The sequence below is a fragment of the Cellulomonas sp. NPDC058312 genome, assembly GCF_042880135.1.
Lineage (GTDB): Bacteria > Actinomycetota > Actinomycetes > Actinomycetales > Cellulomonadaceae > Cellulomonas.
This window is the reverse complement of record NZ_JBHVZE010000004.1, coordinates 471551-527572: the sequence shown is the minus strand read 5'-3', so window position 1 is coordinate 527572 and position 56022 is coordinate 471551. Positions and strand designations below refer to the sequence as shown.

The 56022-nt window shown below is 76.2% G+C and carries 54 protein-coding genes and 1 riboswitch (2 of these 55 only partly in view); of the genes, 28 read left to right on the top strand and 26 right to left on the bottom strand.

Annotation, left to right across the window (positions count from 1 at the left end; translation table 11 throughout):
* From ACFVXN_RS14975 to ACFVXN_RS14965, 3 genes are all read left to right on the top strand, one after another.
* Positions 1 to 401: the 3' portion of a MarR family winged helix-turn-helix transcriptional regulator gene (locus tag ACFVXN_RS14975; RefSeq protein WP_389233990.1), read on the top strand. The gene continues 34 nt to the left of window position 1, outside the view; only the last 401 of its 435 coding nucleotides appear in the window; its start codon lies beyond the left edge, outside the window; the stop codon is at positions 399 to 401.
* Between the two features lie 31 nt (positions 402 to 432).
* Entirely contained in the window at positions 433 to 585 is a 153-nt protein-coding gene (locus tag ACFVXN_RS14970; protein ID WP_389233987.1) for a hypothetical protein, read from the top strand.
* Positions 586 to 818: 233 nt separating this feature from the next.
* Positions 819 to 3110: a hypothetical protein gene (locus ACFVXN_RS14965; RefSeq protein WP_389233984.1), complete on the top strand. Its 2292-nt coding sequence runs from the start codon at positions 819 to 821 to the stop codon at positions 3108 to 3110.
* 148 nt (positions 3111 to 3258) lie between these two features.
* Here the strand turns inward: ACFVXN_RS14965 and ACFVXN_RS14960 are convergent, their stop codons facing one another.
* Positions 3259 to 3480, bottom strand: coding sequence for a zinc-binding dehydrogenase (locus tag ACFVXN_RS14960; protein WP_389233981.1), 222 nt, complete (start codon positions 3478 to 3480; stop codon positions 3259 to 3261).
* Positions 3481 to 3490: 10 nt separating this feature from the next.
* On the opposite strand from ACFVXN_RS14960, the gene ACFVXN_RS14955 reads away from it, so the two are divergent.
* Positions 3491 to 3625, top strand: coding sequence for a hypothetical protein (locus tag ACFVXN_RS14955; protein WP_389233978.1), 135 nt, complete (start codon positions 3491 to 3493; stop codon positions 3623 to 3625).
* 89 nt (positions 3626 to 3714) lie between these two features.
* Entirely contained in the window at positions 3715 to 4497 is a 783-nt protein-coding gene (locus ACFVXN_RS14950) for a hypothetical protein (RefSeq protein ID WP_389233975.1), read from the top strand.
* A gap of 16 nt (positions 4498 to 4513) precedes the next feature.
* On the opposite strand, the gene ACFVXN_RS14945 is transcribed toward ACFVXN_RS14950, so the two are convergent.
* Positions 4514 to 5452: an NADP-dependent oxidoreductase gene (locus ACFVXN_RS14945; protein ID WP_389233972.1), complete on the bottom strand. Its 939-nt coding sequence runs from the start codon at positions 5450 to 5452 to the stop codon at positions 4514 to 4516.
* Positions 5453 to 5563: 111 nt separating this feature from the next.
* Here ACFVXN_RS14945 and ACFVXN_RS14940 point away from each other — a divergent pair, with 111 nt between their 5' ends.
* The 5 genes from ACFVXN_RS14940 (at position 5564) to ACFVXN_RS14920 (ending at position 10848) form a co-directional block, all read left to right on the top strand.
* Positions 5564 to 6091, top strand: a complete 528-nt coding sequence (locus ACFVXN_RS14940) for a MarR family winged helix-turn-helix transcriptional regulator (RefSeq protein ID WP_389233969.1) — start codon at positions 5564 to 5566, stop codon at positions 6089 to 6091.
* A 31-nt stretch (positions 6092 to 6122) separates the two neighbouring features.
* Entirely contained in the window at positions 6123 to 6350 is a 228-nt protein-coding gene (locus ACFVXN_RS14935; protein ID WP_389233966.1) for a ferrous iron transport protein A, read from the top strand.
* On the top strand, positions 6347 to 8293 hold the full coding sequence (gene feoB / locus ACFVXN_RS14930; RefSeq protein WP_389233963.1) for a ferrous iron transport protein B: 1947 nt from the start codon (positions 6347 to 6349) through the stop codon (positions 8291 to 8293). The genes ACFVXN_RS14935 and feoB overlap by 4 nt, the downstream gene beginning before the upstream one ends.
* Positions 8290 to 8574 carry a hypothetical protein gene (locus ACFVXN_RS14925; RefSeq protein WP_389233960.1) on the top strand — a complete coding sequence of 95 codons (285 nt, stop codon included), beginning with the start codon at positions 8290 to 8292 and terminating at the stop codon, positions 8572 to 8574. The genes feoB and ACFVXN_RS14925 overlap by 4 nt, the downstream gene beginning before the upstream one ends.
* 87 nt (positions 8575 to 8661) lie before the next feature.
* Positions 8662 to 10848, top strand: coding sequence for an MMPL family transporter (locus ACFVXN_RS14920; protein WP_389233958.1), 2187 nt, complete (start codon positions 8662 to 8664; stop codon positions 10846 to 10848).
* 19 nt (positions 10849 to 10867) lie between these two features.
* Here the strand turns inward: ACFVXN_RS14920 and ACFVXN_RS14915 are convergent, their stop codons facing one another.
* The 4 genes from ACFVXN_RS14915 to ACFVXN_RS14900 are packed head-to-tail and all read right to left on the bottom strand — an operon-like array spanning position 10868 to position 14955.
* The gene (locus ACFVXN_RS14915; protein ID WP_389233955.1) at positions 10868 to 11560 is read right to left on the bottom strand and encodes a glycosyltransferase; all 693 of its coding nucleotides are present in this window, start codon (positions 11558 to 11560) and stop codon (positions 10868 to 10870) included.
* Positions 11557 to 12915 (bottom strand): PIG-L family deacetylase, encoded by a 1359-nt coding sequence (locus ACFVXN_RS14910; RefSeq protein WP_389233952.1) that lies wholly within the window; start codon positions 12913 to 12915, stop codon positions 11557 to 11559. Before ACFVXN_RS14910 ends, ACFVXN_RS14915 begins: the two co-directional genes overlap by 4 nt.
* Positions 12909 to 13994: an acyl-CoA dehydrogenase gene (locus ACFVXN_RS14905; RefSeq protein ID WP_389233949.1), complete on the bottom strand. Its 1086-nt coding sequence runs from the start codon at positions 13992 to 13994 to the stop codon at positions 12909 to 12911. Before ACFVXN_RS14905 ends, ACFVXN_RS14910 begins: the two co-directional genes overlap by 7 nt.
* Positions 13995 to 14016: 22 nt before the next feature.
* Positions 14017 to 14955, bottom strand: coding sequence for a DMT family transporter (locus ACFVXN_RS14900; RefSeq protein WP_389233946.1), 939 nt, complete (start codon positions 14953 to 14955; stop codon positions 14017 to 14019).
* 39 nt (positions 14956 to 14994) lie between these two features.
* On the opposite strand from ACFVXN_RS14900, the gene ACFVXN_RS14895 reads away from it, so the two are divergent.
* Both ACFVXN_RS14895 and ACFVXN_RS14890 read left to right on the top strand, forming a co-directional pair.
* Positions 14995 to 15510: a MarR family winged helix-turn-helix transcriptional regulator gene (locus ACFVXN_RS14895; RefSeq protein ID WP_389233943.1), complete on the top strand. Its 516-nt coding sequence runs from the start codon at positions 14995 to 14997 to the stop codon at positions 15508 to 15510.
* Positions 15507 to 16988, top strand: a complete 1482-nt coding sequence (locus ACFVXN_RS14890) for an amidase (protein ID WP_389233940.1) — start codon at positions 15507 to 15509, stop codon at positions 16986 to 16988. The genes ACFVXN_RS14895 and ACFVXN_RS14890 overlap by 4 nt, the downstream gene beginning before the upstream one ends.
* 53 nt (positions 16989 to 17041) lie before the next feature.
* Here ACFVXN_RS14890 and ACFVXN_RS14885 read toward each other — a convergent pair whose 3' ends face one another.
* The 4 genes from ACFVXN_RS14885 to ACFVXN_RS14870 all read right to left on the bottom strand — a co-directional run bounded on the left by ACFVXN_RS14885 (position 17042) and on the right by ACFVXN_RS14870 (position 19489).
* Positions 17042 to 17254 (bottom strand): hypothetical protein, encoded by a 213-nt coding sequence (locus tag ACFVXN_RS14885; RefSeq protein WP_389233937.1) that lies wholly within the window; start codon positions 17252 to 17254, stop codon positions 17042 to 17044.
* Between the two features lie 49 nt (positions 17255 to 17303).
* Positions 17304 to 17828 (bottom strand): NUDIX domain-containing protein, encoded by a 525-nt coding sequence (locus ACFVXN_RS14880; RefSeq protein WP_389233935.1) that lies wholly within the window; start codon positions 17826 to 17828, stop codon positions 17304 to 17306.
* Positions 17801 to 18523, bottom strand: a complete 723-nt coding sequence (locus tag ACFVXN_RS14875) for a hypothetical protein (protein WP_389233932.1) — start codon at positions 18521 to 18523, stop codon at positions 17801 to 17803. The genes ACFVXN_RS14880 and ACFVXN_RS14875 overlap by 28 nt, the downstream gene beginning before the upstream one ends.
* Positions 18524 to 18667: 144 nt before the next feature.
* Positions 18668 to 19489, bottom strand: a complete 822-nt coding sequence (locus ACFVXN_RS14870; protein ID WP_389233930.1) for an alpha/beta fold hydrolase — start codon at positions 19487 to 19489, stop codon at positions 18668 to 18670.
* Between the two features lie 164 nt (positions 19490 to 19653).
* Here ACFVXN_RS14870 and ACFVXN_RS14865 point away from each other — a divergent pair, with 164 nt between their 5' ends.
* The 4 genes from ACFVXN_RS14865 to ACFVXN_RS14850 are packed head-to-tail and all read left to right on the top strand — an operon-like array spanning position 19654 to position 23684.
* On the top strand, positions 19654 to 21939 hold the full coding sequence (locus ACFVXN_RS14865) for an AAA family ATPase (RefSeq protein ID WP_389233927.1): 2286 nt from the start codon (positions 19654 to 19656) through the stop codon (positions 21937 to 21939).
* A gap of 10 nt (positions 21940 to 21949) precedes the next feature.
* Positions 21950 to 22942, top strand: coding sequence for a Gfo/Idh/MocA family protein (locus ACFVXN_RS14860; RefSeq protein ID WP_389233925.1), 993 nt, complete (start codon positions 21950 to 21952; stop codon positions 22940 to 22942).
* 53 nt (positions 22943 to 22995) lie between these two features.
* Positions 22996 to 23400 carry a VOC family protein gene (locus ACFVXN_RS14855; RefSeq protein ID WP_389233922.1) on the top strand — a complete coding sequence of 135 codons (405 nt, stop codon included), beginning with the start codon at positions 22996 to 22998 and terminating at the stop codon, positions 23398 to 23400.
* Positions 23397 to 23684, top strand: coding sequence for a winged helix-turn-helix transcriptional regulator (locus tag ACFVXN_RS14850; RefSeq protein WP_389233919.1), 288 nt, complete (start codon positions 23397 to 23399; stop codon positions 23682 to 23684). Before ACFVXN_RS14855 ends, ACFVXN_RS14850 begins: the two co-directional genes overlap by 4 nt.
* On the opposite strand, the gene ACFVXN_RS14845 is transcribed toward ACFVXN_RS14850, so the two are convergent.
* The gene (locus tag ACFVXN_RS14845) at positions 23681 to 24274 is read right to left on the bottom strand and encodes a DUF664 domain-containing protein (RefSeq protein ID WP_389233916.1); all 594 of its coding nucleotides are present in this window, start codon (positions 24272 to 24274) and stop codon (positions 23681 to 23683) included. The genes ACFVXN_RS14850 and ACFVXN_RS14845 overlap by 4 nt on opposite strands.
* 176 nt (positions 24275 to 24450) lie before the next feature.
* Between ACFVXN_RS14845 and ACFVXN_RS14840 the strand changes: the two genes are divergently transcribed.
* Positions 24451 to 25971: a family 43 glycosylhydrolase gene (locus tag ACFVXN_RS14840; RefSeq protein WP_389233913.1), complete on the top strand. Its 1521-nt coding sequence runs from the start codon at positions 24451 to 24453 to the stop codon at positions 25969 to 25971.
* A gap of 14 nt (positions 25972 to 25985) precedes the next feature.
* Here the strand turns inward: ACFVXN_RS14840 and ACFVXN_RS14835 are convergent, their stop codons facing one another.
* From ACFVXN_RS14835 to ACFVXN_RS14810, 6 genes are all read right to left on the bottom strand, one after another.
* On the bottom strand, positions 25986 to 26696 hold the full coding sequence (locus ACFVXN_RS14835; RefSeq protein ID WP_389233911.1) for a hypothetical protein: 711 nt from the start codon (positions 26694 to 26696) through the stop codon (positions 25986 to 25988).
* A 236-nt stretch (positions 26697 to 26932) separates the two neighbouring features.
* Positions 26933 to 28279 carry a glycoside hydrolase family 30 beta sandwich domain-containing protein gene (locus ACFVXN_RS14830; RefSeq protein ID WP_389233908.1) on the bottom strand — a complete coding sequence of 449 codons (1347 nt, stop codon included), beginning with the start codon at positions 28277 to 28279 and terminating at the stop codon, positions 26933 to 26935.
* Positions 28276 to 29574 carry an MFS transporter gene (locus tag ACFVXN_RS14825; protein ID WP_389233905.1) on the bottom strand — a complete coding sequence of 433 codons (1299 nt, stop codon included), beginning with the start codon at positions 29572 to 29574 and terminating at the stop codon, positions 28276 to 28278. Before ACFVXN_RS14825 ends, ACFVXN_RS14830 begins: the two co-directional genes overlap by 4 nt.
* Positions 29575 to 29743: 169 nt before the next feature.
* Complete coding sequence (locus ACFVXN_RS14820; RefSeq protein ID WP_389233902.1) at positions 29744 to 30772, bottom strand: phage tail protein; 1029 nt, start codon at positions 30770 to 30772, stop codon at positions 29744 to 29746.
* Positions 30773 to 30781: 9 nt separating this feature from the next.
* Complete coding sequence (locus tag ACFVXN_RS14815; protein WP_389233899.1) at positions 30782 to 31288, bottom strand: phage tail protein; 507 nt, start codon at positions 31286 to 31288, stop codon at positions 30782 to 30784.
* A gap of 19 nt (positions 31289 to 31307) precedes the next feature.
* Positions 31308 to 31676, bottom strand: a complete 369-nt coding sequence (locus ACFVXN_RS14810; RefSeq protein ID WP_389233896.1) for a DUF6916 family protein — start codon at positions 31674 to 31676, stop codon at positions 31308 to 31310.
* A gap of 103 nt (positions 31677 to 31779) precedes the next feature.
* Here ACFVXN_RS14810 and ACFVXN_RS14805 point away from each other — a divergent pair, with 103 nt between their 5' ends.
* Positions 31780 to 35448, top strand: a complete 3669-nt coding sequence (locus tag ACFVXN_RS14805; protein ID WP_389233893.1) for a hypothetical protein — start codon at positions 31780 to 31782, stop codon at positions 35446 to 35448.
* Positions 35449 to 35526: 78 nt separating this feature from the next.
* Here ACFVXN_RS14805 and ACFVXN_RS14800 read toward each other — a convergent pair whose 3' ends face one another.
* The 3 genes from ACFVXN_RS14800 to ACFVXN_RS14790 all read right to left on the bottom strand — a co-directional run bounded on the left by ACFVXN_RS14800 (position 35527) and on the right by ACFVXN_RS14790 (position 38433).
* Positions 35527 to 36909: a UTP--glucose-1-phosphate uridylyltransferase gene (locus tag ACFVXN_RS14800; RefSeq protein ID WP_389233890.1), complete on the bottom strand. Its 1383-nt coding sequence runs from the start codon at positions 36907 to 36909 to the stop codon at positions 35527 to 35529.
* Positions 36910 to 36983: 74 nt separating this feature from the next.
* Complete coding sequence (locus ACFVXN_RS14795) at positions 36984 to 37520, bottom strand: hypothetical protein (protein ID WP_389233887.1); 537 nt, start codon at positions 37518 to 37520, stop codon at positions 36984 to 36986.
* A gap of 310 nt (positions 37521 to 37830) precedes the next feature.
* Positions 37831 to 38433, bottom strand: a complete 603-nt coding sequence (locus ACFVXN_RS14790; protein WP_389233884.1) for a TetR family transcriptional regulator — start codon at positions 38431 to 38433, stop codon at positions 37831 to 37833.
* Positions 38434 to 38587: 154 nt separating this feature from the next.
* Here ACFVXN_RS14790 and ACFVXN_RS14785 point away from each other — a divergent pair, with 154 nt between their 5' ends.
* The 4 genes from ACFVXN_RS14785 to ACFVXN_RS14770 are packed head-to-tail and all read left to right on the top strand — an operon-like array spanning position 38588 to position 43792.
* Complete coding sequence (locus ACFVXN_RS14785; protein ID WP_389233881.1) at positions 38588 to 40240, top strand: ABC transporter substrate-binding protein; 1653 nt, start codon at positions 38588 to 38590, stop codon at positions 40238 to 40240.
* Between the two features lie 8 nt (positions 40241 to 40248).
* Positions 40249 to 41253: an ABC transporter permease gene (locus tag ACFVXN_RS14780; RefSeq protein WP_389233878.1), complete on the top strand. Its 1005-nt coding sequence runs from the start codon at positions 40249 to 40251 to the stop codon at positions 41251 to 41253.
* The gene (locus ACFVXN_RS14775; protein WP_389233875.1) at positions 41250 to 42119 is read left to right on the top strand and encodes an ABC transporter permease; all 870 of its coding nucleotides are present in this window, start codon (positions 41250 to 41252) and stop codon (positions 42117 to 42119) included. Before ACFVXN_RS14780 ends, ACFVXN_RS14775 begins: the two co-directional genes overlap by 4 nt.
* Positions 42116 to 43792 carry an ATP-binding cassette domain-containing protein gene (locus ACFVXN_RS14770; RefSeq protein ID WP_389233872.1) on the top strand — a complete coding sequence of 559 codons (1677 nt, stop codon included), beginning with the start codon at positions 42116 to 42118 and terminating at the stop codon, positions 43790 to 43792. The genes ACFVXN_RS14775 and ACFVXN_RS14770 overlap by 4 nt, the downstream gene beginning before the upstream one ends.
* A gap of 21 nt (positions 43793 to 43813) precedes the next feature.
* Here the strand turns inward: ACFVXN_RS14770 and ACFVXN_RS14765 are convergent, their stop codons facing one another.
* The 4 genes from ACFVXN_RS14765 to ACFVXN_RS14750 all read right to left on the bottom strand — a co-directional run bounded on the left by ACFVXN_RS14765 (position 43814) and on the right by ACFVXN_RS14750 (position 47211).
* Complete coding sequence (locus tag ACFVXN_RS14765; protein WP_389233869.1) at positions 43814 to 44737, bottom strand: NADP-dependent oxidoreductase; 924 nt, start codon at positions 44735 to 44737, stop codon at positions 43814 to 43816.
* A complete protein-coding gene (locus tag ACFVXN_RS14760; protein WP_389233866.1) occupies positions 44734 to 45279 on the bottom strand; it encodes a potassium channel family protein in 546 nt (181 codons plus the stop codon). Before ACFVXN_RS14760 ends, ACFVXN_RS14765 begins: the two co-directional genes overlap by 4 nt.
* Before the next feature lie 28 nt (positions 45280 to 45307).
* The gene (locus ACFVXN_RS14755) at positions 45308 to 45721 is read right to left on the bottom strand and encodes an ATP-binding protein (RefSeq protein ID WP_389233863.1); all 414 of its coding nucleotides are present in this window, start codon (positions 45719 to 45721) and stop codon (positions 45308 to 45310) included.
* A 176-nt stretch (positions 45722 to 45897) separates the two neighbouring features.
* Positions 45898 to 47211 (bottom strand): hemolysin family protein, encoded by a 1314-nt coding sequence (locus tag ACFVXN_RS14750; RefSeq protein ID WP_389233860.1) that lies wholly within the window; start codon positions 47209 to 47211, stop codon positions 45898 to 45900.
* A gap of 239 nt (positions 47212 to 47450) precedes the next feature.
* On the opposite strand from ACFVXN_RS14750, the gene ACFVXN_RS14745 reads away from it, so the two are divergent.
* Entirely contained in the window at positions 47451 to 49403 is a 1953-nt protein-coding gene (locus ACFVXN_RS14745; RefSeq protein WP_389233857.1) for a penicillin-binding transpeptidase domain-containing protein, read from the top strand.
* A 128-nt stretch (positions 49404 to 49531) separates the two neighbouring features.
* A riboswitch (cyclic di-GMP riboswitch) is annotated at positions 49532 to 49607 on the top strand.
* Positions 49608 to 49621: 14 nt separating this feature from the next.
* Positions 49622 to 49789: a hypothetical protein gene (locus tag ACFVXN_RS14740; RefSeq protein ID WP_389233854.1), complete on the top strand. Its 168-nt coding sequence runs from the start codon at positions 49622 to 49624 to the stop codon at positions 49787 to 49789.
* Positions 49790 to 49873: 84 nt separating this feature from the next.
* On the opposite strand, the gene ACFVXN_RS14735 is transcribed toward ACFVXN_RS14740, so the two are convergent.
* Positions 49874 to 52429: a flippase-like domain-containing protein gene (locus ACFVXN_RS14735; protein WP_389233851.1), complete on the bottom strand. Its 2556-nt coding sequence runs from the start codon at positions 52427 to 52429 to the stop codon at positions 49874 to 49876.
* Positions 52430 to 52603: 174 nt separating this feature from the next.
* Between ACFVXN_RS14735 and ACFVXN_RS14730 the strand changes: the two genes are divergently transcribed.
* The gene (locus ACFVXN_RS14730; protein ID WP_389233848.1) at positions 52604 to 53242 is read left to right on the top strand and encodes a DUF308 domain-containing protein; all 639 of its coding nucleotides are present in this window, start codon (positions 52604 to 52606) and stop codon (positions 53240 to 53242) included.
* Here the strand turns inward: ACFVXN_RS14730 and ACFVXN_RS14725 are convergent.
* A complete protein-coding gene (locus tag ACFVXN_RS14725) occupies positions 53235 to 54002 on the bottom strand; it encodes a CPBP family intramembrane glutamic endopeptidase (protein WP_389234073.1) in 768 nt (255 codons plus the stop codon). The two genes, ACFVXN_RS14730 and ACFVXN_RS14725, sit on opposite strands and share 8 nt — an antisense overlap.
* Before the next feature lie 298 nt (positions 54003 to 54300).
* Here ACFVXN_RS14725 and ACFVXN_RS14720 point away from each other — a divergent pair, with 298 nt between their 5' ends.
* The 3 genes in view from ACFVXN_RS14720 to ACFVXN_RS14710 are tightly spaced (each overlapping or abutting the next) and all read left to right on the top strand, a layout consistent with a single transcriptional unit that may run on beyond the window.
* Positions 54301 to 54990 (top strand): hypothetical protein, encoded by a 690-nt coding sequence (locus ACFVXN_RS14720; RefSeq protein ID WP_389233845.1) that lies wholly within the window; start codon positions 54301 to 54303, stop codon positions 54988 to 54990.
* Complete coding sequence (locus tag ACFVXN_RS14715; protein ID WP_389233842.1) at positions 54987 to 55289, top strand: transcriptional regulator; 303 nt, start codon at positions 54987 to 54989, stop codon at positions 55287 to 55289. The genes ACFVXN_RS14720 and ACFVXN_RS14715 overlap by 4 nt, the downstream gene beginning before the upstream one ends.
* Positions 55286 to 56022 carry the 5' portion of an ABC transporter ATP-binding protein gene (locus ACFVXN_RS14710; RefSeq protein ID WP_389233839.1) on the top strand. 187 nt of this gene lie beyond the right edge of the window, so the window shows 737 of its 924 coding nt (coding positions 1-737); the start codon lies at positions 55286 to 55288; its stop codon lies off the right edge, out of view. Before ACFVXN_RS14715 ends, ACFVXN_RS14710 begins: the two co-directional genes overlap by 4 nt.

Sequence of the window (56022 nt, the reverse complement as noted above, 5' to 3'; positions counted from 1 at the left end):
GCCTGCTGATCGAAGGGTTCGAGGCGCTGGTCCAGGAGGTCGTCGCAGAGCTTGACCGCCGCGGCCATCCCGGGGTCAGCGCGCACCTCGAGTTCGCGCTCTCTGCGATCACCGAGGGCGCGGACAACGCCTCCGACCTCGGGCGGGCGCTCGGGGTCAGCCGGCAGGCCGCGGCGAAGTCGGTGGCGACGCTGGAGCAGCTGGGCTACGTCGACCGCGTCGCCGACCCCGCCGACGCCCGGCTGAAGCGGCTGCGGGTGACGCCGCGCGGTGTCGAGATGATGGCGATCGGCGCGGCCACGTTTGACGAGCTGCGGACCCGGTGGGTGCGGTCCCTCGAGCCGGGGCGCGCGGAGCTGGTCGAGGACGCGCTCGCGCGGCTGACTCCCCGGGCGGGCTGATACCGCGCCCGCGCCGCGACGGGTCGTCGCGGTGGCGACGGGGGACGACGACGACCGCGTGCTCGTCGCGCGGTACGCCGACGGGGTGGTGGAGGACGTGTACGTCCTGTCGGTGTGCCTGCTGCCGGGCGAGCTCGGCTGCCGGGCGAGCACGGCGTTCGCGGACCTGCGCCCGCCGCACTGAGGCGCCCGCGGCGGCCGCCCTGACACGCGACCTCGGACGTGGGTAACGGGGGAAAACACCGCATATCGGGCGTCCCGGAAGGTGAACGCCGGGGTGAACCCCGCCCGCCAGACCCCGCAGCGGGACCTTCGTCCACCAGGCTCCCGCAGGAGTCGGTCGCGTCCGCGTGCCGACCGCAGGTGACGACCGCGGCGCACAGGCGCGAGCCGGTCGGGTCGGCATGGAGGAGACACGTGCAGCACAGGTCCACGTCCGCAGACCGTCCAACCGGAGCGCGCCGCGTCGCCCTCGCCGGCCTGACGTCGGTGGCGGTCCTCGCCGCGGGCGTGGTCCCGGTGGCCCTCGCGCCCGCGGCGCTCGCCGACCCCGCGGTGTCGGCGCCCACCGCCGTCTTCGGCGTCGGTGCCATCTCGGGGGTCGTCCCGGACGGCGTCTGCGCGGTCGAGGTCGTCGTGGTGGGCGGCGCCGGTGGCCGGGCCGCGGCCGGAGCCAACGGCACGGGGTCCAACGGCGGTGCCGCGCGCGTGACCGCGACGTTCGACGTCGTGCCGGGGACGGCCTTCGGCGGGTCCGTCGGCGGCGGTGGCCGGGAGAACAGCGGCAACCAGGGCGGTGCCGGCGGGGCGAACGGCGGCGGTGCCGGCGGTGCGGTCTCCGGCCAGCACGGCGGCGCGGGCGGCGGCGGCGCCTCGGAGCTCACGCTCGGGGGCGACCTGGCGGTGCTCGCGGGCGGCGGCGGCGGGTCCGGCGGCGGCCACTCGGTCTCGGTCGATGGCTTCGGTGGCGACGCCGGTCTGCCCGTCGCGGCCGGCGTGGTCGCACCCGGCTCCGCGGGGACCGACGGCTACGAGGGCGTCACCGCCGGGGGCGACCGCATCGTCGTCGGTGGCGGCGCCGGCGGGGCCGCGACCCCGGGTGCGGGTGGCGTGCACAGCGTGGACGCCACGCTGAACGGCCTCCCCGGCGCCGGTCGCACCGGCGGTGCCGGGGCGTACGACCCGAACTACGACGCGGGCGGCGGCGGTGGCGGCGGCTACCAGGGCGGCGGTGGCGGTGCGTCGACGCTGATCCAGAACACCGACCCCGACGGCTCGGGCACCGTGATCTCGACCGTCGCGGGCGGTGGCGGTGGCGGCGGCTCGAGCCTGGTGGCGGCCGGCGCGACCGGTGTCGGCGCGACCGCGGTCGGCCGTCAGACGGGCACCGGCGCCGGCGCGCCCGGCTCGATCACGCTCGACTGGGTGGAGTGCGGCTACGACCTCGCGGTGACCAAGACGGTCTCGGTCGACGGCGGTCCGCAGCTCGGCTCCGCGACGGCAGTCACCGGGGACGTGCTGACCTGGACGGTCACCGTCACCAACCGCGGCCCGGCCGCGATGACCCGCGGCGACGTCGTGACCCTGCGCGACAGCGTGCCGGGCACCGGGCCGGCGGTGCTCACCTCCGTCACGACCACCGGCGGTACCGACGGCCCGCTGGAGCGCGGCCCCGTCACCTGCGACGCCGTCGCGGGCGACCCCCTCCCCGCTGAGCTGACCTGCTCGCGTCCGTTCGCCCCGCTGGGCGGCAGCGCCTCGGACGACCGGGGCCTCGACGTCGGGGAGACCGTGACGGTCGTCGCCACGCAGACGGTCACCGACCCGGCCGGGACCACCCTGACCAACGTCGCTGCCGTCGAGGACCGTGGCGACCCCGCAGACAACGCGGCGACCGCCGTCGTCACCGTCGTCGCCCCGCCCGCTGCGTCGGACGACTCCGACACCCGTAACGCCATCGGCAGCACGGTCGTCGTGGACGTGCTCGGCAACGACTCCGGCACCAGTGCGCCCCTGGACCCCGCGAGCGTGGTGCTCCGCGACCCCGCCGGCGGCTGGGTCACGTCGCTGACGGTCCCCGGCGAGGGCACCTGGACGGTCGACGCCGCGACGGGCTCGGTGACGTTCGCCCCGACGACGACGTTCCGGGGCGACCCGACGCCGGTCGGCTACCGGGTGGCCGACGCGAACGGGCTGACGGCGACGGCCGAGGTCGTGGTGACCTACCTGCCGCAGGCGACCGACGACGTCGCCCGGGACAACGCGCCGGGCACGGCGGTGACGGTGGACGTAGTCGGCAACGACGCGGGCCGGCTCGACCCGAGGAGTGTGCGCCTCGTCGACCCGGCGGACGGCAGCGTCGTCACCCGGCTCGTCGTGACGGGCGAGGGCACCTGGACGGTCGACCCCGGTACCGGTGCGATCACGTTCACCCCGCAGGACGGGTTCCGGGGCGACCCCACGCCCGTGGGCTACCGGGTGAGCGACCTCGAGGGCGACGTCACGTCCGCCCAGGTGGTCGTGACCTACCTGCCGGCCGCGACGCCTCCGGCCGCAGCGCCTCCGGCCGCGACGACTCCGGCCGCAGCGCCGGGTGCGCCGCTGGCGGCGACCGGTGCGGAGGCGGGAGCCGCGGCCGGAGCTGCGGTGCTGCTGCTCCTGGTGGGCACGGCTCTGGTCGCCTGGCGGCGCAGGGCGGGCCGGGCCTGAGCCCGGACCCCGACGCGGGGAGCCGCGACCCCGGTGCACCGTGCGACGGTGCGCCGGGGTCGCTGTCGCGTCGGCCCGACCTCGACCTCGGCCGTCCGCGGGTCCGCCCCGATCACCTGCGACCGCACGGCCGGCGGCGGCACCGGCCTCACCGCGCCGACTGGACCACCACGACCTTGCCGTGCACCCGCCCGGCCTCGGCCTCCGCGTGGATCGCCGGCAGCTCGCCCAGCGGCGCCCGGCGGGCGATCTCGACGTGGAGGTCGCCGGCGTCGACGAGGGCCACGAGCTGCGCGAGCACGTCGGCGTCCGGGTGGACGAAGACGGTGGCGGCGCGCACGCCGCGGGACGGGTCGTCGGGCGTCGTCACCATCGGCGTCGTGGAGACGACGATGATGGCGATCGGCGCGGCCGCGTTCGACGAGCTGCGGACCCGGTGGGTGCGGTCCCTCGAGCCGGGACGCGCGGAGCTGGTCGAGGACGCGCTCGCGCGGCTGACCCCCCGGGCGGGCTGACTCCGCGCCCGCGCCGCGACGCCGCGCCCGCGCCGAGGTCGGGCGCGGAACCGCCCCCGCGCCGGCCGCGCCCCGGCTAGCGTGCCGCTATGTCCCCCCGCACCCGGCTCGCGGTCGCGGCCGCCCTCGCCACCGCGGTCGTCCTCACCGGCTGCGCGAGCCCGAGCGACCTGGGCGAGGAGGTCGCGAGCGACGCGGTGCAGGGGTTGCTGGCCCCGGCGGTGTTCCACTCGTACGCGCCGGACGTCGTGGAGTTCGCCGAGCACGTCCAGGGAGCGACGCAGGACACCGGGATCGTCATGTTCGCCGTCGAGGAGGGCGACGCGGCCGCACGGGACGACGGCGAGGCGATCGGCTGGATCAGCCTCGGCCTGACCGTCTCCGACACCCGGGCGCCGACCGGCTACTGGGAGTCCGAGCGCGAGCAGGACCCCGGTCCGTACTGCTACCGGGTGGCGTTCGACCACTGGGGCGTCGAGGACATCCGGGGGACCGACTGCCCGGAGCGGCTGGTGGCGGTGCCGGCGCCGCCGTCGGAGCGCCCGGAGGTCGCGACGAACGCCGAGGACGCCGTCTGGTCCGTCCTCTCGGCGCTGCCCGCGGACCTGCCGTCCGGGTCGACGATCGCCCAGCGGGTCACCGCGGCGCTGGAGCCGCACGCGAACGGCGTCACGCCGCTGGCGGAGGTCACGGTGGAGGTGCAGGACGGGGTGGTCGCGGTGGCGACCGGGGACGACGACGACTGCGTGCTCGTCGCGCGGTACGCCGACGGGGTGGTGGAGGACGTCTACGTCCCGTCGGTGTACCTGATGCCCGGGGAGCTCGGGTGCCGGGCGTCCACGGCGTTCGCGGACCTGCGCCCGCCGCACTGACCGCCCGGCACCGGCCTCACCGCGCCGACGGGACCACCACGATCTTGCCGTGCACCCGCCCGGCCTCGGCCTCCGCGTGGATCGCGGGCAGCTCGCTCAGCGGCACGCGCCGGGCGATGTCGACGTGGAGGTCGCCGCTGTCGACGAGGGCGACGAGCCGCGCGAGCACGTCCGTGTCCGGGTGGACGTAGATCGTCGCACCGCGCACGCCGCGGGCGGGGTCGTCGGGCGTCGCGACCATCGGCGTGGTGGAGACGACCACGCCGCCGTCGCGGACGCGTGTGGCCAGCGCCGCGAAGCCCTCGGGGGTGATCGGCGCCAGGTTGAGCAGCACGTCGACCGGCTCGGTCACGGCGTCCAGCACCGAGGTGCTGGTGTGGTCGACGACCTCGTGCGCGCCCGCGGCCCGGACGGAATCGGCGCTGCGCGGGCTGACCGTGGCGACGACGTGCGCGCCGGCCCGGGCGGCGAGCTGGACCGCGTAGCCGCCGACGGGGCCGCCCGCGCCGTTGACCAGCACGCGCTGGCCTGCGGTGAGCCCGCCGGCCTCGAACACCGCCTGCCAGGCGGTGAGGCCCACGGACGGCAGGCCCGCGGCGTCGGCGAGCGGGATCCGGGTGGGTGCCGCGACGAGCGCGTCGGCCGGGGCGATCACGTACTCGGCTGCCGCGCCGTCGTCGGTCATGGGGAGGAACCCGACGACGTCCTGGCCGACGCTCAGGCCCGTGACGTCGGCGCCGAGGGCGTCGACCGTGCCGGAGACGTCGTACCCCGGCGTGTGGGGCAGCGTGATCGGGATCGGGAGGAACCCGCCGCGCATGCCGCCGTCCGCCGGGTTGAACGCGGAACCCGCGACGCGGAGGCGCACCTGGCCGGGGCCGGGCTCGGGGGTCGGGACGTCCTCCAGGCGCAGGACCTCGGGGCCGCCGGTCTGGTGGAAGCGCACTGCCTGCATGGTGGTCTCCTTCGTCATGTGCTCCGGATTCGAAGCAACTGCGGAGGACGCTAGCAGTGCTCCGAAGTCGAAGCAAGTGTTACGGATTCGGAGCACCGGTAGGATCGGTCCATGCCCTCCGCGCCCCGCACCCTCGACCCCACCGAGCTGGGCGCGTACCTCGCCCTCATCGAGACGACGAGCCTGCTCCGGCACGCCGTCGACCAGCAGCTCCAGGAGACCGGCGGCCTCAGCTACGTCCAGTTCCAGCTGCTCGCGACCCTCGGGGACGCGCCCGGGGGGAGCCTGCGGATGACCGACCTCGCGGACGGCGTCGTCTACAGCCGCAGCGGCCTGACGTACCAGGCGCAGACGCTGGAGAAGCAGGGGCTGGTGACCCGCGCGCCGTCGGTCGACGACGAGCGCAGCACCACGGTCACGCTCACCGACGCGGGCCGCGACCGGCTCGCGCAGGTCTTCCCCGGGCACGTCCAGGTCATCGACGACCTGCTGCTCGCGCCGCTGTCGCGCGCGGACGTCGAGGCGCTCGCGGACGTCCTCACCCGGACGCGCGACCACATGCGGCAGGCACCGCCCCGGTCGGCGGCGCCCCGACGCCGGAAGACCGCCGCCCCGAGGTCGGGACCTCCGGCCCAGTAGGGAAGGCTCACCTCAGTCCTACTGTCGCGGCATGGACCTCGGTGAGCTGCCGCCGCACACCCCCGGACGCGTCCGGGCGGTCGGTCTGGAACCCGCGCACCGGCTGCGCCTCGCCGAGCTCGGGATCCGCCCGGGCGCACGGCTGCGGGTGACCCACCGGGCCGCGTTCGGCGGCCGGGTGCTGGCCGTCGGGGCGGACCGGTTCGCGCTGGACGCCACCACCTGCGCGCGCATCCAGGTGGACGCGGAGCCGGCATGAGCTGCCACGAGCCGGCCGCCGGCCCCGCAGCGGGATCGGCCGCGACCACCGCCGCCCGGTCGACCGTCGTGCTGGTCGGGAACCCGAACGTCGGCAAGTCGACCCTGTTCAACGTCCTGACCGGTGCGCGGCAGCGGGTGGTGAACGCCCCCGGCACGACCGTGCAGCTGCAGCAGGGGACGTGGCGACGGCTCACCGGCGTGACGGTCGTGGACCTGCCGGGCACGGACAGCCTGCTCGCGCGGTCGCCGGACGAGCGGGTCACCGCCGAGGCGGTCGCGGGCACGGGCAGCACGGGGGAGCCGGACCTCGTGGTGGCGCTCGTCGGGGCCGCGTCGCTGGCGCGGTCGCTGTACCTGCTCGCGCAGACCGCCGGCGCGGGACGACCCGTCGTGGTCGCGCTGACGATGACGGACGTCGCCGCCGACCGGGGGATCCACGTCGACGCCGCGGCGCTCGAGGCCGCGGTCGGCGTCCCCGTCGTGGCGGTCGACGCCCGGACCGCGCGCGGGGTCGACGCGCTGCGGACGGCGGTCGAGCGCGCGCTGGTGGAGCGGCCGCTGCTGCGGATCGACCTCGCTCCGGCGGGCGCCGGCGACCCGGGCGGTGCCGACCCGGGCGGTGCCGACCCGCTCCGCGACGCCGAGGCCGTGTTCGCGTGGGTCGACGCGGTCGTGCGGCGCCTGACCCCGACACCCGCGGTGCGGACCCTGTCGGACCGGGTGGACGCGGTGCTGCTGCACCCGGTGCTGGGCGTGCCGGTGTTCCTGGCCGTGATGTGGGCGCTGTTCCAGCTCGCGACGACGGTCGCCGGACCGCTGATCGACGGCGTCGACCACCTGGTCAACGGGGTCGTCGCGGGCTGGGCGCGGGGCGTGCTCCCCGGGCCGGCGTGGGTCCCGGGCCTGCTCGTCGACGGGGTGCTCGCCGGCGTGGGCACGGTGCTGTCGTTCGTGCCGTTGATGGCGCTGGTGTTCGTGGCCATCGCCCTGCTGGAGGACTCCGGCTACCTGGCGCGCGCCGCGTTCGTCGCCGACCGGGCGATGCGGGCGCTCGGCCTCGACGGCCGGGCGATGCTGCCGCTGGTCATCGGGTTCGGCTGCAACCTGCCCGCGCTGTCGGCGACCCGGACGCTGCCCGACGCCCGGACCCGTCTGATGACGGGTCTGCTGATCCCGCTGACGTCGTGCCCCGCCCGGCTGACCGTCTACATCCTGCTCGCCGGGGTGTTCTTCCCCGACGACGCCGGCACCGCGATCTTCGCGATGTACGTCGCGAGCATCGTGCTGGTCGTCCTCGGCGGGCTGGTGCTGCGGCGGACGCTGTTCCGGGACGTGGTCCGGCAGCCGTTCGTGCTGACCCTGCCGCCGTACCAGCGGCCGCGGGTGCGGGCGCTGCTGCTGTCCGCGTGGAGCCGGTGCCTGGCGTTCGTGACCAAGGCGGGGACCATCATCGTCACCACCCTGGTGGTCGTCTGGGTGCTGATGGCGGTCCCGGTCTCCGGGCAGCACGCCCTCGCGGACGTGCCCGTCGAGGACAGCCTGTACGGGCGGGCCGCGGCGGCGGTGGCGCCGGTGTTCGCCCCCGCCGGGTTCGACGACTGGCACATGTCGGCGGCGCTCGCGACGGGGTTCGTCGCGAAGGAGGTCGTCGTCGGGGCGTTCGCGCAGTCGTACGCCGTCACCGAGCCGGACGACCCGGCGGACGCGGGCGACCTCGGGGCGCGGATCGAGCGGACCTTCGACCGGTCGTCCGGCGGGCACGGGTCCGCCGCCGCGCTGGCGTTCATGGTGTTCGTCCTCGCGTACACCCCGTGCCTGGCGACCGTCGGCGAGCAGCGTCGGCTCTACGGCGCCCGCTGGACGCTGGGGGCCGTCGGGGTCCAGCTCGCCGTCGCCTGGCTGCTCGCGGTCGCGGTGTTCCAGGTCGGACGCCTGCTGTGAGCGTGCTCGCGGACGTCCTCGAGCAAGCCCGCCGGGGGCGCAGCGCGACCGCCATCGCGGCCGGGCTCGGCCTCGACGTGGGCGTCGTCGACGCGGCGCTCGACCACGCCGAGCGGCTGGGGCTGGTCGTCCCGGCGGCCTCGATCATCGGGTGCGGCGGCTGCGCGGCACCGGAACCGGCCGCGGCCGCCACGCGCGCGCCCGCCCCGGCGTCGTGCCGGGGCTGCCCGCTGGTCGGCACGCGGCAGGCGACCGGCACCGGGGTACCGCAGACGCGGTAGGACGGATCGTCGCGGTGGACGATTCGCCGCGCGGCGCGCTCGGGAAGCCTGGAGGACGTCCCCAGCCGTCCTGCCCCAGGAGTCCTCATGTCCACGTTCCTCTCACGCGTCGGGCGCTTCAGCGCCCGCCACCGGCTGGTGGTGGTCGTCGCCTGGCTGGCGGTCTTCGCGGCGCTCGCCGGGATCCTCGCCGTCAACGGCTCGGGCGAGAGCGCCCAGGAGACCATCCCGGGCTCCCGCGCCACCCAGGCGCTCGACCGGATGGACGACGCGTTCCCCGCCGCCGAGCAGACCGGCGACACCCTGCAGCTGGTGGTCGCCCCCACCGACGCGCCCGTCACCGACCCGGCCGTGGTCGCCCAGGTCGAGGCCCTGCTCGCGCAGGCCGCGCAGCTGCCCGGCGTCGAGTCGGTCAGCGACCCGTACGACACGGCCCAGCCGTTCGTGTCGCCCGACCAGGAGGTCGCGGTCGCGACGCTCACCTACGGCGCCCTGTCCGAGACCGGCCAGGAGGACGCGTACGCGGCGGCGCTCGCGTTCCAGCAGGACGCGCCCGCGGACCTCGGTGTCGAGCTCGGCGGGAACCTCGTCCCGCTCGGCGCCCCCGACCCGGGGATCGGCGAGGGCGTGGGCGTGCTGGTCGCGTTCCTGGTCCTGATGCTGACGTTCGGCTCGCTGCTCGCGGCCGGGGCGAACCTGGTGATCGCGGTGTTCGGCGTCGGCGTGGGCGTCGTGGGGGTGCTCGCGTACGGGTCGCTGACCCCGATCGGCGAGAACTCCATCATCCTGGCGTCGATGCTCGGCCTCGCGGTGGGCATCGACTACAGCCTGTTCATCCTGTCCCGGTTCCGCACCGAGCTGCGCGGCGGCAGGTCCGTCGAGGACGCGATCGCGCGCGCCGCCGGGACCGCTGGGACGGCCGTGGTGTTCGCGGGCCTGACGGTGATCGTCGCGCTCGTCGCCCTGCTCGTGGCGGGCATCGGGTTCGTCACCGAGATGGGTGTCGCCGGGGCGTTCGGGGTGCTGGTCGCCGTCGCGCTCTCGCTCACGCTGCTGCCGGTGCTGATGCGCTCCCTCGGGCACCGGGCCCTGTCGAGGCGGCACCGCCGCGACCTCGCCGAGGGGCGCACCTGGCACGAGGGCGACCACGCACGCCGCGGGTTCCTCGCGGCCTGGGGCTCCGCGGTGGTGCGCCGTCCGGTGCTCGCGGTGCTCGCGGCGGTGGGTGTCCTGCTCGTCGTCGCGTCGCCGATGCTCAGCATGAAGACGGCGTTCAGCATCCCCGGCGGCACCGACCCGCAGTCGACCGAGCGCGCGGCGTATGACCGGGTCGTCGACGAGTTCGGCGGGATCCAGAGCCCGCTGATCGTGCTCGCGGAGGGCGACGACGTGGCCGACGCGACCGCCACCGTCGAGGCGCGGCTCGCGGACCTGCCCGGGGTCGCCCGGGTGCTGCCGGCCGAGGTCGCCGCGAGCGGGGACCTCGCCCGCGTCACGGTGATCCCCACCGGTGGACCGATCGACGACTCGACCACCGAGCTCGTGCACCTGCTCCGTGCGGACGCCGACGCGGTCGCCGGCGTGCACCTCGAGGTCACGGGTGAGACGGCCGTCGGCGTCGACCAGACCGCCGCGCTGAACACCGCCCTGGTGAAGTACCTGGTCGTGATCGTGCTGATCTCGCTGGCGCTGCTGGTGCTGCTGTTCCGGTCGCTGCTGATCCCGGTGGTCGCGACGCTCGGCTACCTGCTGTCGGTGGGCGCCTCGTTCGGGGCGAGCACGGCGGTGTTCCAGTGGGGCTGGCTGCCGCAGCTCATCAACGCCCCGCAGGGCGACCCGATGATGAGCCTGCTGCCGATCCTGCTGGTCGGGGTGCTGTTCGGGCTCGCGATGGACTACCAGGTGTTCCTGGTGTCGCGGATCCAGGAGATGCACCACCGGGGTCTGGCGCCGAAGCAGGCGGTGCTCGAGGGGTTCTCCCGGTCGGCGCCGGTGCTGGTGGCCGCGGCCACGATCATGACGGTGGTGTTCGCCGGGTTCGCGACCAGCACGTTCTCGGTCGCCGCGTCGATCGCGTTCGGCCTGATGGTCGGCGTGCTGGCCGACGCGTTCGTGGTCCGGATGGTGCTGATGCCCGCGCTGCTGTCGCTGCTGGGCCGGTCGGCCTGGTGGATCCCCGCGTGGCTGGACAAGGCCCTCCCGCACGTCGACACCGAGGGCCACGCGCTCGAGGCGACGGACGCCACCCCCGCCCGCGAGTCCGTCCCCGCCTGACCGGCGGCGGCGCGCGGGGTCACGGCGGGAAGGACGCCCGCAGGTACCCCGCGTAGCCGCCGGGGGTGCGGCCCGTCGTGCGGCCGGAGGTCAGGACGTCCGCGGCGTCGGACGGCCGCACGTCCACCCGCGGGTCCGCGCGCAGCCGCGCGACCAGGTCGACGTCCTCGTGCTCGGGCAGGGTCGCGAACCCGCCCGCGCGCAGGTACGCGTCGGCGCGCACGCCGAGGTTCGCGCCGTGCACGTGGCCGTTCGGCCGGCCGGGCACGCGGGTGGACCGCCACGCCGCCACCTGGCGCCCGGTCAGGTCCCGGGGGTCCGGGGTGACGGTCCCGACGACCACGTCGGCGCCGTCGTCCGCGAGAGCGCGCTGCACCGCGAGCCAGTGGGCGGGGACCACCGAGTCGGCGTCCGTGCACGCCACCCAGACCGCGGCCGGGTCGTCGGTGCCGAGCGCGAGGGCGTGCCGGACGCCGGCCGCGCGGGCGGCGCCGACCGCCCGGTGCCGCACCTCGAGCACGGTGCACCCGGTCGCGCGGGCGATCCGCGCGGACCCGTCCCGGCAGTCGTCGAGCACGACCACGACGTCGACCGGTAGGTCCACCGCGCCGCGCGCCGCGGCGACCGACGCGAGGCACGCCGGCAGCAGGGCCTCCTCGTCGTGCACCGGCACGACGACCACCAGCCGGGCCAGCGGCGGCCGGGTCGTCACGGCGCCAGCCCCTCGCGCTGCGCGACCGACCTCGGGTCGGCGGACCAGACATCGAGCGCGACGTCGAGGTCCCGGTAGGTGGACAGCCGGGTCAGGCCGAGCGCGCGGTCGAGGGTGCGGTGCACGTCGTCGCCCGGCTGGGTGTAGTCCGCGACCGGGTGGCGCCAGTGGCACGCGAGCACGGTGCCGCCCGGCGTCAGCGCGGCCCGGACCCGGCCGGCCAGGGCGGTCAGCTCCGGGCGGGTGAGGTAGTACCCGACCTCGGACAGGACGACCAGGTCGTACGGGCCGCCGGGCACGCCGGTGCGGACGTCGTGCTGCTCGACCGTGACGTGCGGGGCGTCCGCGAGCCGCGCACGGGCCGACGCGACGGCGGGCTCGACGAGGTCGGTCGCGAGCACCCGGTCCGCGCGACCTGCCAGGTCGGCGGTCAGCACCCCGACGGAGCAGCCGACCTCGAGCACCGCGGCGTACCGGGGGTCCGGCAGCGCAGCGAGGGTCAGGGCCCGCTTGCGCTCCTCGTACCAGCGGGTCGCGAGCCGCCACGGGTCGGCGCGGCGGGCGTAGACGGCCTCGAAGTGCTCGGCGCCGACCCCGGCCGGCGGGGGCGCGGACGCCACGTACGCCTCGACGTCCCGGTCGGCGCGCCGCAGCTGCTCCGGGTGCAGCGGGGCGGCGTCCTCGGGGGCGGACGACCACGGCTGGGTCTGGGTGACGTGCCGGGCCAGGGCGCGCCGCTTCGCGGTCACGTCCGCGTCGTCGAGCGGCAGCACCCGCAGGTCGTCCCAGGGCACGTCCGGGTGGTCGGGCGTCGCCCAGTGCCACAGCCACACCGGGTACTCCAGCAGCCGCGCGCCGAGCTCGGTCGCGAGCGCCGCACCGATCTCCCCGGCGACCCGGTGGTCGCGGTGCCCGTCGCCGCGCCACGGCACGACCAGGGTGTCGACGGGGTCGGTGCCGATCGCCGTGCGCAGCGCCGCGGTCAGGGCGTCGCGGTCCTCGCGCACCGAGCCGTCGCGGAAGCCGAGCAGCCGGACCGGCGACGCGGGGGACAGCGACGCCACCGCGTCCGTGACCTCGGCGGCGCGCAGCCGGGTCAGCTCCGTCGGCGGCAGGGTGCGGGACCCGGGGTGCGACCCGGAGCCGTCGGTCAGCACCACCACCTCGGCCGGGCGGCCCGTGAGCGCGAGCCGCCGCAGCAGGCCGCCCGCGCCGATCGTCTCGTCGTCGGGGTGCGCGGCCACGACCACCGTGCGGCCGGCGGGCAGCGCGAGGCCCGGGAGGTCCGCGAACCGCTCGCTCGCCTCCCACACCGCCGCGGGTGTCCCGGCCGCCCGGCCGTCGAACGTCACCACGGCGCGGGCCCCGCGGCGAGGGCGGCGCCGAGCGACGCGTCGTCGCGCTCGGCGTGCTGCTGGCGCACGTACACCTCCAGGTCGGCGACCCGCTTGGCGTGCTCCGGCTCCTGGGTCAGCGGTCCGGGGCCGAGCGCGTGCGCGGCGATCCGGAGCACGTCCTCGCAGGTCCGGGCGACGGTGGCGCGGACCCGCTTCGCCAGCAGCCGGCCCTCGGCGCGCGCGGCGTCGTCCTCGGGGTCGCGCCCCAGCCGGGTCGCGGCCCCCGACGCGTCGACCCGCAGCGCCGCCGCGGCCAGCGTGGTGCGGGCGGCGGTGAGCCGCTCGTCCAGGGCGCCCAGGTGCATCGCCAGCAGCCGGTCGTCCGGCCGGGTCGCCACGTGCGCGTGCACCCGACGCGCGAGGCCGACCGCACCGCCGTACCAGCACGCGGCGACGCCGATCCCGCCCCACCAGAACCCCGGCCGGGTCAGGTACCACCCGGCGTCCGCGACGAGCGTGGCCCGCGCCCGGTCGAACCGGACCGGGGTGCTCGGGATCTCCACCAGGCCGCGGGCGGACCACGGCTGGTCGACGGGCACCACGCCGGGTCCGCGCAGGTCGACGGCCAGCAGCACGCGGCCGCCGTCCCCGGCCGGGCCGGTGACGGGGGCGGTGACCGGGGCGGTGACGAGCGCGGCGTCGAGGTCGGCGGCCAGCGAGCACCACGGCTTCACGCCGTCGAGCAGCCAGCCGTCGCCGTCCGGCGTCGCGACCAGCGTCGCGCCCGGTCCCTCGGCGGCGTACACGCCCCAGGTCGCTGCCACGCCCACGGTCGACGGCAGCGCCGGGGCGCCCGCCTGGTCGAGGACCGCGCGCGCGTCCAGGTGCGGCTCGACGGCCCGGGCGACGGCGAGGTCGTGCGCCGCGAGCGTCGCGAGGTGCTCCCACAGCGCGGTCGTGGCGCCACCGCCGGGTCGCAGGTCGTCGGACCAGCCGGGCACCGCGCGCAGCGCGTCGGGCACGTCCGCCGGGACCGGCGGCGCCGGGGCGGCGGGTGCCGTCGTGCCGATGCGGACGGGGCGGGTGCCCTCGGACATGCGTCTCCTCGCCGGAGGTCGGTCAGGGCCGTGGGCTGGACCCGGGGCGCCGATCATCGCCCGGCGGAGCGGCGGCTGCCAGCGGGACGACGGCCGGCGGGCGCCGGGTGCTCGCCGTCGCGCCGAGCACCATCGCCCCGAGCACCACGGCCACGCCCACGACCTGCCGGCCGGACAGCGTCTCGGCGGCGAGGACCGTGCCCAGCAGCACGCCGGTGACCGGGTTGAGCAGGCCCACGAGCCCGACGGTCGCCGGCCCGAGCCGGCGCAGGGACGCGAACCACGCGACGTTCGCCAGGGCCGTCGCCACCAGGGACACGTACGCGAACCCGAGCAGGGCGGTGCCGTCGAGCGCGGGCGGTGCGCCCTCGACCACCACCGCCGCCGGGAGCAGCACCAGCGCGCCGGCCACCAGCTGCCACGCGGTCAGGGGCAGGACGTCGACCTCCCCGCGCCAGCGGGTGGCCAGCACGTAGCCGACCGAGGACAGCAGCATCGCGGCGACGGACGCGAGCACCCCGCCCGCGTCGAGGCCCCTGCCGCCCCCGCCGCCCCCGCCGAGCATGACCGCGACGCCGGCGACGCCCAGCACGCCGCCGACCACCGCGCGGAGCCGGGGGCGCTGGCCGAGCAGCACCCACGCGGCGAGCATCATGGCGACGGGTCCGACGGCCATCACCGTCGAGGCGATGCTGGTGGGCAGGGTCTGCGCGGCGACGTAGACCAGGGCGAAGAACGCGCCGGTGGTCAGCGTCCCGAGCACGGCCGAGCGCCACCACCAGGCCCCGTGCGGCAGCCGCCGACCGAGCGCGAGGAGCAGCAGCCCGGCCGGGAGCGCGCGGATGACGGCTCCCCAGAGCGGGCTGTCGGCGGGCAGCGCGTGCCGGGTGACGTAGTAGGTGGTGCCCCACAGGACGGGGGCGAGCGCGGCGACGGGGATCCAGCGGCGGGTGTCTTCCACGGAAGCGATACTACCTTCCCTGGAAGGTAGTATCGCCGCATGAGCCCGACGCCCGACCACGTGGACCGCATCCAGCAGGAGTGGGCCCGTGAGCGACCCGACGTCGACGTCCGCCCCCAGGGCGTCATCGGCCGCCTGCACCGGCTCGCCCTCGCGCTGACCGACGAGATCACGGTCGTCTACCGGGAGCACGGGCTGGGCGAGGGGGAGTTCGACGTCCTCGCCGCCCTGCGCCGGGCCGGTGCGCCCTACGAGCGGGCCCCCGGGGAGCTCGCCGCCCACACGATGGTCACCACCGGCGCGATGACCAAGCGGGTCGACCGGCTCGAGCGCGCCGGGCTCGTCACCCGCCGGCCCAGCGCCACCGACGGCCGCGGCAGGGTCGTCGCGCTCACCGACGACGGGCTCGCCCTCATCGACCGGGCGTTCACCGCGCACATGGCGAACGAGCGGCGGCTGCTCGACCTGGTCGGCGAGCAGGACGCCGCGACGCTGGAGCGGGTGCTGCGCCGCTGGCTCGCCGCGCTGGAGGACGTGCCTACGCTGACCCGGTGACCGCACCGCACGACCGCACCGCCGTCGACCTGCGCGACCGGCTCCGCGCCGGCGAGACCGGGCCCGAGGAGCTCACCGCGCACTACCTCGACCGGATCGCCGCCGGGAACGAGGCCCTCGGCGCGTTCGTCACCGTCACGCCCGACCTCGCCCGGGCCCGGGCGGCGGCGCTCGCGGCCACCGGACCCGACGACACCGCCGTGCTCTGGGGGCTGCCCACCGGGGACAAGGACCTCACCGACCGCGCCGGCGTGCCCACCGGGTTCGGGTCCCGGGCGTTCGCCGGCGCCCACCGGTACGTCCCCGAGGTCAGCAGCGACGTCACCCAGGTGCTCGACGCCGCGGGCGTCGTGTCGCTCGGCAAGACCGCCGCCCCCGAGCTCGGCTTCCCGTCCTACACCGAGAGCCTCGCCGGTCCGCCCGCCCGCAACCCCTGGGACCGGACGCGCGGCACCGGCGGGTCCAGCGGCGGCGCCGCGGCGGCGGTCGCGGCGGGCCTGCTTCCCGTCGCGCCCGGGTCCGACGGCGGCGGGTCGATCCGCATCCCCGCCGCCGCCTGCGGTCTGGTCGGTCTCAAGCCGTCCCGCGGGCTGCTGCCCGCCGGCGGGGGGACCGACTCCCTCGGCGGTCTGGTGGTGCACGGGCCGCTCGCCCGGACCACCGCCGACGCCGCCCTGCTCCTGGAGGGCCTGCTGCCCCGCGCCGCGGACGGCACGGTCGACCACCCGCGGACGCTGCGCACCGCCGCCGGGCCGCGCGGGTCCTACCTCGACGCCGCGCAGCGCGGGCAGACCCCCGACGGCCGCCGCGCGCTGCACGTCGGGGTCAGCACGTTCAGCGCGTGGGAGGGCGCGTACGACATCGTGCTCGGGCCCGAGGCGCGCACCGCGCTCGACGTCGCCGCCGACACCCTCGCCGAGCTCGGGCACGCCGTCGACGACGCCGGCCCCTGGGACCCCGACCCCGGGTACGCGCCCGCGTTCCGGACCCTGTGGATGGCCGGCGCCGCGGCGGTGCCGTTCGACGACCCGGAGCGGCTCGGCCTGCTCGAGCCGCTGACCCGCTGGCTCGTGGAGCGCGGTCGCGCCGTGCCCGCCCGCGCGCTCGTCGAGGCGGTCGGGGCGCTCGCGGCGTTCGAGCGCACGATGGTCGCGCGCGTCTCCCGCTACGACGCGGTGCTGCTCCCGGGCATGGCGATGACGCCGCGCCCCCTCGGCTGGTACGACGCCGCCGACCCCGAGCGGAACTTCGCGCAGCAGTGCGAGTACACGCCGTACACGTCGATGATCAACGTCTGCGGGCTGCCCGCGATCGCGGTGCCGGTGCACTGGACCGACCCCGACGACGCTGCGCCCGCGGGGCTGCCGATGGGCGTGCAGCTGGTCGGCCGGCCGGGCGGCGAGCACACGCTGCTCGCGCTCGCCGCGCAGCTCGAGGACCGGCTCCGATGGGCCGACCGCCGTCCGCCCGTCTGGTAGCCGGCCGCGCGTCTGGTCGCCGACGCGGGCCCGGTGGTGCGAGCGCCGCGTGCTCAGGCCGCGCGACCGCGACCGGCACCCCGCCGCGCCGCGTACGCCGCGGCCATCCGGTCGAACTCCTCCCGCGTGAGACCCATCGCCTCGATGAGCTCGCCCCGGAGCCGGTCGTACGCGATCAGCTCGGCCGGCGTCCGGGGCGGCGGGGTCGCACGGAAGCGATCGCTGACCTCGGTCAGCCGGGCGTGATCGATCGGCCGGGTGCTCATGGGACGCACCGTACGGGCGGGGTCTGACACGGACCTGTGCCCAGTCGCCTCACCCCGCCAGGTGCGCCACCAGCCGGTCCAGCAGCTCGACCTGCGCGGTCACCAGCAGCGGCCGCGCCTCGTCGACGGTGAGCCACCGCAGCTCGCCGAGCTCGGGGAACGTCACCGTCCGGCCGCTGCGCGGCGGCCAGGTGATCGTCGCCTCGCTGACCGGGCCGCGGGTCGCGGGCAGCGCGTCGAGGTCGAGGTCCGCCTCCCGCGCCCAGGCGCGCACGACCTTGCCCGCGCGCTGCCGGACCTCGCCGAGGTCGACGTCGGGCCGCACCCCGACCGGGGCCGGGACGCCCACCTCCTCGGCGAACTCCCGCAGCGCGGTGGCGTGCGGGTCCTCGCCGGGCTCCGGCTCACCCTTCGGCACGGTCCACGCGTGGTCGCGGCGCGCCCAGAACGGCCCGCCCATCCGCCCGAGCAGCACCTCGGTCCCGCCCGTCCCCGGGCGGTGCAGCAGCAGCCCCGCGCTGGTGGCGGTGGCTCGGCCGGGGACCGTCAGCAGCCCGCCTCGTCGTAGCGGCACAGCAGCTCCCACGCCGTCTGCGCCTGGGTGGTGGCGTCGGTGCGGGCCGTGCCCACCAGGCTCTCGCCGCCCTCCGACCCGACCAGGGTGATCGCGGTGCCGCGGCGCGTGACCGCGAGGTAGCTGCCGATGGCCTCGTCGAGGGGCGCGGAGGCGGACGACCCGTAGTAGTCGGTCGCGAGCCCGGCACCCTGCGCGCCGACGTCGAGCGGCTCGACAACGTACGTCGTGCTGGTGTCGGAGGCGTACGTGGTGCACGCCGTCAGCGCCGCGGTGATCCGGTCGGCCTCCGCGACGGCCGCGTCGGCGTCTGCGAACACCGCGACCTGCTGCACGCCGATGGCGGCCTCGGCCTCGCCGTCGCCCTGGGACACGGACCGCATCGCGGTCGCGGACTCCGGGGCGCCGGTGTCGCACGCCTGGGGGAACCGCCAGGCCACGACGCCCGCCGACTCCTGCCGCTGCGCGGGGTCGGCGTCCCACGCGGACTCGGGCAGCAGCACCTCGGTCGGCAGGTCGGCGGCGACGTCGCCCGTCCCGGTGGCCGGGGCGGACGGCTCCGCCGGGGTGGTCGGGTCGGCGGTCGGGGCCGCCGACGTCGCGGCAGGGTCGGCGTCGGCGCTCGCGCAGCCGCCGAGGGCGAGCGCGCCCACGGCCAGCAACGTCGTCGTCCGGGTCCGTGTCCAGGTCAGCATGGATCCACCCTGCCGAGGATCCCGCGGCGCCGCATCCCGTCCCGTCCCGCGCCGCGCCGCCGCGGCCCCGCGAGAGGTCACGACACGCCGGCCCGGTCCCCCGCGGGCCAGCGTGTCGTGACCGCTCGACGCGCGAGGGCCGGGTCAGTCGGCGATGAACGCCAGGACGTCCTGGATCAGCGTGCGCTGGTACTCGCCCGAGATGCCGTGCGGCGCCCCCGGGTAGACCTTCAGCGTGCCGAGCTTCACCAGGTCGATGGACTTGTACGCGGCCGCCGCGATCGGGACGATCTGGTCGTCGTCGCCGTGCGCGATGAGGATCGGCACGTCCAGGGCCCGGAGGTCCTCGGTGAAGTCCGTCTCCGAGAACACCGCGACGCAGTCGTACGCGGCCTGCAGCTCGGCGAGCATGCTCTGCCGCCAGAAGTCGTCCCGCAGGCCCTGGCTGATCGACGAGCCGGCGCGGTTGGCGCCGAAGAACGACTCCGACAGGTCCTGGTAGAACTGCGACCGGTCCGTCAGGACGCCCTCGCGGATCCCGTCGAACACCTCGATCGGCGTGCCTTCGGGGTTGGTCGCGGACTGGACCATGACCGGCGGGACGGCGCCGACGGTGACGACCTTCGCCACACGCCCCTTGCCGTGCTGCGCGGCGTAGCGGACGACCTCGCCGCCGCCGGTGGAGTGGCCGATCACCGTGAGGTCCGTGAGGTCCAGCTGCTCGACGAGCGACGCGAGGTCGCGGGCGTAGGTGTCCATGTCGTTGCCGCCGGTGGTGCGGGACGACCGGCCGTGCCCGCGGCGGTCGTGCGCGATGGCGCGGTAGCCGGCGTCGGCGAGGACCTTGAGCTCGTAGGCCCAGGCCTCGGAGCTCAGCGGCCAGCCGTGGCTGAGCAGGACGGGGCGGCCCTGGCCGTAGTCCTGGTAGAAGATCTCGGCGCCGTCGGGCGTGCTGACGTAGGGCATGGTTCCTCCTCGCGTGCGGGGTCCGGACCGACCTGCCGCAGGCGCTTGCCCCCGGCGTCCGTCCCCACCACGATGAGACCGCGCAGCGCCGCGCGGGCACCAGGAAGAAGACCGGCAGAACTCGCACCCCGCGGGTGCGGCCGACGGGGGAGACGGGCGGTCACGTGGGCGAGACGGACCTCGGGGCGCTGCTGCGACGGCACCGCCAGGGCGCGGACCTGACCATCGAGGAGCTGTCCGCGGCGTCCGGGGTGAGCGACCGGGGCATCGGGGACATCGAGCGCGGGGTGAGCCGCGGCCCCCAGCGCCGGACCGTCGAGGCGCTCGCGGACGCGCTGCACCTGGCCGCCGACGACCGCGCGCTGCTGCTGCGGGTGGCGCGCACCGGGCGCCGACGCCCCGGGACCGGCACCCCGCACGCGCTGCCGCTGCCGCGACGGGTGCCGGACTTCGTCGGCCGCGCGGCCGAGCGTGCCGCCCTCGCCGCCGCGCTCGGCGGCGCCCGGCCGGGGGAGGCGGCGCCGGTGGCCGTCGTCACCGGGCCGCCCGGGTTCGGCAAGTCGACGCTCGCGGCGCAGGTGGCCCGCGACCTGCGGGACCGGTTCGGCGAGCAGCTGTTCCTCGACCTGCGGGGCGTCGACCACGAGCCCGTCGCCCCCGACACCGCCGTGCGCCGGGTCGCCGAGGCGCTCGCGGCCGGGACGGTGCCGCCCGACCCCGCGGCCGCCGTCGAGCACGTGCGGTCGCTGCTGGCCGGGCGGGCGGTGCTGCTCGTGCTGGACAACGCCGCGTCCGAGGAGCAGGTCCGCCCGCTCGTCCCCGCGGAGGGCCCGGCCGCGGTGCTCGTGACCAGCCGCCGGGCGCTGGCCGGGCTGGACGGGGTGCACCGGTCCGCGCTGGGCCGGCTCGCGCCGGAGGACTCCGTCGCGCTGCTCGGCGAGATCCTGCCGGGGCGGGGCGACGACGCCGACCTCGCCCGGCTCGCCGCGCTGTGCGACGACGTGCCGCTCGCGCTGCGGATCGCGGGGAACCGGCTCGCAGCCCGTGCCGGCTGGTCGATCGGCGGGCTGGTGCGGCGGATGGCCGTCGACGAGCGTCGGCTGGACTCCCTCACGGCGGGCGACCAGCAGGTCCGCGCGGCGTTCACGTCCTCCTACGAGCAGCTCGGGCCGGGCGCCCAGCGGCTGTTCCGCCGGCTCGGGCTGGTGGACGCCCCGACGATCGGCGCCGGGCTCGCGGCCGCCCTGCTCGGGGAGACGCTGTGGCGCACCGAGGACCTGCTCGACGAGCTGGTCGACCTCAGCCTCGTGCAGCACCTGCCCGGCGACCGCTACCAGCTGCACGACCTGCTGCGCCTCTACGCGCGCTCGGAGCTGGACCTCCAGGAGGACGCCGCGGCGCGCGCGCAGGCCCGGGACCGCGCCGACGACTGGCTGCTGACGACGACCGTCCGCGCCGGCCGGCGGTTCGAGCCCGAGCACGCGGCCGACCCGGACCACGGACGCGTCGACGCACCGGGCGGGGACGTCGACCTGGGGGACCCGGACGCCGCCCAGCGCTGGCTGCGCGCCGAGTCCGCGAGCTGGCTCGAGGCGCTGCGCCGGGCGTCCGCCGCGGGCGCGCACGCCCGGGTCGCGGAGGTCGCGGACGCCCTGCACTGGTTCTCCGACCTGTGGGCGACGTGGGACCGGTGGGCCGAGGTCTACGACCGGTCCGCGGACGCCGCGACGGCCCTCGGCGAGGACCACCTGATCGCCGTGCACGAGGGCTACCGGGCGTGGGCGCAGGCCGTGTGCCGCGGTGACCTGCCCCGCGCCCGGGTGGCCGCGGACCGCGCCCTCGCCGCGGCGCGCCGGTGCGGCGACACGGCCCAGGAGGGCTGGGCGCTGAGCTACCGGTCGTGGATCTGCTCGCAGCTCGGTGACCTCGGCCCGGCCGAGGCGGACGCCCGGGCGGCCGTCGCGTGCATGCGGGCCGCCGGTGACCGGGAGGGCACCCCGCAGGCGATGCTGTCGCTGTCCAAGGCGCAGGCCCGGCTCGGCCGGCACGACGAGGCCGTCCGGACGATCCGCGCGACCATCGCCCGCGTCACCGACCCCGCCACCCGACCGCGCGCGCAGGTGGCGGCGTTCACCGAGGCGAACGCCTACACCCACCTCGCGAGCACGCTCGCGCAGGTCGGGCGGTGGCCGGAGGTGGTCGAGGCGGCCGAGCAGGCGCTCCGCCTGGCCGCCCCGCTCGGGGTGCCGCGGATCGTCTCGGCCGCGCACCTGGCGCGCGGGCGGGCGCGGGTCGCGCTCGGGGACCCCGGCGCCGCGGTGGGCGACCTGGAGATCGCGGTCGCGCTGCGCAGCGAGCTCGGCGACGGCGCCCTGCTGGCCGCGGCGGCGGCCGACCTCGACCGGGCGCGGGCGTCGCTGGCCGGCGCCGGGACCGTCGCCGCGGGCTAGGGTCGACGGCATGTCGACCGTTCGCCTCGGAGTCCTCGGTGCCGCCCGGATCCTGCACGACGCGGTGGCGGTCCCCGCCGCGTCCGTCCCGGAGGTCGAGGTGACGGCGATCGCCGCCCGCGACCGGTCGCGGGCGCAGGCCACCGCCGACGCGGAGGGCATCCCGCGGGTGCTCGACGACTACGACGCCCTGCTCGCCGACCCCGACGTCGACGCGGTCTACGTCCCGACCCCCGCGGCGCTGCACGGACCGTGGATGCGCCGTGCGATCGCCGCCGGCAAGCACGTGCTGTGCGAGAAGCCGTTCACCGCCAACGCGGCGGAGGCCGAGGAGATCGCGGCGCTCGCGGCGGGCTCGGGCCTGGTCGTGATGGAGGCGTTCCACTCCCAGCACCACCCGTCGTGGGCCCGGCTGCGTGCGCTGCTCGCGGACGGTGCGGTCGGGGACGTCGTGTCCGCCGAGGCGGACTTCTGCGTGGAGATCGCCGACCGGTCGGACATCCGCTGGCAGGAGTCGATGGCCGGCGGCGCGCTGATGGACCTCGGCGTGTACCCGCTGCGCCTGCTCACCCACCTGTTCGGCACGCCGACCGTGCGCGCGGCCGAGGCCGTGGACGTCGACGGCGTGGACGCCGAGATCGTCGTGCACCTCGACCTGCCGGGCGGTGTCCCGGGCACCGTCCGCGCGTCGATGGTCGCGACCGGGCAGGACCAGAGCGTGGTCGCTCGGATCACCGGCACCGCCGGGACGATCACCGTGCACGCGCCGTACGCCCCGCAGAACGGCGGCCGGATCGTGGTCGAGCGCGACGGGGTCGAGGTCGAGGAGCCGGTCGACCCCGAGGGCTCGTACGTGTGGATGCTGCGCTCGTTCGCCGGGGCGGTGCTGCGCGGGGAGGACCCGGTGTCGGGGACCGCGCAGGCGGTCGAGGCGATGCGCGTCGTGGACGCGGCCTACCTGGCCGCGGGGATGCGGGTGCGGGAGCCCGCGCCGCTCGGCTGAACCCGGTCGACGGGGGTCTTGACGCCGCACTTGCTTTTTGCAAGTGTCTACGCATGAGCCTCTTCATCACCTGCCCGGTCGAGGACGTCGAGCGCTCGACCACCTTCTACGCCGCCCTGGGCTGGACGCTCGACCCGGCCATGTCGGACCACCAGGTCTCCTGCTTCGCGATCGCCCCCGGCCAGTACGTCATGCTCGGCAGCCGCGAGATGTACGCGAGCGTCGGCGGCTCGGAGGACCTCGTCGGCGGCCCCGGCACCCCCTCGAAGGTCACCGTCTCGTTCGACCTCGACAGCCGCGAGGCCGTGGACACGCTGGTCGAGCGCGCCGCCGCCGCCGGTGGGCGCGTCGGCGACACCGACGACTACCCGTTCATGTACCAGCGCCAGTTCGACGACCCGGACGGCTACCACTACTCGCCGTTCTGGATGAAGCCGGACGCCGCCCCGACCGCGTGAGCGACCTCGCCGCCGCCCTCGACGTCGTCGGGGCGCGCTGGGCGCTGCTCGTCGTGGAGCGCCTGCTCGACGGCCCGCAGCGCTACGGCGACCTCCAGCGCGACCTCGGCGTGCCGACCAACGTCCTCGCCACCCGCCTGCGCGAGCTCGAGGCCGCTGGCGTGCTGACCCGCCTGCCGCTGCGGAGCAAGACCCGGGCGTACGCGCTGACCGACCGCGGGCGCGCGCTGCAGGAGTCCGTCGACGCGCTGGCACGCTGGGGGGCCGAGGGGTCCGGGCCCTAGTCCTCCTCGCCCGGCACCGGGTACAGGTCCGGCGGCCCCGGCGGGTCCTCGCCCACGACGCCGTCGACGACCTCCCGGTACAGGTCCGCGTGGCCGGTGTGCCGCGCGTACTCCTCGATGAGGTCCACCAGGACCCGGCGCAGGCTCGGGCGCGGGGCGTCGTCGTCCTCCGACCAGACGTTGCGGTGGTCGAGGCCGCCGGCGGCGAGCGCCTCCGCGACGCCGGCGCGCGCCCGGACCACCGCGGTGCGCCAGAGCGCGTAGAGCTCCTCGGGCGTGTCGTCCTCCGCGGACGTCCACGGCCAGTCGGGCTCGTCGTCCCAGTCGACGTCCTCCCACGGGGCGCCGGGGCGGTGGCCGAGCAGCCGGGTCTGGAACGTCAGGGTCTCGGTCCACGCGAGGTGCTTGACCAGCCCGCCGAGCGTCATCGTCGACGCACCGACCCACGTGGACAGCGCCGGACGGTCGAGGCCGCCGACCTTCCACGCGAACGTCGCGCGCTGCCGCTCGAGCGAGCCGAGCAGCGTGCTCACCTCGTCCCCGGCGAGCGGCGGTCCGGACACGCGCAGGGGGTCGGTCTCGTCCGGCACGGCAGCCTCCCAGGGTCGGGCCCGATGCGCCGACGGTACGCCGGGGCGCGTCCCGCCGACAGAGGTCGCGTCATACCTACCGTTTGGTAGGTTTGGGTTTGTCGACGGGGACCGGCCCCCAGCGCTGGCGGCCCGCGGCGACGCGTCCCGCCCGTGACGACCCCCGGAGGCACCCCGTGCGCAACCCCCTGATCCCCGGCTTCCACCCCGACCCCAGCGTCTGCCGGGTCGACGGCACGTACTACCTGGTCACCTCGACGTTCGAGTACCTGCCGGGCATCCCCGTGTTCCGCTCCGACGACCTCGAGCACGTGGAGCTGATCGGGCACGTCGCCGTCCGCGACGGCCAGCTCGGGACCACGGGCGTCCCGACCGGCGGCGGCACCTGGGCGCCGACCATCCGGCACCACGACGGCCGGTTCTGGCTCGTCGTGCCCGACATGATGGGCACCGGCCGCGGCAACGTGCTGTTCACCGCCGACGACCCTGCCGGGCCCTGGTCCGACGGCGTCGTCATGGACGTGTTCGGCATCGACCCCGACATCGCGTGGGACGCCGACGGCACCTGCTACGTGACGATGTCCGGGCTCGGCATCGAGGACGACGGCTCCATGAAGCACCTCGGCATCACGCAGGTCCGCCTCGACCCGGAGACCGGCGCCGCGCTGAGCGAGCCGATCCCGCTGTGGTCCGGCACCGGCGGCATGTTCCCCGAGGCCCCGCACCTGTACGAGGTCGACGGCACCTGGTTCCTGATGATCGCCGAGGGCGGCACCGAGCGCGGCCACAGCGTGACGATCGCGCGCGGCCCCTCGCCCGAAGGCCCGTTCGAGGGCGCCCCGCACAACCCGCTCGTCACCGCGCGCGGCAGCGACCGGGCCGTGCAGAACACCGGCCACGGCGACCTCGTGCAGCGCGCGGACGGCACCTGGGCGATGGTGCTGCTCGGCACCCGACCCCGGTCGATGACCCGCGCGTTCGCGCCGATGGGCCGGGAGACGTTCGTCGTCCCTGTGACCTGGGACGACGCCGGGTGGCCGCACGCCGAGCCCGTGCTCCTCGACGACCGGCACGCACCCGTCGAGCGGACGATCACGTTCCCCACCGAGGCGCCGGCCGCGCTGGACGGCTTCGACGGCGAGGTCGTCGCCGTGCGTGCGTTCCCCCGGGACGTCGCCGACCTGACCGCCCGCCCCGGGTGGGCGCGCCTCACCGGCCGCGGTGTCGGGATGGCGGACGAGCACCCCGTGTTCCTGGGGATCCGGCAGTGCACCGAGGCGGCGGTCGTCACCGTGACGCTCGACGTCTCCGCCGGCGTCGGCGGCCTCACCATGCGGTACGACGAGCACACGCACCTCGACGTCGAGGCCACCGCCGACCTCGTGACCATGACGATGACCGCCCGCGGGCTCCAGCAGTCCTGGGCGCGCCCGCGCACCGGGGGCGGCGAGGTCCGGCTGCGGGTCGTCGCCGACCCGCCGCCCGTCGGCCGGTCCGTGCTCGGTTCCTCGTGCGACCGGCTCACCGGGCTCGTCGAGGACGGCGGCGCCTGGGTCGAGCTCGGCGGGGTCGACGGGGCGTTCCTGTCCTCGGACTTCACCGAGTCGTTCACGGGTCGCGTCGTCGGGCCGTACGCCCGCGAGGGCGTGGTGGACGTGCGGGCGATCGAGTACACCGGGCAGGACGTCCAGCGCTGAGGAGGGCGGCCCGGTCAGCGTCGCGCGTTCGGACGTTCGGCGAGCAGAGTCGGGACGCACGACGCCCGGGCGATCCACTCCCGCAGGTCGGGGTCCACGAAGCCGGCGACCGCCAGGAGGTCGTCGTGGCGGGTGGCGCAGGGCAGTCCCCACACCCGGTGGTGGTGGCCGATGCGGTTCCGCAGCTCGCGCAACCCCGAGACGCGGCGTGCGACGGTCTCCCTCCGGCGGTCGGGAGCGTGGGGAAAGAAGTCCGCGAGGTCCGGCCAGAGGTTGGTCCACCGCTTCGACACGAGCTGGTGCCAGAGGCCGAACGAGGTCTCCGAGCGCACCTGACCGTGGCTGAGCGGCTTCCGGTTCTGCCGGACCCGCCGGCGGGCCGCCTCGATGTCCGCGAACGGCTGGCGGTGCCGACCGTCCCGTGGGTCCCGACCGAGCTCCTGCTCGGGATCGTCGAGCCAGGAGCCGGGCAGGCGTCGTGCCGCGTGCCTCGCCCGCATCCGTGCGTCCAGGGCGTTGCGCACGGCGACCTCGAGGTGCCCGAGGTCGACGAGCAGTGCACCCGCGATCCGGCTGTTCCACTCGTACGACCGGAGCGCGAGGTCGCGGTCGCCGCCCGCAACCTGCAGGTAGACGTGCATCCTGTCCGCGCCGAACCGGTGCTCCAGGAGGTCGAACGCGTGGCGCTTGCCGACGGTCGGTGCGTCGGATAGCGTGCTCGACAACACCCCGGAACCGTCCCTGTAACTCGCTCGCGAGTCGATCACACGGCCGGGGTTTCGTCGTGTCCCCGGTGTCGCCTCGCTGACCATCGTCGCCTTCCGGGTCGGGCCTCCAGATCCGGCGACCGTATCCCCCCGTGCTCTGACCCGCGCAAGCCCCATCTCGCGGGCCCCTCGGGACGACGAGGCCCCGCACCCGACGAGCGGGTGCGAGGCCTCGTGCGGCCGCTGCGCGGCGGTCAGGCCGGGAGCGTGAAGGTGTTCAGGCTCCGGGCCGCGAGGGTCGCGGTGAACGCGCGGGTGGCGTCGGTCGGGTCCTCGAACGAGAACTCCTCGGCGCGGTCGAGCGCGTTCTGCACGACGACGACGACCGAGCCGTCCGGGTTGGCGTACGCGGAGCCCTGGGCGCTGAACCGCCCGGTGACGCCGAGCGGGACGGCGCCGGGGCGGACTGCGGACGAGTAGTGCTTGAGCACGTAGTACTCGGGGTTGCGCGTGAACGTGCCCGCGGCGGTGTCGACGGTGAGCAGGGAGTTCTGCGGCCAGCCCCAGGTGCTCAGCCCGCCGGGCTCGAGCGCCGTGTTCCAGTACGTGTACCCGGTCGCGCCGTGCTGCAGGTAGTGCCGGACCAGGTGGAAGACGTACTCCGCCTCCTCCCAGCTGTTGTCGCCGAACCCGCACTCCGACTCGGTCTGCATGATCTCGAGCTCGGGCCAGGCCTCGTGGGTGCGGGCGACCGCGTGCTGGCCGGCCCACTGGTAGCCGACGCCGGAGATGTACCGGCGGGCGTCGTCGTCGAACAGGATGTTGTCGACGAACCGCGCGTAGTTGGTCAGCGCCTGCCCGGTCGCGGTGAAGGTCATGTCCTCCGGGCCGTTCAGGGTGCCCAGGAAGATCGCCGTCGTCAGGCCCGCGTCCTCGAACGCGGGGCCGAGGTGGTCGCGGATGAACACCCGCAGCTGCTCGGACGTCCACACGCAGGACGGGAACTTCTGGTCCGCGAACACCTCGTTCTGCACGTGGATCTGGCTGACCGTGATGCCGCGCTCGGCGTACGCCTGGACGAACCGCACGAAGTACCGCGCGTAGGCGTCGAGGTTCTCGGGGGTCATGACCAGGGTGCCGGAGCTGTAGACCGGCGGGTTCTTCATCCAGGTCGGCGGGCTCCACGGGGAGCAGTGCAGGACCATCTCGTCCTGGTACCGCTGCGCCTGCCGGATGAACGGGATGACCCGCTCCTCGTCCCGCTCGACGGAGAAGTGCTCGAGCGCGTAGTCGCCCGGCGTCTCGTCGTAGGAGTACCAGGAGGTCGCGAAGTCGTTCGCGCCGACGGCGGAGCGGTTGACCCGGAGGTTCAGCTCGTCGGGGCTGAACAGCTCGCGGTAGATCGTCTCCTGGTCGTCCTCGGGCAGGGCGCTGATCGCGCGGTGGCCGAGCTCGTTGAACGTGCCGCCGAACCCACGCAGGGTCTGGCCGCGCGTGCCGGTCAGGGTCAGCCCGCGGGCGGACGTGGCCCCGGCGGCGGGGGTGCCGCCGTCGGCCCACAGCGCGTCGGCGGTGGACACGGTCCAGGTGGGCGCGCTCACCGGACGCCCTTGATCCGCGTGATGAAGAACGCGCCGAGCAGGGCCGCGGCGATCGACACCGGGAACACGAACCCGTACCCGCCGGTCGCGACGACGATCGCGGAGGTGAGGAGCGGGCCGACGGTCTGGCCGGCCGTGGTCGACAGGTTGAGGATGCCGAGGTCCTTGCCGGCCTCTTCCTCGTTCGGGAGGACGTCGACGTTGAGCGCCTGGTCCACGGAGGTGTAGACGCCGTAGCCGAAGCCCGCGATGCCGGCGAACAGGAACATGCCGGCGGGGGTCGGGTAGATCCACGGCATCGCGATGCCGACGGCGAACAGGACGCTGGACACGACGACCGGGAGCTTGCGGCGCCCGATCAGGTCGGACACGGGACCGGAGACCACCGACCCGACGAGCGACACGACCAGGGTGATGACGGCCATCGTCGCGATCGTCCTCGCGGACTCCGCGGTCGTCTGCCCGACGTGGTCCTGGACGATGTACAGCTGGTAGGCCATGACCATCTGGTACGAGACCAGCATGAACAGGCGGCCGGCGAACGCGAGGTAGAAGTCGGGGGCCTTGCGGGGCGGGCGGAACGACTTGAGCAGCTCGCCGAACCCGGCGGCGGCGGGCGGCAGGTCCGCGGCGGATGTCTCGCGCGGCCACACGATCAGCGCGATGACCGCCGATCCGGCCATCAGGGCGCCGCCGAGCACGAAGCCGGGCAGCGCGTGGGTGAGGAACGCGGCGCCGACCAGCGAGCCGACGGGGGCGCCGCCGGCGAGGCCGCCGCCGTAGAACGCGGACATGGTGCCGCGCATCCGCCCGGGCACCCGGTCGGCGAGGACCGCCACGGCCGGGGCGAGCATCATGTTGAGGCCGACCATGCAGACGCAGTAGACGAGCGTGATGAGCGCGGGGCTGGTCAGGACCCCGATCGCGAACAGGGAGACGCCGCCGATGAGGCCGCCCGCGAGGATCCACGGCGCGCGGCGCCCGAACCGGCTGCGGGTGCGGTCGGACAGGTTGCCGAACACGAGGTTCGAGACCAGCGAGACGACCGCGGTGATCGCGCTGATCGAGCCGAGCAGCGTCTCGGGCGAGTCCACGCCGATGTCCCGCAGGCGCTGCGGCAGGAGCACGGCCGCCACGATCTGCAGGCCGACGATCCACAGCAGCCCGTACACGAAGAACCCGGCACCGAACCTGAGCGTGCGGGCCCGGGTGAACGGCGTGCCGGTGTCGGGGGCGATGTCGTCCCGCGCCGAGGAGGGGGACTCCTCGGGGGCGACCGCTGCCTGCGCTTCCATCTGAACCTTCTTCGGTCCTGGGAGTCGGACGGCTCCACGTCGAGACGTCGTGGTGCCGGCATCGCGTCCTCGTCGGCGCCACCACTACCTACCGTTTGGAAGGTAGTGGAGAAATTACGACCGGGCGGTCGGGATGTCAACACGCCTGGTCGTCGGGGGTGAGTGGCGCCTAGGGGCGAGGCGGGTACACGCCGGTCAAGGCGATGAGCGCGCGGATCCGCAGGTACGGGGGCAGGTTGTTGTGCGGCAGGCCGGAGCCCGTGACCGCGGTCGCGTCCGGCATCAGGACGTCCGCGGGGCCGGTGCCGTACAGCGCGCGGCGGGTCCGGCCCTGCTGCGCGACCGCCCACGACGCGCCCGACGGGTTGCCGGTGGTGCCGCGGGTGCCCGCGGCCGCGGTCGCGACGGCGTGCCCGTGCGCCGGGAGCTGCTGCTCGGTGAGCGTCACGGCCGCCTGCCCGCCGACCTCGCCCGGGGACCTGAACCGGTCGGGGCTGTTCCGCCGGGTGTGCACGGGCGTGCGGTCCCGCAGGTCCGGGAGCCGGAACTCGTTCGTGCCGTTGCCGCCGAACTGCACGCCCAGCACGGAGTACAGGGCCACGTTCTGGGTGATCGGCACCGACTGGCCGTTGCACTCGGCCCAGCCGCCCGGCGTCCGCAGCCCGGCGTACAGCCGGATCTCGCCGACGAACGCCTCGAACGTCGCGTCGGTGTCCTCGTTCGGGTACACCCCGGCGACCGCGATCGCGTACGTCATCGCCAGGTACGGCGGCATGTTGTCGTGCGCCTCGTTCGCCCCGGCGATCGCCGCCGTGCCGGCCATCGCCACCTGGGCGGACGGCCCGTAGTGGGGCTCCTCGGTCGCGGCCCAGCGCGCGCCCGCCGGGTCGGCCGTGGTCGCCGGGGCCGCCGTCGCCCGAGCGGCGTGCCGGTGCGGCGGGAGCTCCGCCGTGGTCAGCCGGTGGGTGCGCTCGCCGCCGACCTCGCCCGCGGTCCCCGAGCCGGTGTGCACCACGACCCGGCCCCGCAGGTCCGGGAGCCGGAAGGTGGTCTGACCGTCGCCCCCGTAGACCGTGCCGATCAGGCTGAACAGCGCCTGGTTCTGGTTGATCGCGAGGATCTGGCCCTCGCACGGCACCCACCCCTTCGGCACGGAGCGCGTCGGGAACAGCCGGATCTCGGCGAGGTACGGGTCCATGACGTCCTGTCAGCTCGGGGAGGGGTAGACGCCCACGACCGCGATGATGAAGTGCACGGCGAGGTACGGCGGGAGGTTGTCGTGGGCCGCCGACCCGCCGGTCGTCGCGAGCGCGTCCGGTGCCATCGCGAGCGGCGTGCCCGTGACCGCACCGGGGGCGTAGCCGGGCTCGGTGGTCGCCGCCCACACGCCGCGGTCCGGCGAGGTGGCCGTCGCGGCGGCGGCGGACCCCAGCACCCCGTGGGTGTGCGCGGGGAGCTGCGCGGCGGTGAGCGTCACCGTCTCGGAGCCGCCCCGGGCGCCGAGCGGCAGGTCCGGCGCGGTGTGCACGGGCCACCGGCCCTGCAGGTCGGGCAGCGCGAAGGTCTCGACCCCGTCCCCGCCGTACGTCGTGCCGATCACGGCGTACAGCACGTCGTTGTCCGCGATGCGGAGCAGCGAGCCGTCGCAGAACAGCCAGCCCGCCGGCGCGAACGTGCCGCCGAACATGCGGATCTCGCCCAGGTAGGGGTCCACGGGTGCTCCTCTCCCGCCCTCAGGCGGACCGGACGACGACGGCTTCGAGCACCGTGCCCGCGCCGCCGACCGGCTCGGTGTGCAGGAGGAGGTCGCCGGTGGCGTGCGCGAACGTCCGGGTGGCTCCGGGGAGGTCGACGGGCCGGTCCGCGGTGAGCTCCAGCCGGAACGCGTCCTCGCGCGCCGCCGTGCCCCGCAGGCCGGTGACCGCGCTGAGCGTCAGGTCGGTGCCCTCGGTCGCGAACCGCGTGCCGACCAGGGGCAGCAGCGCGGCGAGCGTCAGGTCCAGCGCGGGCCGGCGGGTCGCCAGCGCCACGCCCCCGGTGCCGGCGGCCGCCAGCGCAGCGGCGGCGGCGCCGGCCTTTAGCACGGTGCGACGGGTCGGCACGGGACTCCTGGACCTTGCGGGGACGACGGGACGGGCGTGAGCCTATGAGGATTCACCCGGATGACGGGTCTGCCAGACGGGTGAAACGCCTAGTCTTCGTCGCGTGCACCCCCTCGGACCCGCGCTGCGGCGCGCCTGCGCGACCCTCGCGCTCGTCGCCGTCACCGCCGCCACCGGCCTCGCCGCGACCCCCGCGGTGCTGCCGCGCGCGCTCGCCGCGGAGCCAGTGCCGATCGCCGTGGACGTCCCCACCGACGCGCCGCTGACCGCCGGGTGCTCCGACGGCGCGGCCGGGACGACGCTGCGCGAGGCGCTGTGCCAGGCCGCGGCGGTCCCCGACGCGGTCGTCACCGTCCCGGCGGGCACCCGGACGACGCTCGTCGCCGGGCCGCTCACCTACGCGCCGGGCGCACCGGCCACGCTGCTGGTGACCTCCCCGGGGACGTTCACCGTCGACGGCGACGGCCGCCGGGTCCTCGACCTCGACCCCGGCCTGGTCGGCGGGGTGGACGTCACGCTCGAGGGCGTGACCCTGACCGGCGGCGTGCCCGACGCCACCGACTCCGCAACCGCACCGGGTGGCGGCGCCGTGCTCGCGGGCACGGGCGACCCCGGGTCGCCCGACGCGCTGACGCTGCGGCGCTGCACCGTCACGGGGAACGCCAACGGCCCCGGCGGCGCGTGGGCCCCCGGCGGCGCCGTCCAGATGAACGGCGGCGACCTCACCGTCGAGGACTGCACGTTCAGCCAGAACTCCGCCACGGGCGCGCCCGGCGGCGCGGTCGCGGTGGTCGGCGGGTCGGCCGCCGACCGGGTCCGGGTCGTCCGGAGCACGTTCGACCAGAACGTCGTGACCGGCGACGCCGGCTCCGGGATCCTCACCGGCGGCGCGCTGCACGTCGTCGGCGCGACCCTCACCGTCGAGGACTCCGTGCTCACCGGCAACCGGGTCACCACCGTCGCCCCGTCGACCGCCCGCGGCGCCGCGGTGCACGCGACCGGGACGACCACCGTCGTCGGGACGCGCGTCGAGGCCAACGTCGCCACCGGCGCCGGTGCGCCGACGGACGGCGGCGCGCTCTGGCTGACCGCCGGGTCGGTCACGGACTCCGTGCTGGTGGGCAACACCGACACGCTCACCGGGGGTGCGCGGCCGGCCGCCGTCGTCGGACCCGTGTCGGCCACCCGGAGCTGGTGGGGCGCCGCGGCGACGGCCCCCGCCGCGCAGATCGGCGCGATCGGGACGACGGCGGTGGACCCCCGCGCGGTCCCGCAGGTCGCGGCGGAGCCCCAGCAGCCCCGGACGGGCGGCGCCGTGACCGCCACGGCCGGCGTCGTGCTCAGCGACGGCGGAGCCGCGGCCGCGCGGCTGCTCGCCCGCCTGAGCGGCACGGCCGTGGTCTGGGACCTCGGCGGCGGCGTCGCCGACGGAGCACCGACCACGGACACCACGCTCCGGGCCGACGGGACCGCCACCGCGCGGTTCGTGCGGTCGGCGACCGCCACCGGCTCCGTGCAGGCGACGGTCGGCGGGGTCGCGACGAACCGCGTCGACCTCGCCCAGCCGGTCCCGCCGACCGTCGGCCGACCCGCGGACGTGGACGTCGCCGAGGGCGGCGCCGCGACGTTCACCGCGACCGCGTCCGGCGTGCCCGCCCCGACCCTGCAGTGGCAGCGCGCCGCGCCGGGGACGTCGGTCTGGGCCGACGTGCCGGGCGCGACCTCCGGCAGCCTCACGCTGACCGCGGCCCGGGCCGACGACGGCGCCCGTTACCGCCTGGTCGCGACGAACACCGAGGGCGTCACCCTCGGCGCGGCCGCGTCCCTGCTCGTGCGGTGGGGTCCCGAGATCACCGCCGGGCCGCAGGACGTCGCGCTGCCCGCCGGCGCCACGGCACGGTTCACGGTCGCCGTGGCCGGGACGCCCGCGCCGACCGTGCAGTGGCAGCAGCTCACCGGGCCCGGCACCTGGACGGACCTGCCCGGGGCCGTCGGCGCGACCTACGACCGGGTCCTGACCCCGCAGGACGACGGCGTGCAGCTCCGCGCGCGGGCGACCGGCGCCACGGGGACCGTCGACAGCGCCGCCGCGACCGTGACGATCCGCACCCTGCCGGTGATCACGACCGACCCCGTCGACGCCCGCGCGCTCGAGGGTGCCGCGGTCGGCTTCGACGCCGTCGCGAGCGGCGTGCCGACCCCCACGATCCGCTGGCAGCAGGCCGCCGCCGGCACCGACGCGTGGACCGACCTGCCCGGTGAGGTGGCCCCGCGGCTGACCGTCACCGCGGACCGGGCGCTCACCGGCACCCGCTACCGCGCGGTCGCCGAGAACGCCCTCGGGTCGGCGACCAGCGCCCCCGCGACGCTCGTCGTGGACTGGGCCCCGCAGATCACCCGCGATCCCGCCGCGACGACCGTGCTCGACGGTGCCACCGCCCGGTTCGAGGCCGCGGCCGACGGCTCGGCGCCCCTGGCGTGGCAGTGGGAGGTCCGCACCCGCGGGGGCGCCTGGACCCCGGTGCCCGGCGCCGTCGGCCCGGTCTACGAGCGGACCGTGACGCTCGCGGACGACGACGCCGAGGTCCGGGTGACCGTGACGAACCCCGTCGGCAGCCGGACCAGCGCCACCGCGGTGCTCACCGTGCACCGGGCGCCCGCGTTCACCACCGACCCGGCCGACACCGTCGCCGACGCCGGGACCGACGCCGTCCTCACCGCGATCGCGGACGGGAACCCCGCCCCGACCCTGCGCTGGCAGAGCCGCGTGCCCGACGGCTCCTGGACCGACCTGGCCGGCGCGACGACGGGGACGCTCACCGTCGCGGCGACGGCCGTGCTCGACGGCACGCAGTACCGCGCCCTCGCGTCGAACGCGGCGGCCGCTGACGTGCCGAGCGCCGTCGCGACGCTGCGCGTGCTCACCGCGCCCACGGTCACCGACCCCGCCGACGTCACCGCGGCGGCCGGGACCGACGCCCGGTTCGTCGTCCGGACCACGGGCCGGCCGGCGCCGGTCGTCACCTGGCAGACCTCACCCGACGGGCTCGCCTGGACGGCCGTCCCCGGCGTCACCGGGCCGGAGCTGCTGCTGCCCGCCACCGCCGCGACGGACGGCGTGCGGGTGCGGGCCGTCGCCACGTCGACGCTCGTCGGCGGTCCGGCCTCGGCGACCAGCGCCGCGGCCGTCCTGACGGTGCTGCCACTGCCCGAGGTCGTCCGGGTCCCGGACGGGGCCACCCCCGACGGGGTGCTCACGACCCGGGTCGGCGACCCGCTGCGGCTGTCCTGGGTCGTCGACGGCGAGCTCGCCACCGCCACCGGTCAGGCGTCCCGCGACGGCGGCCGCACCTGGGGTGCGCTCCCCGACGGTGCCCGGGTCGCCCAGGAGCCCGCGACCCCGGGGACGTTCCGGGTCGCGGCGCTGCTCGCGGCGACCCCCGCGTCCGGTCCGACCCGGTACACGCTGACCTACACGCCCACGGCGGCGGACGACGGGCTGCAGCTGCGGCTCAGCATCACCAACCCCGCGGGGACGACGACCACCGACCCCGTGATCCTGCGGCTCGCGGGGGCGACGGCGGTCCCGCAGCCCGGTCGGCCCGCCGCGACGGGGCCCGCCGCACCCGGGGGCACCCCGGGCGCCGGGGGTGGCCGCGACCGCCTGGCGGTCACCGGCGACGACGCCGCGGTGCTCGCGGTGACGGCGCTCGCGCTGGCGCTGGGCGGGGCCGGGCTGCTGACGGCCCGCCGTCGGCGCGGCCGGGCCTGAGCGGCGCCGCGACGACGGAGCCCCGTCCGGCGCGCGGGTCGCGTGCCGGACGGGGCTCGTCGGTGTCCTGCGGGGCGGTCAGCCCGCGATCGTCGTGCCCGCGGGGATCGTGCCGGGGGCACCCTCGGCCGTGACGGTCGCCGCGCCCGTGGCGACGACCCCCTCGCCGAACGTCCAGTCGCCCTGGACGGTCAGCGACCGCGCGTCGCGCAGCGAGGGGGCGCCCGCGGCGAACCGCTCCTCGAACTTCGCGACCGTCTTGTAGACCTTCGTGTCGAGGTCCACCAGCGGCGCCTGCTCGACCGCGAGACGCAGGGTCGCGTCGTCGGCCAGGTCGTAGGCGTCCGACCGGATCAGCAGCAGGTCGTTGGTCGTCTTGACCGGCAGGAACCGCTCGCGGCCCACCACGATCGCCGTCGCGCCCTCGAAGACCTCGATCGCGGCGCCCATCGCCGACTCGATCTGGAACACCGCGGGGGAGGACGCGTCGGTCGGGTCGACGGTCTTGACGTTGCGGATCAGCGGCAGGCCGAGCACCGCGCCGCGCTCCTCGAGGGCCGCGGCGATCTGCTCCAGGTCGAACCACAGGTTGTTCGTGTGGAAGTACGGGTGCCGGTGCTCGTCGGTGAAGTAGTCCATCTCGTCCGGCGGGGTCTGCGCGGTGTCGCGCAGGATCAGCCGGCCGTCGGACTTCCGGACCGCCAGGTGGCCGCCCTTGCGGTCGGCGGCGGTACGGCGGCACAGCTCGGCGGCGTACGGCGCGCCGGACGCGGCGAACCAGCCGGCGATCGTGGGGTTCGGGGCCGCGCCGAGGTTGTCGGAGTTGGACACCGAGGCGTACCGGAAGCCGGCGTCGAGCAGCTGCCGGAGCACGCCCGACGCGAGCAGCGCGGTGTACAGGTCGCCGTGGCCCGGGGGGCACCACTCGAGCGTCGGGTCCGCGGGCCACGACACGGGCGTCAGGTCCGAGGTGAGGAGCTTCGGCTCCTGGTTCTGCAGGAAGTCCAGCGGCAGGCTGTCGACCGCGAGGCCGTCGTGCCGGGCGAGCGCGGCCAGCGAGTCGTCCTGGGTGCGGAACGAGTTCATGAGGATCAGGGGGAGCCGGGCGCCGGTCTGCGCGCGGGCGTGCTGGACCTGCTCGACGATGAGGTCGAGGAACGACTTCCCGTCGCGGACCTGGAGCAGCGACTTCGCCTTGTCCATGCCCATCGACGTGCCGAGGCCGCCGTTGAGCTTGATGACCGCCGTCTTCGCGAACGCCTCGCGCGCGGCCTCGTCGTCGATGTCGACGTCCGCCAGCCGGGGCGGGTCGAGCAGGGGGTCGATGGTGTCCTCGGGGATCAGGCCGGTCGCGCCGGCCTCCAGCTCCCGGTAGTAGTGGGTGAACACGTCGATGGCGGTCGGGGCCACCCCGGCGGCCGCCATCTTGTCCTGGGCCTGCCGCAGTCCGGTGTCGCTCATGGGACCGATCCTAGGAACTGCGGGCGAGGTGCCGCGACCACACCGCGCTGTGACGTCGTCGCGGGACGCCGGGTTCAGACGTCGATCACCGCTGCGACGACCCCGTTCGTGCGTCGCCGCCAGTCCCCGCCCTGGCTCCAGGCCCACGCGACGGCGTCCGGGACCGAGAGGAGGGGCTCCGTCGAGGCGCGCTCGTGCCGGTAGCGCAGGCGGTCGGCGCATCCCTCCCGTCGGGACGTCGCGTACAGGACGGACCGGTCCCGGGCGAGCAGCGTCTCGTCGAGCTCGATCACGAGGTGCGTGTCGTCGGCGCCCGAGTGGTCGGCCACGAGGCGCTCCAGGCACCGCGGCGCCGGTCGTGGTCGGGACCGGGGCCGCGTGCCGCGTGCCGCACGGTAGATGACCACCCGAGCCCCGGAGGCTGAGAGCGTCGAGAGGATGGTCCGCTGTCGGGCGGGTCGCTCCTTGACCATGTGCACGCGGCGCTGCCCCGCGAGGAGCAGCCCGCGGACGAGTCCGCGCGCCGTCCGTGCGTGCGTCGACGAGAGGGCGGCCGCGGCGAGCAGGTAGTCCGACCGCTTGCTCTCGTCGACGAAGACGTGGGTGGTCATCGAGCCGCGCGTCGCTCGCCTGGGGTCCGCATCTCGTCGACGGTAGTGGCCCGTTCCGGGTTCGCGGCGTCGTCCCCAGGCCGACGTTCCGGCAGGACGCCGGTCGTGCGGGACGCGGCGAATGCGCCTTGAACTCGGAGCGTCGGAGCACTAGCGTCGGGAGCAGTCCGCGGCACTAGCTGCGGAAAGTGGACCCGAGACCCTTCCGGACGGTTGTGGCGCTCGGGTCTCGCGCTGTCCGGGCGCAGGGTGGACCGGACGGCCTACGAGGTGCCGGCCGTCGTGCACCGGCCCGGTCCGTTGGCGCGGCTCAGGCTCCCGGGAGCGCCCCTCGCACCGGCTCCAGGGCCCTGTCCAGCAGGTCGGGCAGCCGGGTGCGTCCCGCCCCCGCGTGGGCCCACGCCTCGACCGCGGCGACCAGCGCGCCGGCCCAGGCGGCCCCGGCGACGCGTGCGTGCAGGGGCTCGACGCCCCGGCCGGTCGCGTAGTCGCCGATCGCGGTGCCGAGGTCGGCGGCGCGGCGGGCGGCGGCCAGGCGCAGGTCCTCCCCGAGGCCCATCGTGTCGGCCTGGGTGAACGCCAGCGCCACGTGCTCCGCGGGGAGGTCGGCGGCGAGCGTCCGCAGCGCGCCGGCGACCACGTCGGCGGCGCTGCCGGCCGGGTCGCGCGCGTCCTCGGCCAGGGTCGCGCGCAGGGTGGTGGCGCGCTCGTCGAACCCCGCCCAGAGCAGGTCGGACTTGGCCGGGAAGTAGTTGAAGAACGTGCTGCGCGAGACGCCCGCGCGCTGGGTGATGTCCGCGACCGAGGTCGCCGCGTAGCCCCGCTCGAGGAACAGCTCGCCGGCGGCCTCCTCCAGCATCGCCCGCGAGGAGGCGTGCGGGCGGCCGGAGCGGCGCGGGGCGGGCGGGGTCACGGCGCCCATGCTAGGGCGGCCGTGGGACGGGGATCACACCCCGCGGCCTGGGGTGACGCCCGGCGCGGGCCTATTGTTGGACGCAGTGCAACAACAAGGACCGCAGCCGGCCGGGTCGACCCGCGCCGGACCACGACGCCTCGAAGGTGGACCCGTGCCCCACGCCCTCCGTCCCGCCCGCGCGCGCACCGCCGCCGCCCTCGCCGCCGCGGCCGCCCTCGCGCTCGCCGCCTGCAGCGGCGGGTCGGACGGCACCGACGGCGCGTCCGCCCCGACCGACGGCGGCACCCTCGTGTACGCCACGGGCGACGCGGAGCCGACCTGCCTCGACCCGCACGTCGGCGGCAACTACCCGCAGGCGCTCCTCAGCACCCAGTACCTCGAGCCGCTGGTCGGCCGCGACGCCGACGGGACGATCCTGCCGTGGCTCGCGACGGACTGGACCGTCAGCGACGACGGCCTCACCTGGGACTTCACGCTCGCGCAGGACGTGACGTTCACCGACGGCACCCCGTTCGACGCCGAGGCCGTCAAGGTCAACGTCGAGCACCTGCAGGACCCGGACACCGGCTCCTCCACGGGCTACCTCGCCGTGCAGAAGGTCGCGTCCGTCGAGGCGGTCGACGCCACGCACGCCCGGTTCCACCTGACCGAGCCCGACTCCGCGCTGCTGGAGTCGATGAGCCAGCAGTGGACCGCGATCCAGTCGCCCGCGGGCATCGCGCGCGGCCAGGAGGACAACTGCGCCGCCCCGATCGGCACCGGCCCGTTCGTCGTGCAGTCCTGGACGCCGCAGCAGCAGGTCGAACTCGTGCGCAACGAGGACTACGCGGGCCTCGACCCGCAGGCCGAGCACGACGGCGCCGCCCACCTCGAGAAGATCGTCTGGCGGTTCATCCCCGACGCCGCCACCCGGTACGCCGCCCTGCGGTCCGGCGAGGTGCAGGTCATCGACAACCCGCAGCCCGACGCGATCGCCCAGGCCGACGAGGGCGGGGACATCGCGCACATCGACGCCCCGCGTCCCGGGTCGGTGAACCGCATCGAGCTGAACAGCGCGCAGCCGCCGTTCGACGACGTCCGGGTCCGGGAGGCCTTCGTGCGCGCCGCCGACCCCGGCCCCGGCATCGAGACGCTGTTCGCCGGCACGACGACGCGCTCGTACTCGCCGCTGTCGAGCGTCGAGCCCGCGGCCTACGCCGACGAGGACCTGTTCGCCACGGACGCCGACGCGGCCGACGACCTGCTCGACGCGGCGGGCTGGACCGAGCGCGACGCCGACGGCTACCGGACCCGCGACGGGCAGCGCCTCACCGTGCGGTTCCCGGTCAGCACCAACCAGTCGGTCGCCGCCGAGCAGTCGCTGTTCGAGCAGATCCAGGCGAACGCCAAGGCCGTCGGGTTCGACGTCGTGCTCACGCCGCTCGACCTGTCCGGCTGGTACGGAGCGCTCGGCGCCCACGAGTACGAGGCCGTCTCCGCGCCGTACACGAAGGTCGGCCCCGACGTGCTGCGGATCCTCTACCACTCGGACGGCACCGTCCCCGCCCCCAGCGGCTACTTCGCGAACCACGCCGGCGTCACCGACCCCGCGCTGGACGCCCTGCTCGACCAGGCGTCGGCGACCGCGGACGAGGCCGAGCGCACCGAGCTGTACCGGCAGGCCCAGCAGATCGTGCTCGAGGGCTACTACGTGCTCCCGCTGTACGACCAGCAGAACCACTTCCTGACCTCCGGGGTGACCGGTGTGCGGACGCTCGACACCGTGTCGACGCCGACGTTCCTCGACGCGCGGCTGGGGGCCTGACGACCCGGGTGCCCGGCCCCGCCTGGCTGCGCTGGCTGCTCGGCCGGCTCGCGTCCGCGGTGCTGGTCGCGTGGGTCGTGGCGACCGTGGTGTTCTTCGCGCTGCGGGCGTCCGGGGGCGACCCGACCGAGGCGATCCTCGGCGGACCCGGGTCGCAGGCCGGGCCGGAGGCGGTCGCGCAGGCCCGCGCCCAGTACGGGCTCGACCAGCCGCTCGTCGTGCAGTACCTGGTGCAGCTCGGCCGGGTGCTGACCCTCGACCTCGGCGACTCGTACGCGCGCAAGGTGCCCGTGGCCGACCTGCTGCTGGACCAGCTGCCCGGCACGATGCTGCTCGCCGTGCTGTCCCTGGTGCTCGCGTGGGTGCTGGCGCTCGCGGTCGCGACCGCCGCGGTCCGCGCGACCGGGCCGGTCGGCCGGGCGTGCGCGGCGGCGCTGCGGGGCGTCGAGGTGGTCGCCGCCGTCGTGCCGCACTTCTGGCTGGGCGCCGTGCTGATCGTGGTGTTCTCCTCGACGCTCGGCTGGTTCCCGGCGACCAGCAGCGGCACCGACCCCGCCGGCCTGGTGCTGCCGACCGTGACCCTGGCGGTGCCCGTCGCGGGGTTCCTCGGCCAGGTGATGCGGGACTCGCTCGCCGAGGCGACGGCCGCGCCGTTCACCACCAGCGCCCGCGCCCGGGGGGCGTCGCCGACCCGGGTGCTCTGGCGGCACACCCTGCGGCACGGCGTGCTGCCCGCGGTGTCGCTGTCCGGGTGGGCGTTCGGGTCGCTGCTCAGCGGGGCCGTGGTCGTCGAGACCCTGTTCGGGCGCCCGGGCCTCGGCCGGCTGCTGCTCGACGCCACGATGCAGCGCGACGTGCCGGTCGTCGTCGGCGCGGTGGTGGTGGTCGCGGTGGTCTACGTGCTGGTCATGGTGCTGGTCGACGTGGCCGAGCGGCTGCTCGACCCGCGGCTGGGCGGCACCCGCGCCGCGGCCCCGGTGCCCCGGGCCGGCGAGCCGGCGGTGCTCGGGTGACCGGCGCGACGTCCGCCGCCACGCCCGTCGGCGCGGCCCGCGGCGGTCCGGGCCGGGCCGGCGCCGTGCTGCGCGGGCTCGGCGTCCCCGGCGTGCTCGCCGCGGCGGCCGTCCTCGTGATGGCGGTGGCCGTGGTCCGGCCGGAGCTGCTCGCGCCCGGCGACCCCAACGCCATCGACCCGCGGGCGGGCTTCGCCGAGCCCGGCGCCGCGCACTGGCTCGGCACCGACGAGTCGGGTCGCGACGTGTGGACGCGCGTCGTGCACGGCGCCGCCGCGTCGCTGGGCATCGGCGCCGCCGCCACCGCCATCGGTGTCGGCGCGGGCCTCGTGCTCGGGTTCGCCGCCGGGCTCGGGCCCCGGTGGCTCGACGCGGCGGTCAGCCGGGTGCTCGAGGTGCTGTTCGCGCTGCCCACCCTCGTGCTCGCCCTGCTGCTCGTGGCGGTGCTGGGCGCGGGCGTGGAGGCGTCCGTGCTCGCGGTGGGCGCCGCGACCGCCCCCGGGTACGCGCGGATGCTGCGCGCCCGGGTCCGGTCCGTCGTGACCAGCGGGTACGTCGAGGCCGCCCGGCTGGAGGGCCACGGACCCGCGCGGGTGCTCGTCCGGCACGTGGTGCCGAACACGCTCTGGCCGCTGGTGTCCGTCGCGACGCTGGGCATCGGGCAGGCCGTGGTCTGGGTGTGCGCGCTGAGCTTCCTCGGGCTCGGGACGCTGCCGCCGTCGCCCGAGTGGGGCGCGATGCTCAACGCCGGGCGGGTCTACATCGACAGCGCGTGGTGGCTGACCGTGTTCCCCGGGCTGGCGATCACCGTCACGGCGGCCGCGCTGACCGTCCTCGGCCGGCGCATCGGGGCGGTGGCCGCGTGACGACGCCCGGGGTCGACGTGCCCGGGGTCGACGTGCCCGGGGTCGACGTGCCCGGCACCGACGCGACCGGGGCCGACGCGCCCGCGCCGGTGCTCGACGTCGTCGGGCTGCGGGTCGCCTTCCCGCGGGGTCGGCGCCGCGACGGCGGCGGCGAGGTGCTGCACGGCGTCGACCTGCGCGTCGCGGCGGGGGAGTGCGTCGCCGTCGTCGGCGGCTCGGGCGCGGGGAAGTCCGTGCTGGCGCGCACCCTCGTCGGCCTGGCGGGCGAGGGCGGCCGTGCCGACGTCACCGCCGACCGGTTCCGCCTGCTCGACCGGGACGCGACGACCTTCGGCGTCCGCGACTGGCGCGCCGTCCGCGGGCGGGACGTCGGCCTGGTCCTGCAGGACGCCCTCGGCTCGCTCGACCCGCTGCGGACCGTCGGGGCGGAGGTCGCCGAGGCCCTCGACGTGCGCCGGCCCCGGGCACCCCGGGTGGACCGCGCGGAGCGCGTGCTGGCGGCGCTCGCGGACGTCGGGCTGCCCGACCCCGCGGTCCGCGCGCGGCAGCGGCCGGGCGAGCTGTCCGGGGGGATGCGGCAGCGCGCCCTCATCGCGTCGGCGCTCGTCGCGGGGCCGCCGCTCCTGGTGGCCGACGAGCCGACCACGGCCCTCGACGCGACCGTCGGCGCGCGGGTGCTCGACCTCCTCGCGGGTCTGCGCGACGCCGGTACCGCGGTCGTCCTGGTGACGCACGACCTCGGCGCCGTCGCGCGCGTCGCGGACCGGGTCGTCGTGCTGCGGGACGGCGTGGTCGTCGAGGAGGGCCCGACCGCCCGGGTGCTGGCCGCGCCGCGGGAGGAGTCGACGCGGGCGCTGGTCGCGGCGGCGCGGCTGCCCGACGGCCCGGGCGAGCTGCCGCCGCCGGGGAAGCCGGTGCTCACCGGGCGCGGACTGGTCCGCACCTTCGACCTGCCGGGCGGTGGGCACGTCGACGCGGTCGCGGGGGTCGACGTCGCGGTCCGGGCGGGCGAGGCCGTCGGGCTGGTCGGGGAGTCCGGGTCGGGCAAGACGACCCTGGCGCGGCTGCTGCTGGCGGCCGACGTGCCCGACGCGGGGGAGGTGCTGCTCGACGGCGCCCCGTGGTCGGCCCTGCCCGAGCGGGCCCGTCGCCCGGCGCGGTCGGGGATCCGGCTGGTCCCGCAGGACCCGCTCGGCACCGTGGACCCGCGGCTGACGGTGCGCGCGGTGCTGCGCGCGGCCCTGGCGACCGGCCCCCGGCCGCCGGGCCGGGCGGGGCGCGACGCCGCCGCGGCCGACCTGCTGGCCCGGGTGCACCTCGCCCCCGAGGTGCTGGACCGGCGCCCCCGCACGCTGTCCGGGGGTCAGCGGCAGCGCGTCGCCATCGCCCGCGCGCTGGCGTCCGACCCCCGGGTGCTGGTGCTCGACGAGCCGGTGTCGGCGCTCGACGTGCAGGTCCAGGCGGCGATCCTCGACCTGCTCGTCGAGCTGCGACGCGCGCAGGGCCTCGCGCTGGTGCTCGTGTCGCACGACCTCGGCGTGGTGCGCCGCGTCTGCGACCGCGTCCTGGTGCTGAGCGCGGGCCGCGTGGTCGAGCAGGGTCCGGTCCGCGAGGTCCTGACGACCCCGACGCACCCCCTCACCCGCGCCCTCCTCGAGGCCCGCGCCCTCTGAATCCGCGCGGGCCGACGGGGACTACACGCGGACGACGATCTTGCCGCGGGTGTGGCCCGTCTCGAGGGCGCGGTAGGCGTCGGCGGCGTGGTCGAGGTCGAACGTCTCCGCGACCTCGACGCGGACGGTGCCGCGGGCCACGAGGTCGGCGAGCTCCGCGAGGCCCTCGGGGTCGGGGCGGACCCAGACGTAGTGGCCGCCGAGCTCGTCGCGGGCGCGTGCGTCGGTGATGGACACGACGGTGCCGCCGGGGCGCAGCAGCTCCGCGGCGGTGTCGATCGCCTGGCCGCCCACGTAGTCGAGGATCACGTCGAACCCGTCGGGCGCGACCTCCCGCGCGGCGGCGACCAGCCCGTCCCCGTACGCGACCGGCTCGGCGCCGAGCTCGCGCAGGAAGTCGTGGTTGCGCGGCGAGGCGGTGCCGACGACGCGCGCCCCGGCGTGGACCGCCAGCTGCACGGCGATCGACCCGACGCCGCCGGCCGCGGCGTGCACGAGGACCGTCTGGCCCTCGGTGACGCCCGCGCGCCGGATCGTCTGCAGCGCGGTGAGCCCGGCGAGCGGCAGGGCGGCGGCCTCCTCGAACGACAGCCCGGCGGGCTTCTTCGCGGCGGTGCGGACGGGGACCGCGACGTACTCGGCGAGGGTGCCGTCCGACACGGTGTCCTTGCGGACGTACGCGAGCACCTCGTCCCCGGCGGCCAGCTCGGGGGTGTCCAGCCCGGGCTTCACGACGACGCCCGCGACGTCCCAGCCCGGCACGGCGGGGAGCGTGGTGTCGAGCAGGCCCTCGAGGTAGCCCTCGCGGATCTTGTAGTCGACGGGGTTGAGACCCGCGGCGACGACCTTGACCAGGACCGTGTCCGGGCCGACGTGCGGCTCGGGGCGGTCGACGACGTGCAGGACCTCGGCCCCGCCGAACTCGGAGTACGTGACAGCCTTCATGTCCTGCCCGAACCCCGGTCGGCGTCCAGGAATTCCGGTCGCGGCCGCCCCGCGGCGGCGAGCAGCTGCCGACCGACGAGCCCGACGAACGCCAGGCCGCAGACCATCTGCACCGTCACCGCCACCCGCGCGGCCTGGCTCACGGGCGTGATGTCGCCGAACCCCACCGTCGCGAGCACGGTGACGGTCAGGTAGAACGCGCCGACGCGGTCCAGCGGCTCCGAGAACGCGTCGGGGGAGAGGTCCGACAGCGCCGTGTACCCGGTGGCGAACAGCACGACGAACAGCACGGCGGTCGTCACGAACGCCTCGACGGCGCGGAGCACCGGGTACCGGGCCCGGGTCACCGCGCGGACCTGCCACACCAGCAGGACGACCAGCAGCACCAGGCCGAGCAGCAGCAGCGCCGCCGCCACCGTCCCGGAGCGGTCCACCGGGCGGACGGCGTAGAGGACCAGCAGGGCCGTGGTCGTCGCGACGACGCGCACGAGTGCCCGGAGGCGCTGCCGGTGCCCGGCGGGGTCGTGCGGCGCTGCGGTCATGGCCGCATCCTCGCGGTCCCCCTCGCAGTCAGGCCGTGAGGACGTGCCCGACCGGGTGCACGGGGGTCTCGAACCACACCGTCTTGCCCCGGCCTGGGTGCAGCTCGATGCCCCAGCGGGTGGCGAGCGCGTCGACGATCCGCATCCCGTTGCCGCCCGCGCGCCCCGCGCTCCCGGGCCGCACGACGGGCAGCGTCAGGTCGGTGTCGGTGACCTCGACCCGCACGCAGTCGTCGTGCTGCAGCGCCGCGAGCGCGATCCGCTCGTGCGCGCGGGTGTGCACGACGGCGTTGGTCAGCACCTCGCTGGTCAGCAGCTCGAGCGTGCTGGACGCCTCGGCGTCGGCGTGCGCCCGCAGGGCCTGGCGCAGCGCCCAGCGGCGCCCCTCGGCCACGCAGCGGGTGTCGGGCTCCAGGACGAGCCGGTCGATCGCGCCGGTCATCGCGCCTCCCCGTTCGTCGTCGGTCCTCGTCGGTCGTCCCCGGTGGAGATCCGCCGGTGGGACCAGGGTGCGGCCCCGGGCGCGGTCGCGCATCCGGTGGCGCGGCGCGTGGCGGGGCCGTGACCAGCGGCGGGAGGACGTCCCTGCTGGTAGAAGGCGCTTTCCCGACCGGTCGGTCACCCGGTCGGGTGGACCTCCCCGGCGGCGTCGTCCGGCGGCGGCAGCACCCGCACCCGGGCGATCCGCCGGCCGTCGACGGCGGTCACCTCGATCCGGTGCCCGTCGACCTCGACGCCGTCGCCGACCGCCCCGAGGCGGCCGAGCCGGGCGATCACGAACCCGGCGACCGTCTCGTACGGCCCGTCCGCCAGGCGCACGCCGGTGAGCTCCGTGAACTCCTCGATGGTGATCCCGGCGTCGTACGAGCCCGGCGCCCCCTCGCGGGCCTCGGCCCCGGACGACCCCGGCATGTCGTACTCGTCGCGGATGTCCCCGACCAGCTCCTCGACCAGGTCCTCGAGCGTCACGATCCCGTCGGTGCCGCCGTACTCGTCGACGACGACGGCGATGTGCACGCCCTCGCGGCGCATCCGGGACAGCGAGGGGAGCAGCTTGTTGGTGCCCGGCAGCACGACGATCTCGCGCATCACGTCGCGCACCCGGGCGCCGTCGCGGTCGGTGGCCTCCAGGAGCTCGCGGATGTGCAGGAACCCGAGCACGTCGTCGAAGTCCTCGCCCGTCACGGGGTACCGGGACCACGGCTGCGCCCGCACCCGGACCAGGGCCTCGGCGAGCGTGAGGTCCGCCTCGAGGAAGTGCACCTCGCCCCGGGGGCGCATCACCTCGGCGACGGACCGGTCGGTCGCCTCGAAGACGTCGCCGAGGATGCGCCGCTCGTCCTCGGGCAGGCCCTGGTGCGCGATGACCAGGTCGCGCAGCTCCGCCTCGGACATCTCCTCCCCGGTGGCCTGCGGGTCGCCGCCGAACAGCCGGACCAGCAGGTTCGTCGAGGCGGACAGCAGCCAGATCACCGGCCGCATCAGGGTCGCGAACCGGTCCAGCGGGGGCGCGACGGCCAGCGCCACCCGCCCGGACTGCTGCAGGGCGATGCGCTTGGGGACGAGCTCGCCGAGCACCAGCGAGAGGTAGGCGATCACGAGCGTCAGGACGACCAGCGCCAGCGTGGCGGCGAGCTGGTCGGGCACGCCCAGCGCCGCGATCACGGGCGCGAAGTCGGGGGCGATCGTCGAGGCGCCGTACGCGGCGGAGAAGAACCCCGCGACGGTCACGCCGATCTGCACGGCGGCGAGGAACCGGTTCGGGTCCCGTGCGACGGAGGCGACCCGGGCGCCGCGCGCGCTCTGCCGCTCGAGGTGGTTGATCTGGCTCTCGCGGAGGGAGACCAGCGCGATCTCCGTCCCGGCGAACACGCCGCCCACGAGGATGAAGGCGAGGACGAGGGCGATGCTGCCCCAGGTCTCGGCGTCCATCAGCGGGTGCACCGCTGGGGACTGCCGGGCGGGTCGGACGGGGGTGGCGGTGAGCTCATGTCCCCATTGCAGGCACCGCGTCCGCGCCCGTCAACCGGACGGGCGCGCACAGCACCCGCACAGATCCGTCGCGAAACCGGGTCCCGATCCGCCCGCCCGGCGGGGCCCCGTTCCCTAGGCTGGCGCAGGTCAGCGAGGGGACGTCGATGGGGAGCAGCTCGGTGCGCAGGGGGACGGCAGTGACGGGCACGGGCAGGGGCACAGTCGCCGTCGCGGCGCGGCGCGGCGCGCGCGCGTCGGTCGCGGTCGGGGCGGTGGCGGCGCTGGTCGTCGTGCTCGGCGCGTGCACGGGTGGCGGCGAGGACGAGCGGCAGCAGGCGGCGGACGCTCTCGCCGCGGCGATCGGCTCCGGCGACTTCGCCGACGTCCCGCTCGACGGCGCGACCGCGGCGGAGGCGGCGGAACAGCGCACGGCCGCCTACACCGGGCTCGACCCGTGGGTCCCGCAGGTCGAGGCGGGCGACGTCGTGGTGCCCGAGGGCGTGGACGACGCGGCGTCGGTCGAGCTGGCGTTCACGTGGGACGTCGACAGCAGCGACGCCGACTGGACCTACACGACGCACGCGAACCTGGCTCGTGGCGAGGACGGCTGGCAGGTCCGCTGGACGCCGATGCTGCTCGCGCCCGACCTCGCGCCGGCGGAGGCGCTGACGGTGCGCAAGGAGCAGGCCGCCCGGGCGGACGTGCTCGGGGCCGGCGACGCGGTGCTGGTGACGTCGCGACCGGTGTCCCGCGTGGGCATCGACAAGACCCGGGTCGACGCCGCCGCCGCCGACGGGGCCGCGCGCGGGCTCGCCACCGCGCTCGGCCTGGACGTCGAGGCGTACGCCGCCCAGGTCGCGGCGGCGGGGGAGAAGGCCTACGTCGAGGCGATCGTCGTGCGCGACGGCGACCCCACGTACGACGTGGCGGCGCTGGCCGCGCTGCCGGGCGTCAACGTGCTCGCGGACACGCTGCCGCTGGCCCCGACCCGCGCCTTCGCGCGGCCGGTGCTCGGCACGGTGGGGCAGGCGACCGCGGAGATCGTCGAGGAGTCGTCGGGGGCCGTCGCCGCGGGCGACCTCACCGGGCTCGGCGGCTTGCAGCGCCAGTTCGACGAGCAGCTGCGCGGGCTGCCGGGCCTGACCGTCGCGGCGACGGCCGGCGGGTCCCAGTCGCGCGAGCTGTTCCACGTGGAACCGCAGGTGGGGCAGCCGCTGCGCACGACGCTCGACCCCGGCCTCCAGCAGGCCGCCGAGGACGTCGTCGCGACCGTCACCGCCAGCGCGAGCGCGGTCGTGGCCCTGCGTCCCTCGACCGGCGACGTGCTCGCGGTGGCCAGCGGACCCGGCGGCGGCGGGATGTCCACCGCGACGCTCGGCCTGTACGCACCGGGATCGACGTTCAAGGTCGCGTCGTCGCTGGCGCTGCTGCGCGCGGGGCTGACCCCCGACAGCACCGTGACCTGCCCCCCGACCGCGACCGTCGACGGCCGTGAGTTCCAGAACTACCCGGGCTACCCGGCGTCCGCGCTCGGCGACATCCCGCTGCGCACCGCGGTCGCGGAGTCCTGCAACACCGCGTTCCTCACCGCCGCCGACCAGGCCCCGCAGGCGGCGCTCGCGTCCGCGGCGCAGGCGCTCGGGCTCGCGGACGACGCCGAGCTCGGGTTCGCCGGGACGCTGGGCGTCGTGCCGGCGGACGCGACCGGCACCGACCACGCGGCGTCGATGATCGGCCAGGGCCGGGTCCAGGCCACCCCGCTCGGCATGGCGACCGTGGCCGCGTCGGTCGTCGCGGGGTCGCGGGTCACCCCGCGCCTGGTGGTCGACGACCCGGACGCCACCGCGGCCCCCGCACCCGGGGCGCCGCTGACGGCGACCGAGGCCGACGCGCTGCGGCAGATGATGCGGGCCGTCGTCACCGAGGGGGGCGGCGACTTCCTGCAGGACGTCCCGGGTCCCGAGGTGATCGCGAAGTCCGGGACGGCGCAGTACGGGTCCGGTGCCGAGCTCGCGAACCACGCGTGGATGATCGCGGCGCAGGGCGACCTCGCGGTCGCGGTGTTCGTCGAGACCGGCGACTTCGGCTCGACGACGTCCGGGCCGCTGCTGGAGACGTTCCTGCGGGCCGCGGCGGTCCCGGCGGGCTGAGCGGCGCCGACGGACCACCCGGTCGGGATGTCCGTTCTGTCCTGAGTGGGTGAAATGCTCGGACTTGCGCGTCTGGTCGGCGGAACCCCCTTCCGCCCGAGCCGCACCCCGGCCTACAGTCGGCGGGTCAGCGACAAGAGCAAACCCTCCGCGAGGAGGGGACGCAAAGCCACGGGACCCTCGACGGTCAGCCGGGCTGCCGAACGAAGGACTCCGACATGGACCAGCGCGGCTTCTACGAGCCCACCGACCGCGATCTCAGCGGCTCCGACCTGCGGCCCGAGGTCAGCACCTCCCGCCTCGCGACCTGGTCGCGCATCGCCTCGGCACGGGCCGCGCGCGCCGACCTGGTGCCCGCCCAGCGCGAGTGCACCTCGGCCTCCTGAGGGTCTGCTGAGGGCCCGGCCCTCAGCAGCACCGACCCACGCCGGGTCGCGCCTTCCGTGCGCGGCCCGGCGTCGTCGTCCCGGCTAGAGCTCGCCGACGCGCTGCAGGTAGCGCATCGAGGCCCAGCCCACGGGGATCCGCAGCCAGTAGGTGAGCACCCGGAACAGCACGGCGACCGAGGTCGCGACACCGGGGTTCACGCCGACCACGGACAGCGCGCCGGCGAGCGCGATCTCCGTGGTGCCGATGCCGCCGGGCGTCGGGGCGACCGACCCGGCGGTGTTGCCCGCGAGGAACACCACCGCGACCTGCACCAGCGACAGCTCCTGCCCGAACGCGCGCAGGCAGACCTCGAACGCCAGCACGTAGCCGAAGGTCGTCAGCACGTTCCCGGCGATGCCGATGGCGAGGCGCGACGGCTGGCCGACGACCTCGATCAGCCGGGGCCAGGTCTGGCGGAGCGTCGGCAGCGTCTTGGTCGCCACCCACTGCCGGACGCGGGGGACCAGCAGGGCGCCGGCCGCCAGCGCCGCCAGGACGCCGATGACGACCACGACGACCGGCGACACCGTGAACCGCTCGAGCTGGTTGGTACCCGACGCGACCGACAGCACGAGCAGCAGCAGCATCGTCACCACGAACTGCGCCACCTGCACCAGCGCGACGGTCGCGGTCGCCAGCGACGCCGAGGTGCCGCGCCGGGTCAGCAGCCGCAGGTTCAGGGCCGCCGGGCCGATGCCGGCCGGCGCCGCGAGGGCCACGAACGTCGCGGCGGACTGCGCGACCGTCGCGCGCCACAGCGACAGCCGCACGGGCGAGAACGCCACCAGGGACAGGGCCGCGCCGAACAGCGTCGCCATGCCGAGCACGAAGGCCAGCACGCTGAGCCGCCAGTCCGTCGTGGACAGCGCGTCGAGGATCGTCCGCAGGTTGATCGACGTCAGCAGGATGATGACGGCCGCGGTGGTCAGCAGGATCGTCAGCACCGTGCGCGCGCCGAACCGGATCAGCTGCTGCGGCTCGACGTCCGCCTCGGGCAGGCGCGCCACGAGCGCGGACCGCAGCTCGGCCAGCACCTCCTTGTGGGCGCGCAGCTCCTCGCGGGTGCGGCGCGGCAGGGCGATGGGCTGCAGCAGCGGGCCGATCGCGGCGATGTCGCTCTCCGGCAGCACGGCGACCGCGGACTCCAGGGCGCGCGCGGGTCCGACGCGGAGCGCGAGCAGCGCGACCAGCTGGGTGCGGTCCATCCGGCGCGCGAGGTCGGACGACGCGACGTCGCCCTGCTCCCACCCGACCACCCAGACCGTCGGTCGGCCGTCGCCCTGCGCCACCAGGATCGTGTCGCTGGTCAGGGTGCGGTGCGCCAGCCCGGCCTCGTGCGCGGTGCCGATCTGCGCCCAGATCTCCTCGAGGACGGCGTCGGTGATCTCCTCGGGCTCGAGGTCGGCCAGCGGGACCGCGTCGGGCACCCGGTCCTGGACGAGGATCATCGACGACTCGGCCTCGCCGAGCCCGCGCAGCTGCGGCGTCCGCACCCCCGCGGCGGTCGCGGTGTACGACAGCAGCGCGGCGCGCTCCGCGGCCTGCCGCAGCGAGACCACCGAGCGGCCGTCGAGCCCGCGCAGCCGCAGGGACCGCCACAGCCGGCTCAGCAGGCCGACCACCTGGCGGTCGCCGTCGAGGACGACCACGTCGAGCATCCGGCCGTCGTCGGTCGTCATCTCGTAGACGCGGTGGTCGGTGGACCGCGCGATGCCGCGGGCGGCCGGGGTCCCGGCGGTCGCACCCGGCCCGGGGACCTCGACCTCCTCGTCCGGCACCCGCACCAGCAGCAGGGGGTGCCAGCCAGCACGGCGCACCCCGGCGACCAGGCTGGCGCCGTAGGCACGCTCGGACCGGACGCCCGACACGTACCGCACGGCGAGCCCGCTGGCCCGGCCGATGAGCAGCGCGACAGCCACACCCGGCAGCGAGACGCCCGAGGTGATGACGAGGATGCCGACCGCCACCCAGACCAGGTTCCACGACCACGCGACGGTGCGGCGCCGGTTGCGGGGGCCGGTCGCCGTCAGCAGCCCCGCGATCAGCGCCATGTACCCGGGGATCGTCAGCGTCAGCTGCCCGGCGAGCCGGACCGACAGCCCGGCCACCAGCTGCTCCGACCCCAGGTGCTCGATCAGCCACGCGGCGCTCGACGCCACCAGCACCGCGACGATGGCGGCGACCGAGGCCTCGACCATCTGCCGGCCCAGCCGCCGGGCCGCCAGCTCCACCAGCACCGCGATCGGGACGATGAACGTGACGACGCTCTCCAGCAGCGCCACCGGGACGATCAGCAGCTGGCGCAGCAGCGTCGCGAACCCCTGCACGTCCTCGGCGACGCCGGTGGTCGTGTTGTGCGCGTACGTCGCGAGCACCATCACCGCGACCGCGCCGAGCAGCGACAGCACCACGCCGAGCAGGTCGCTGGGGTGGTGCACCCGGACCTCGGGGGAGTCGACCACCTGCGGGCGGCCGAGCCCGTCCGTCGCGGGGCCGTCGGCAGCGGGTGCGCCCGTGGGTGCGCCTGCGGGCGCGTCGGCGGCCGGCCCGTCGGGTCGACCGGGCGCCGCCGGCGCGTCGGTCGAGGCGTCGGACATGGTGTGGAGTCTAGGCAGCGCGACCCCCGCGAGGGGGCCCGGCGGGCGTCTGCGCGCCGGATTCGGTCCCCGGGGATGACCCCGGGCTCAGGCCCCTCCGTCGCGAGGATGACCCCGCGGGTCTAGCGTGACCCGCACGGAGCGTGACCAGCACGGACAGAGGTGGAGACGCACGTGGCGAAGGACCTGGACGGCCGGGTGGCGGCGGTGCTGCGCTCGGTGTGGTGGCTGCCGCTGCTGCGCGGCGTGCTGATGGTGGTGCTCGGCCTGCTGCTGCTGGTCGAGCCGCTGGGGACGCTAGTCGCCCTGGTGTGGGTGTTCGGGGTGTTCGCGGTGGTCGACGGCGTCGTCGTGCTGCTGCAGGCGCTGCTCGCGCGCGGCCGCCCCGGGAGCTCGTGGCTGGTCGCGGAGGGCCTGGTGAGCGTCGGGTTCGGCGCGCTCATCATGCTCTGGCCGGGCGTGACGGCGCTCGTGCTGTTCTACCTGCTGGCCCTGTGGGTGCTGGTGCTCGGCGTGACCGCGGTGATCGTCGCGGTCACCCAGTTCCGCGCCCGGGACCTCGCGTGGTCGGGGACGCTGGTGTTCGGCCTGGTCGGGTTCCTGTTCGGCCTGCTGCTGGCGATCAAGCCGCAGGGCACGGTCGACGTGATCCTCACCGTGTACGGGCTGTTCGCGTTCGTCGCCGGGGTGGTGCTGGTCGTGTCCGGGCTGGCGACGCGCTCGCTGGTCCGGCAGCTCGACGCGGCGCGCGCCGGCGGCACGACCGGGTCGACGGGGTCCTCGGGGCCGGCGTCGGGCGCGGGCGTCAGGTGATGCCGAGGGCCTCGCGCCAGGCGGCTGGGACCAGCGCGTAGCCGACGAACGCGACCACGTCGAGCACCGTGTGCGCGACGACCAGCGGCATCGTCCGGCGGCGTCGGCGGAAGTACTCCGCGAACACCAGGCCCATCACGACGTTGCCGATGAACGGGCCGATGCCCTGGTACAGGTGGTACGAGCCGCGGACCAGGGCGCTCGTGACGAGGATCGCGGGGGTCCGCCACCGCAGGTCGCGCAGCCGCTCCATGAGGTAGCCGACGACCACCACCTCCTCGAGCAGGGCGTTCTGCAGCGCCGACAGGACCAGCACCGGGACGGTCCACCAGGCGGCCCCGAGGGCGGCGGCCTGGACCTCGACGGTGATGCCCAGCGCCCGCCCCGCCACGTACAGGCCGAGGCCGGGCAGCCCGATCAGCGCCGCCAGCCCGACGCCGACCCCCAGGTCACGGAGCGGGCGGGTGCGGTCCAGGCCGATCCGCCGCACCGCGCTGCGGCCGTTCGCGGACAGCAGGTACAGGGCCAGGGCGACGGGGACCAGCGCGAACCCGATGGACAGCAGCTGGTAGGTGAGGTCGAGGTACGGCCGGGCCGAGCGGCTGGCGTTCAGCGTCGCCGTCTGCTGGCCGAGCGGCGTGCTGTCGGTGAGCCGCGCGACGATGTTGACCAGCGCGTACACGCCGGACTTGCCGAGCGACAGGCCGAGCACGATCCAGACCTCGACGGTGAGGCGCCGGCGCCAGGCGCGGTCGGACACGGGCGGGGTGCCGGGCGTGCTGGGGCCCGGCGTGCTGGGGCCCGGCGTGCTGGGGCCCGGCGTGCTGGGGCCCGGCGTGCTGGGGCCGGTCGCGCTGGTGCCAGGCAGGGCGGGCTCCGGTGCGTCGGTCACGGGCGGCAGCGTAGGGCCCATCGCTGGGTGACGCCTGGACGGGGCCTGGACCGCACGGCAGACCGCACCGCCGGGTACGGGGGCGGGTTGCCTGCGAGCAGTGCCAGCGAGTAGTTTGCAGCGCAAAGTCGTTGGCATCCCGTCGGCGGCCGAGAGAGGACCACCGATGACCCCGCAGCCCGCCGAGACCCCGGACGCCGCCGACGGTCCCGGCACGCCGGACGCCCCGCTCGACCTCGCCGCCGCCCGCGCGATCATCGAGGCCCAGCGCACCCGGGTCCGCACCACCGCGTACACGGACGACCGCGTGATCTTCGCGATCTGGTCCACCGCGTGGACCGTCGGCTACGGCGTCCTGTGGGCGACGAGCCGCGACGGCGTCGACCGGATGCCGGGCTGGGCCTGGGGCGTGTTCGGCGCGCTGATCCTCGCCGGCGTCGTCACCACCGTCCTGCACTCGCTGCGCCGGATGTCCGGCCTCGACGGGGTCAGCCGCCGCACCGGCGCGCTGTACGGGTGGTCCTGGTTCGTGTCCTTCGTCGCCGCGCAGGTGCTGATCGGCGGGCTCGCCCGCGCCGGGCTGCCGGACGAGGGCGTCGCGCTCGCGGCCAACGGCATCTCCGCGCTGATCGTCGGGATCCTCTACATGGCGGGCGGCGCGCTCTGGCAGGACCGCGCGCAGTTCGTCCTCGGCGTGTGGATGGCGCTCGTCGCGGGCGTCGCCACGCTGGTCGGGCTGCCCGGCACGTTCGCGGTCATGTGCCTCGCCGGCGGCGGCGGGATGGCGGTCGGCGTGCTCGCCGCGCACGTCGCCCAGCGCCGGGGCCGGGCCGCCCGCCGCGGAGCGGTGGCATGACGGACGCGGACCTCGACCCCGTCATCCACGCCCAGTCCCGGCTCCGCGTCGTCGCGACCCTCGCGGCGCTGGCCCCCGGCGACCGCCTCACCTTCCCCCGGCTGCAGCAGCTGCTCGAGATGACCGCCGGCAACCTGTCCACCCATCTGCGCAAGCTGGAGGAGGCGGAGTACGTGACCGTCCAGAAGACCTTCGAGGGCCGCACGCCCGCCACCTACGTCGAGCTGTCCGGGCAGGGCCGCGCCGCGTTCGAGCGCTACACCCGCGCGCTCGCCGAGCTGCTCGGCGGCGCGCTGTGACCGCCGCCGTCGGGGCGCCGCTGGTCGAGCTCGACCGGGTCACCCGACGCTACGGCGACGTCACCGCCCTCGACGACGTCTCGCTCACGGTCGGCGAGGGGGAGATGGTCGGCCTGCTCGGACCCAACGGCGCGGGCAAGTCGACGCTGCTGTCGCTGGTGAGCGGCCTGCGCCGCCCCGACACCGGCACGGTGCGCCTCTGCGGGCTCGACCCGCGCGACCCGGCGGCGCGCGCGGGCCTCGGCAGCACCCCGCAGGAGACGGGCCTGCCCGAGACGCTGAAGGTCGGCGAGGTCGTCGACCTCGTCGCCGGGCACTACCGGTCGCCGATGCCCCGCGGCGAGCTGCTCGAGCGGTTCGGCCTCACCGACCTCGCGCGGCGCCAGACCGGCGGGCTGTCCGGGGGTCAGCGCCGACGGCTCGCGGTCGCGCTGTCGCTGGTCGGCCGGCCCCGCCTCGTGCTGCTCGACGAGCCCACCACCGGCCTCGACGTCGAGGGCCGGCACGTCCTGTGGGGAGCGCTGCGCGACTACCAGGCGGACGGCGCGACCGTCGTCGTCACCAGCCACTACCTCGAGGAGGTCGAGGCCCTGGCCCGCCGGGTCGTCGTGATCGGCCAGGGCCGGGTCCTCGCCGACGACGACCTGGCGACGGTGCTCGCGATGGCGTCCGCCCGGCGGGTGCTGCTCGCCGTGCCGCCCGCGCACGACGCCGGGCTCGCCGCGCTGCCAGG

Bases quoted from the DNA above. Each gene is read 5' to 3' on its own strand.
- ACFVXN_RS14760 (WP_389233866.1), bottom strand. From the start codon at position 45,279: ATGACCGCAGCGCCGCACGACCCCGCCGGGCACCGGCAGCGCCTCCGG.
- ACFVXN_RS14800 (WP_389233890.1), bottom strand. From the start codon at position 36,909: ATGAGCGACACCGGACTGCGGCAGGCCCAGGACAAGATGGCGGCCGCC.
- ACFVXN_RS14795 (WP_389233887.1), bottom strand. From the start codon at position 37,520: ATGACCACCCACGTCTTCGTCGACGAGAGCAAGCGGTCGGACTACCTG.
- ACFVXN_RS14755 (WP_389233863.1), bottom strand. From the start codon at position 45,721: ATGACCGGCGCGATCGACCGGCTCGTCCTGGAGCCCGACACCCGCTGC.
- ACFVXN_RS14820 (WP_389233902.1), bottom strand. From the start codon at position 30,772: ATGGACCCGTACCTCGCCGAGATCCGGCTGTTCCCGACGCGCTCCGTG.
- ACFVXN_RS14715 (WP_389233842.1), top strand. From the start codon at position 54,987: ATGACGGACGCGGACCTCGACCCCGTCATCCACGCCCAGTCCCGGCTC.
- ACFVXN_RS14885 (WP_389233937.1), bottom strand. From the start codon at position 17,254: ATGAGCACCCGGCCGATCGATCACGCCCGGCTGACCGAGGTCAGCGAT.
- ACFVXN_RS14940 (WP_389233969.1), top strand. From the start codon at position 5,564: ATGCCCTCCGCGCCCCGCACCCTCGACCCCACCGAGCTGGGCGCGTAC.
- ACFVXN_RS14750 (WP_389233860.1), bottom strand. From the start codon at position 47,211: ATGGACGCCGAGACCTGGGGCAGCATCGCCCTCGTCCTCGCCTTCATC.
- ACFVXN_RS14720 (WP_389233845.1), top strand. From the start codon at position 54,301: ATGACCCCGCAGCCCGCCGAGACCCCGGACGCCGCCGACGGTCCCGGC.
- ACFVXN_RS14740 (WP_389233854.1), top strand. From the start codon at position 49,622: ATGGACCAGCGCGGCTTCTACGAGCCCACCGACCGCGATCTCAGCGGC.
- ACFVXN_RS14950 (WP_389233975.1), top strand. From the start codon at position 3,715: ATGTCCCCCCGCACCCGGCTCGCGGTCGCGGCCGCCCTCGCCACCGCG.
- ACFVXN_RS14735 (WP_389233851.1), bottom strand. From the start codon at position 52,429: ATGTCCGACGCCTCGACCGACGCGCCGGCGGCGCCCGGTCGACCCGAC.
- ACFVXN_RS14855 (WP_389233922.1), top strand. From the start codon at position 22,996: ATGAGCCTCTTCATCACCTGCCCGGTCGAGGACGTCGAGCGCTCGACC.
- ACFVXN_RS14870 (WP_389233930.1), bottom strand. From the start codon at position 19,489: ATGCCCTACGTCAGCACGCCCGACGGCGCCGAGATCTTCTACCAGGAC.
- ACFVXN_RS14765 (WP_389233869.1), bottom strand. From the start codon at position 44,737: ATGAAGGCTGTCACGTACTCCGAGTTCGGCGGGGCCGAGGTCCTGCAC.
- ACFVXN_RS14895 (WP_389233943.1), top strand. From the start codon at position 14,995: ATGAGCCCGACGCCCGACCACGTGGACCGCATCCAGCAGGAGTGGGCC.
- ACFVXN_RS14920 (WP_389233958.1), top strand. From the start codon at position 8,662: ATGTCCACGTTCCTCTCACGCGTCGGGCGCTTCAGCGCCCGCCACCGG.
- ACFVXN_RS14860 (WP_389233925.1), top strand. From the start codon at position 21,950: ATGTCGACCGTTCGCCTCGGAGTCCTCGGTGCCGCCCGGATCCTGCAC.
- ACFVXN_RS14945 (WP_389233972.1), bottom strand. From the start codon at position 5,452: ATGCAGGCAGTGCGCTTCCACCAGACCGGCGGCCCCGAGGTCCTGCGC.
- ACFVXN_RS14825 (WP_389233905.1), bottom strand. From the start codon at position 29,574: ATGGAAGCGCAGGCAGCGGTCGCCCCCGAGGAGTCCCCCTCCTCGGCG.
- ACFVXN_RS14875 (WP_389233932.1), bottom strand. From the start codon at position 18,523: ATGCTGACCTGGACACGGACCCGGACGACGACGTTGCTGGCCGTGGGC.
- ACFVXN_RS14935 (WP_389233966.1), top strand. From the start codon at position 6,123: ATGGACCTCGGTGAGCTGCCGCCGCACACCCCCGGACGCGTCCGGGCG.
- ACFVXN_RS14905 (WP_389233949.1), bottom strand. From the start codon at position 13,994: ATGTCCGAGGGCACCCGCCCCGTCCGCATCGGCACGACGGCACCCGCC.
- feoB (WP_389233963.1), top strand. From the start codon at position 6,347: ATGAGCTGCCACGAGCCGGCCGCCGGCCCCGCAGCGGGATCGGCCGCG.